The organism is Frankia sp. AgB1.9, from assembly GCF_016786355.1.
GTDB lineage: Bacteria > Actinomycetota > Actinomycetes > Frankiales > Frankiaceae > Pseudofrankia.
Genome location: NZ_JADWYX010000057.1, coordinates 1 through 56,744, shown reverse-complemented (window position 1 = coordinate 56,744; position 56,744 = coordinate 1). Strand labels below are relative to the sequence as shown.

Below are 56,744 nucleotides of genomic sequence, written 5' to 3'. Positions count from 1 at the left end.
TGAGCGAGCGGTAGACCGCGACGCACTCCGCCTGGCCGCTGGCCACCGCCGCGGCGGCCGCGTTGACGGCGGCCGCGCCCCCCCCCCCGCCCCCCCCCCCCCCCCCCGCGGCTCTTCCGATGGTTTTCCGGTGCGGAGCGGCGGCCCTGTGTTCGAGCCGGGTGGGGCCTACTCGAACGAGCCGCCGCCGTCGACGTGCAGGGTGAGCCCGGTGACGTAGCCGGCATCCGGGCCGGCGAGGTAGACCGCTGCTCGGCCGATGTCGTTCTCGGGGTCGCCGACCCGTTTGACCGACAGGCCGGCGACGACCTGCTCGAGTTCTGTCGGATGCTGGTCGAAGAATTGACGCATGCTCTCGGATGTGGCGAACGGGGCGATGGCGTTGACGGTGATGCCGTGCTGCCCCCATTCCCGGGCGGCGGCTTTGGTGAGGCCGCCGACGGCCGCTTTCCCAGCGATGTATGTGCCGAAACCGGGTAGGCCCTGTAGTTCCGATCCGGAGCGGAGGTTGATGATCCGTCCGTCGCCCTTCAGGTGTGGGAAGGCGGCGCGCATGAAGGCCAGTGTCGCGCCTGGCCCGGTTTCCAGAGCCAAGGCAAGATCCTGGTCAGTGGCTTCTTCCAGGGGCACCCCTGACCGTGACGCCATCGCATTGTTGACGAGGATGTCCAGACCACCGAACCGTTCGACGACCGCCGTCACGCAGGCGTCCACCTGCTGGGAGTCGCGGATGTCGCAGGGGTAGCCGAAGGCCTGGGTGCCGCGCGCGGTGACTTCTTTGGCCACCCGTTCGGCGTTGTCGGCGTCCAGGTCCACCACCGTGACAGAGGCACCTTCCGACCCGAGCGCCAGCGCGATCCCGCGTCCGATCCCGCGGCCGGCTCCGGTCACAATCGCCACCCTGCCGTCGAGGATTCCCATCTACATCTCTCCTTCCACTTCCCGGGCTCCGCCCCGCGTCGAGGCAAGCAGCGCTCAAAACATCAAACTGCTCCATCAAATCCGGTAAAGCCGCCCAGCGCGCGTCCGGAAACTCGCCTGCCTACTCATTCCGCCGATCTCGGCGAACAGGAACGCGCCCAGGCCCGTCGCCAACGTCCGCGCCGGCCGCGACCTCCCACAGACACCGGAGATCCCCCGGCGGACCTCCGGCCGGTCATCCTTCCCGCGCTACTTGTCCAGGCTCATGCGCTGGCCCTTCTCAGGGTTTGATCAGGCTTGCACACGATGCCTTCACCGTCTCGACATATTTCTTGTCCTTGAGTTCCACCAGCGCCGCGCACGGAACGCTGACGACGTGGTTGAGAGGCCACTGGGTCTCCGGCAGAGCTCCCTCCACGCTGTGCGTGAAGCCGCTGTTGGCGCTGTTGAGGAAGGAGTCGACGGTGAGGTTTCTCCCGGTCTTCGCCAGCACGCTCAGGAAGAGGTCGGCGGACCAGTACCCGGCCAGCGCGGACAGGCTGAGGACCTGCTTCGGGGCGTACTTGGCGAAGTCGGCCTTGAGCTGGGCGATACCCGGTGTAGCTGCCTCGGTCGGCGCGAACTGCAGGAGGGTCTGGGTGCCGTCGAGGGCTGCGAAGGACGTCAACCGGGGATCGTAGGTGGCGGTGCTGATGAAAATGCCCTTGAACCCGGCGGCCCGCAGGGCCTCCGTCAGCTTCACTGTTGTCGTGAAATCGAGCGCGACGGTGATGACATCCGGCGGCTGACCGTGGTTCGACGTCATGAGCGCGTTGACGACGGGAGTCGGGTCGGTCAACCCGGTGGCCGGGATCGGTGACTCCTGGTAGACGACCTTGTCACCGCTGAGCGTTGCCAGGTGGGCGGTGCCCTTGACGCCGATGCGGGAGGAGTCGATGTCCTGGCCGACGACGGCAATGGTCTTGCTTGTGGCCTCCTTGAACAGGGACCGCATCAGCATCCCCCAGGTGGTCGAGTCGATCCGCTTGCTCGGGTCCGGATCCGGTGTCAGGCAGCCGGAGAAGCCGAAGCCGATGGCGTTCTTGCAGAAGCCGTCGTTGGTAGCCCAGCCGAAGAAGGGAACGATCTCCCTGCAGAAGGTGTCGAGATAGTTGGCCGAACCCGAAAGCAGCGGCACCACCGCGAACACCTGGTCCTGCTGGGCGAGGATATGGGCTTGGGTGGCGTCGATCCCCGGGTCCCCACCGTCGTCCTTCATGCCGATGAAATCTATCTTCCGGCCGTTCACCCCGCCCGTGTCGTTCGCCCGCTGGAACCGGACCATCGCTCCGACGTCCGAGCCAGCCATCGAGCTGCCGCTCGGGCTTGTCAGATACCCCAGGCCACCGACCTTCACCGACGTGTCCGTGATGCCACGGGTCGGGTTCGGCGCCTTGCCCGAACACTTCAGCGTTGCCGGGTCCACGGTGACCCCGGCGTTATCCCAGGTGTCGATCGGCCTCGCTTTGAATGCGGACGCGGGTATGGCCGTGGCGGGCTTCGGCCCGCTACCACCCCCCGAACCACCACTCCCACAGGCCGCGACTGCCAACAATGCTCCGACGGCGGTAATTGCCGTCAGGGTTCTTAATCGGTACATGACTTTGCCTCCAGACCAGGACGTTCAAAATGAAGTGTTCCGAGCGACGGGCGAGGTCATGGCGACGATGTCGAGGGCCGCAATGCCTTCTGGCGCGCGGCGGAGCGCGCAGATCGTCTATGTCTTGGTCTGAGCCGCCCCGGACCGAGCGCCCGCCATGTTTGGCAGCGCATCGACGGCCCAAAAGTCCGGGTCCATGAGCACGCGATGGCCAAGGCAGCCATCGAGAGGGACAGTCAGTCAGCACCCGTCAGCCCGGTGAGTACGAGCAGGTCATCGACGGGCCGGGGCAATCGTTACGACAGTTTCGCGACGCCGGCTAGGGCGCCGTCGATCTCGATCCCCTGGAGCGGGAGCAGCAGAGAAAGCCACCTCTCCGTCAAGCCAGCGTGCCCCAGTGGGCATCGACGAAGCGGCGGACCTCGCGGTCAAGCTCCCCGTCTTCGGGCGCGGTTCCGAAAAAGGCGGCGTGCGGCGCGGCCTCGAGCACGTGCAGGTCGGCTGGCACGCCCGCCTTGCGTAGGGCCCGGTGCATGCGCACTGTGTTCGAAAGAAGCAGGTCGCGTGTCCCGCTGGCGAGCAGCGTGGGTGGAAAGCCTTTGGAGAGGTCGCCGAACAAGGGCGACAGGTAGGGGTCGGCGAGATCGTGCCCGGCGGCATAGAGGAGGCTGGCGGGCATCGCGCTGCGGGTGAGGACGGTGTCGACGCCGAGGTTGGTCTGGAAGGTGTCTCCCGACTCTGTGAGGTCGACTTCCGGCGTATTCAGCACCGCGGCCGCTGGCAACGGCAGTCCCTCGTCGCGCGCTCTCAGAATGAGCGCGGCGGCCAGGTTGCCGCCGGCCGATGCCCCACCCACGATGATCTCATCCGGTCGATGATCCTCCAGGAGTGCGCGGTAGGCGGCGACGCAGTCGTCCAGCGCCGCCGGGTACGGATGGTCGGGGGGCATCCGGTAGTCGACCGCCCAAACGGTCGCGCCGACGCGCGCGGCGGTACCGGCGCCGGTGAGCCGGCAGCACTCGCCACCACCCATGACCAGGGCGCCGCCGTGTACGTCGAGGAATACGCGCCGGTCGTCGGCGGGCAGGTCCTGGGGTCTGATCGTGTATATCCGAACCCCGGCGACGTCGATCTCCTGCACGTCGGACGGGAGTCCCGACGCCTGCGCGAGCAGCATGGACAGGACCGCGTCATCCGCGGCTTTGATCATCGCCCGCCATGCGTCGGCGTCATTCTGGGCGGGGTACTCACCCATGTCCATCGGCCCCATCGCCAGCACGGCCCGCGCTTGCGGACTCACGGACGTCGGGACCGGGATCTCACGCGCCGGCACAGCAAGCGCCGGCAGGTTGTCGGGTGGGGCCATGGTCGGTCTCCTTGCGGTCGGGTCGCCCCGTCGACGTTGGGGCGAAGTAGCTGGTTGTAGATCGTGTCGCTGAAGATCAGGCCGGCGTCGACGGAGCAGGGAGAGGCCGGGACCAACATCGCCGCGCGGGCGCAGCGGCTGGGTCAGACACCGGCCGGCCGGTCGCTGATCAGGTTTCTCTCGCGCCATCCGTCGATCTCGTCGGCCCCGAAGCCCAGCAGGTCGCCGTAGACCTCGTCGTTGTGCTGGCCGAAGGTGGGCGCCGGACGCCGTAACAGCTGGCCGTCGTAGCTGGCCAGGCGGAAGGCGACGCCAGGCATCGGATGCTTGCCTACGACGGAATGGGCGAGTGGTTCGAAGAAGCCGCGGGCGGCCAGCTGCGGGTTGTCGAGCAGGTCGGCGGCCGGGGTGACCGGCGCGGCGGGGATCCCGGCCGCGGCAAGCGCCGTCGCCGCTTCGGTCTTCTCCCGCCTTGTGGTCCAGGCCCGGATCGCCGCGTCGATCTGGTCGGCCCGCTCCCGCCGGCGCGCCGCGCTGCCGAGCCGGGCGTCGGCGACCAGGTCGGCCCGACCGAGTAGCGCGCACAGCGCCGGCCACTGGGTGTCATCGGTTACGGCGAGCGAGACCCAGCCGTCGTCGCCGGCGCAGGGGTAGACCCCCTGCGGGGCGGCGAGAGGACCACGGTTGCCGTCCCGGCGCAACGCGGCGCCGTGGTCGGTGTATTCGACGGTGAGTTCGGCGGCCACGTTGAGTACGGCCTCGACCATGGTGGCCTCGACGAGGCTGCCGCGTCCGGTGCGGTCACGTTCGGTCAGGGCGACGAGGGTGGCGAACGCGGCGTGCAGGCCGGCGATCGGGTCGCATGGGCCACGTGGGATGAGCGGCGGGCCGTCGGCGGTGCCGGTAAGCCAGGCAAGGCCCGAGGCCTGCTCCATGGTCTGGGCGAACCCAGTGCGGTCACGCCAGGGCCCGTCGAGGCCGAACGCGGGCATCCGGGTGAGCACGGCGGCGGGGTTGGCGCCCTGCACCGCGTCCCAGTCGAGGCCCAGGTTGGTCAGCACCCGGGGCGAGAAGTTCTCGATCACGACGTCGCTCGCGGCGAGCAGCCGGCGGGCGAGCTCCAGCCCCTCGGGGCGGGAGGGCGACAGTTCCAGGCTGATGGCCCGCTTGTTGGCGTTGGTCGCGAGGAACATGGTGCCCCATTCCCACCAGTCCGCCTCGGTCGGTGGCTTGCCGCCGGAGAAGCGCATTCCGTCCGGACGAGTCACGCCCTCGATCTTGATGACGTCAGCGCCGAGCGCACCGAGCAGCGTCGTCGCGGAGGGCCCGGCCCAGAACGCGGTGAGGTCGACGACCCGCAGCCCGTCGAGCGGCAGCGGTCGAGGCCCAGAGGGCGCGGGCGGGCCGGCGGGCCGGGGCGCCCAGTCGACAGCGTCGTCGTGCTCGCCGAGCGCGGGCGCGGGCATGAACGGCCTGCCGGTGAACTCCCCAACCCGGTAAGGCACCCGGGGCTGTAGGAAGCCGCCAGAAGGGTTGGGGACGAACACACCGCGGGCCGTGAACTGGTCGATCGTCGTCACCGTCTCGGGGGTGCCGACTGGAGTCACTGGGATGCGCAGCGCGGCGGCAGTCTCGACGATCTCGGCGGTGGTGCGCTGGGTGGTCCAGGCATGCACGGCGGCGAGGAACTCCTCGCGGCGTGCGTGGCGGGAGGCCTGCCTGAGCAGGTCTGTGTCGTCGAGCAGGTCGGGACGGTCGATGAGAACGAGGAAGTCCTGGAACTGCTGAGCTGTGATGGTGCAGAAGCCGACGAGTCCGCCATCTTTGGTTGGCTCGATCGACGGTAGCTCGGGAATCCGCCCCGCCGACCCGGGCACACCCGGCCCGCGGCCCATGATGGTCGGCCCGACAACCGACAACCCACCCATCATGATTGCCATGCATTCGAGCATGGAGATGTCGGCGATCTCGCCGGTGCCGTCGCGGCGGGCGCCACGCAGCGCGGCGAGTCCGACGACGGCGGCATAGGCGCCGGAGGCCCACTCGCCAAGCCGGCCGCCGGCCTGCAGCGGGGGACCAGCGGGCTCACCGCGCCACGCGATCGACCCGCACAGCGCCTGTAGGAGGAACTCGCTCGCCGGGCGGTGCTCGTCCGGCCACGGCCCGGCGAGCCCCCAGGGGCTGATCGCGAGCACGACGGCGCGCGGACCGTCCGCCGCCAGCCGACGTACGAAGGCGAGCTGGGGGCCAGTGGGCTGCGCGGCGAGGTCTCCGCCGACGACGATGACGTCAGCGGCGGCGACCAGCGCCCGGCCGAGCGGGCTGTCGATGCCGGCGGCTACGGAGCGTTTCGACGTGTTCAGGAATCTGAAGAGCGCCCCGTCGCCGTCAGCGTGCACGCCGGACGCCGACCAGGCCCGGGTCGGGTCGCCACCCGGGCCTTCGAGCTTGACGACATCGGCGCCGGCGTCGGCGAACAACTTGCCGCAGTAGGGCCCGGCGATCCCCGTCGCCAGTTCCAGGACGCGGATGCCATCGAGAGGGAATGCGGCCATCGGTCAAGCCCGCCCGGCGTGCGAGGTCATCCGCTTCCAGGAGGCGAGGTCGCGTTCGTCCGCGGCCCGGCCGACGCGGGTGACGACGTCGACGCCGGTCGCTTCGGCGCGCAGCGCCCCGGCGGTGCACTGCTCTCGGGGCCGGGTCGCGAACGGGTCGAACTGGTAGTGACGCAACGCGTTCTCATGGGTGATCTTGTCGATGGTCGCGTCGGCCAGGTGGCCGAGGTTGGCGATGACATCCTCGGGGGCGTTCGGCCAGCTCGAGTCGGAATGCGGGAAGTCGGACTCCCAGCAGACGTTGTCGAGCTCGAACCAGTCGAGGAGGTGTGGGCCGACCCGGTCGGAGATGAAGCAGGTCAGGATGTGCCGGCGGAAGAGGTCGGCCGGACCGGTGACGCCGTCGGGGAAGGTCGCCTGCGTCCAGCCCGAATGGCGGCGCTGGACGTGCTCGCAGCGCCACAGGAAATAAGGAATCCAGCCGATGTCGCCCTCGGTCAGCGAGAACCGCAGATCCGGGAAGTCCGCCCAGAATCGCGCCCATACCAGCTCGACCATCGAGTAGATCGACATCATCGACGAGCCCGCCAGGTTGACGCTCGGTGGCGCGTCCGAGGAGTACAGCGGCGTCCGGGACGACGAGCCGACATGCAGGCACAGCACGGTTCCGGCATCGCAGGCAGCTCGGAACAGCGGGTACCAGTAGTCGGTGTGAATGCTCGGCATCCCCAGCGCCTCGGGGTTCTCCGAGAACGTGACCGCGTGGCAGCCCTTGTCCGCGAGCCTGCGGATCTCGGCCGCCGCCTCGTCAGCGTCGAACAGCGGCAGGATCCCGCAGGGGATGAACCGGTCCGGGTAGGCACCGCACCACTCGTCCACGTGCCAGTCGTTGTACGCCTTGATCATGACCAGGTTCACGTCGCGGTCCGGGCCCTGGTTGAGGACCTGGCCGGAGAAGCCGGTCCAGTTGGGGAAGTTCAAGCCCGCTAGCTGGCCGCCGGCGGACATGTCCTGGACCCGCTCGTGGACGTCGTAGCAGCCAGGCCTCATCTGGTCATAGCGGCTGGCGTCGATGTTGAACATCTCCGGCGGCTTGCCCGCTACCGCGTTCAGGCCCAGGTTCCGGCCGCGCAGCGCGCCGTAGTACCACTGCTGCGTCCCGTCGGGTTCGTCGACCACGCGGGGCGCCTGATCGCGGAACTTCGCTGGCACGTGGGCGTCGAACATGGTGGCCGGTTCGGCGATGTGGTCATCGACGCTTATGAGGATCAGGTCGTCAGGCTTCACGGGTGCTCCCGTCCGGGATGGCGTGGGTGACCGGGTGGACGTAGGGCAGCGCGGGGCCGGCGCCGGCGCGGTGGAAGAGGACGGCGACCCGCAGGCCCACCCGCAGCCGCGCGGGCGGGCAGCCGACGAGGTTGGTCACCAGCAGCGGGCCCTCGTCGAGCTCGACGATCACCGGGGCGTAGGGCGCGGCGAAGTCGGGGGTGACTGGTCGGTGCACCACCGTCCACGAGTAGACCGTGCCGAGCCCGGCGGAAGCCTCCCAGGCCTGATCGCCCGACAGGCACTCGCGGCAGTGTTCGGCCGGTGGCAGGTCAGCACGGCCGCAGGCGCGACAGCGCTGGAAGCGCAGCTCGCCCGCGTCGCACCCCGCCCAGAACGGGGCACTCGCCGCGCCCGTCGCCACCGCTGATGCCGTAGCCAGCCGCGGCACCGCCAACGGCCTCCCACCTGGGTCGTCCATGTAACCCACCTTACTGAAATCATGCGCATGCATCTATACCTGCCGGCCGCAGGTGCCTCTGCGCGATCTGCGATCTGGCTACCGGCCCCGCCCAGCTCGCCGGTCTTCTGCCTCGGATGTCCCCGCCTGCTGGCGGTCGAGCGCGCTGTGACGGGCTGGGTGCGACGAATGCCAGACCGCCGTGACGACCCGCTCCCGGAACCGCCAGAGGCCGTCGGACCCTCGGACGCAGCTGTCCGCGTAGCGCACGAGCATCTGAAGGTCCTGGGGAGCGCCGTCGGTGCCGCGGTGCAGGTGATGCGCGAGGCAGTAGGTCTCGGCGACCGCGCTGTCGGCGACGACCTGTGCCCGGTGGTTGCCGACGAGGTGCAGGGTGGCCGGGTAGCGGCCTGAGAGCGCCTGGACCAGGAGAGGCAGTTCGCGAGCGCGCTCGAAACGGGCGACTTCCCCCTCGCGGTCTGAGTGATACACCCGGACCACGGCGTCCGAGGTGAAGAGGGAGACGAACAGGCCCTCGTCGCGACTGTCGACGGCGGCGGCGTACGACTCGGCGAGGTCGCGCAGCGCGAGGCGATCGGCGAGGTCCCCGACCGAGCGACCCACCACCCGGGGCCATTCGGGCGCCGTCCCGTCAGTTAGCTCCACTGTCTTTCCCATCGGCGGCCGAGATTTGCGATCCACCCGTGGACCTCGTCAGGGTCGGTGACAAAGGCCGCGATCGGCACCGAGACCTCCGTGACCCCGGCCTCGACGAGGGCAGCTGCCCCGGCGAGGGTTCGGTCGAGGCTCAGGTCGGCCCTGCTGGCCCGATCGTCGTCGGGAGCCGAGGAGCGGAGGGGGAGGGTGTGCCTGACCCGCGGCGCGGTCGCGGTGCGGCCAGCCGCCGTCCAGGCCTCCCGAATGCGCGCGACCCCCGCGGCCACGCCCGCCACCGACTCGCCCATGATCGGGATCCAGCCGTCGCCCAGCTCGGTGATGCGTCGCAGGTTGCGCTTCGTGAGCGGGCCGCTGAACAGCACGGCCGGGCCGCCCTGTTGCGCGGGTTTCGGGTCGCACCAGATTCCACTGAAGCTGATCGTCGGCAGGTCGACGGCGGCCGACCCACCCCTTGCCCAGAGGGCCCGGCAGCTCGCAACCGTGTCGTCCAGTATCTGGGCGCGCTGCTCGAAATCAAGACCCATGGTCTCGTATTCCTCTGGCTGCCAGCCCGTGCCAACACCGAGCTCAAGTCGACCGCCCGAGAGCGCATCGAGGGTTGCCGTCGTCTTGGCGAGCAACGGCCCTCGTCGCAACCCGGCGATCAGGATGCCGGTCGAAAGGCGTATCCGCGACGTCGCGCCGGCAAACAGGGCGAGCGTCGTCAACGGCTCCAGCCAAGGCTCGCCGGGTGAGAACGCGAACGTGCCGAACGGGTAACGGTCGAAGCGCTCTCCCATCACCACGTGATCGCTCACTACGACGGTGTCGATGCCCGCGTCGTCGGCCGCACGGGCCAGGTCGACGATCCGGTGTTGTTCCCCGGCTCCGTAGACGGACGTCGCGACCGGTAGGCCGAGCGCGAGCCGCGGCCGACCGGCCGTCACGCGTTAGCCCTTGCGCTGTCTATATATAGAGACAGTATCTTCGTCACAAGACACCGTAAGGTGCATCCCGAGGAGGCGTCAACACGTGCCCACCCAACCCGCGCGGTCCGTTCAGCGGGCAGCCCAGGTTCTCAAAGTCCTGGCAGCCGCACCCGAGACCGATCGGTCCCTCTCCGAGATCGCCCAGGCCGTGGGAATACCGCGCTCGTCGGCCCAGGCCATACTGCTCGCGCTGTGCGACGAGGGACTTGCGGTGCGTCGCGACCCCGGGCCGCGCTACCGACTCGGTCCTCAACTGCTCGGGCTGGGTCGCGCAGCGAGCCACGCGGTCATGCTGACCGACATCTTGGCCACGCAGCTGCCTCTGCTGCGTGACGAGTTTCAGGCGACCACGATGGGCGGAACTGTCCACGGCGACAGCGTCGTCATCGCGGCGGCGTGCCCGGTGCCGCACCCATACGGGCTGACGGTGAAAGCCGGCGGGACCCTGCCGTTGCGCGCGCCGGTCGGCCCGATCTACGTGGCGTGGGCTGGCGAGGAGGCCGCCGCCCGGTGGCTCGACCACGCTGCGCCACCGCTCACCTCGACTGAGCGGGAGTCGATGCGGGTGGCACTGGTGGACGTTCGTACTCGTGGCTGGAGTGCCACAGTCAGCGCCCTTGGGGCCGAGGCGATCAGCGGAGCCCATGAGGTGACGGACGCGGACCTGACGTCTGCCTGCTTGCGGGTGATCGGTATCAGTGCGCCTGTCTGGGCCGCCGACGGCACGTTTGCCTGTTCCATCGCACTGACCGCCCTGCCCAGCGACATCAGCGGAAGGGAGCTACGGCGGGTCGCCAGTCGGGTCGTCGACGTCGCCACCCACGTCATGGGGTTGATCGGAGGCACGTTCGGCGGCCTCAGCACGCCTGTCGCGCCTGGGTAGCCGCCGTTCGGCGGGCCGAGCATCGATGCAGGGAAGGAAGAGGTGACCGCCCGCGATCTCTGGAGGCATGGTCACCTCGCCGGTCACGGCAGCAGCCGTAGTCGTCGCGCATGCACGACGGCCTCGTGGCGCGTCCGTGCGTCAAGTTTGCGCATGATCGCATAGAGATAGGCCTTGACCGTCTCCGGCGCGAGCGAGAGCCGCTCGGCGACAGTGGCGTTCGTGTATCCGAGTGCCACCTGGGCCAGCACGTCGGTCTCTCGCGGTGACAGGCGAACGGTGGGCGCTCCGGCCGTCGGGGCACCCAACCGCGCGAGCCGGTCAGTGGTGGCGCAGAGCCGGCGTCGTAGCTCGGGATCGGTGACGGCGGGGGCGATGGAACGCAGTTCGGCATGAACGGCGCGGATCTCTTCAAGGTCCGCGAGATCCTTCAGCCCCAGCCGTGATTCGGCCATCGCGAGCCTGCTGTCCACCTCGGCCTGCACGGACAAGGTCATCGACAGGCGTGCCCCGGCGGACAGGAGGGCCTCACGCGCCCGGTCGCCGAGCGGCATGCGTTCCCGGACGGCTCCGTAGAGCACCGCCGTGCACCGGCCCTGTACCTGGACCGGGACGGCGAGTATTGAGGAGATCCCTTCGACCAGCACTGGGCGGTCGTAGTCGTGGGTGATCGTGCGAGCGGTGAGGTAGTCCTCGACGGCGGCGGGGCGTCGTTGGGCGACGACCCGGCCGCCCAGACCAGTTCCGACGCTTACGTGAAGGTTCCGCATGGCGGTTGTGCGAGTGCCGAGAAAGTCGGTCAGGATCAGCCGGTCACCCGACATGGTGCCTGCGAAGACCAGGGGCACTCCGGCCAGGCGTTGCGTCCGTCGTAATTCGGCGCGCAGGGCCTCCCCCGTCGAGCGGCTGTGAGGGGCGGTCATGGTGGCGAACCTCCCGTGCTCTGCTGCGGGTCGGCAGCGTACCTGGACCTCTGCCCGCGGACCAGCCCGCGGACCTACTTCCGGGGGTAGCGGGCACCGGCGGTTGCACTGAACATGAGGAAGGCGAGCGATCGATGACTCGCGGGCCGCGACCGCTGCGCCGAGCTGCCCGAGAGTCCTGTCGACCATGTGGTGCGACGAGGTCGAGGCTCTAACCTAGCTGACAGTTATCCGGTGCCGAATCCCGGAACGCGGATTCTATCGAGCGGTGCCGGTATAAAGCGATGCCCGAACAATGACGACGCCGAAAGTCTCCGGAGGAGCCGTGCCCGTGGAGCCAGCCGTACCGAGTTACTCGTCGGGCATCTCGAATGTCCCGTTGCTGGGGGACACGATCGGGGCCAATCTGGACCGGACTGTGCGGACTTTCGGGGGACGGGACGCGCTGGTCGACCGGACGACCGGCGGTCGCTGGACCTACGCCGAACTGGGCGCCGACGTCGACGCACTCGCGCTCGGCTTACTCGATCTCGGGATCGGCAATGGCGACCGGGTGGGGATCTGGGCGCCGAACTGCGCGGAATGGATGCTGACCCAGTACGCCACAGCGAAGATCGGCGCCATTCTGGTCACCATCAACCCCGCCTACCGCTCCCACGAGCTCGAGTACGTGCTCAACCAGGCCGGCGTCCGTCTGCTGGTGGCGGCCGAGACGTTCAAGACCTCCGACTACTCAGGCATGATCGCAGACGTCCGGCCGCGGTGCCCGGCGCTGGAACAGGTCGTGCTGCTTGGCGGTGAGGACTGGAACTCGTTGCGCCGCAACGACGGCGATCTGGCACGGCTGGCCGTGATCGACCTGTCCGCCGACGACCCGATCAACATTCAATACACGTCGGGCACCACCGGGTTCCCCAAGGGCGCGACGCTGTCGCACCACAACATCCTGAACAACGGGTTTTTCGTCGGCGAGCTCTGCGACTACACCGAAGCGGACCGCATCTGCGTGCCGGTGCCCTTCTATCACTGCTTCGGAATGGTCATGGGCAACCTCGCGGCTACCAGCCACGGCGCATGCGTCGTGATCCCGGGACCGTCGTTCGAGCCGAAGGCGACCCTGGCCGCGGTGCAGGCCGAGCGGTGCACGTCGTTGTACGGAGTGCCGACGATGTTCATCGCCGAGCTCGCCGATCCCGACTTCGAGTCGTTCGACCTGTCGTCCCTGCGGAGCGGGATCATGGCCGGCTCGCCGTGCCCGGTCGAGGTGATGAAGCAGGTCATCGAGCGGATGGGCATCGCCGAGGTCTCCATCTGCTACGGCATGACCGAGACGTCGCCGGTGTCCATGCAGACCCGCGCCGACGACTCGATCGAGCGGCGGGTGTCCACGGTGGGCAGGGTGGGTCCGCACCTGGAAGGAAAGATCGTAGCCCCGGAGACCGGGCTGACCGTTCCACTTGGCACGCCGGGGGAGCTGTGTACGCGCGGGTACTCGGTGATGCTGGGGTACTGGGACCAGCCGGACAAGACCGCCGAGGCCATCGACGCCGCACGCTGGATGCACACCGGAGACCTGGCGGTGATGGACGAGGACGGCTACGTCACCATCACCGGGCGTATCAAGGACATGGTGATCCGCGGCGGGGAGAACATCTATCCGCGGGAGATCGAGGAATTTCTCTACACCCATCCTGACATTCTCGACGCCCAGGTCATCGGCGTGCCCGACCCGAAATACGGCGAGGAGACCATGGCCTGGATTCGCATGCGCGACGGCGCCACACCGCTGACCGCCCGGGACCTGCGCGAATTCTGCGCCGGAAAACTCGCCCACTACAAGATCCCGCGTTACGTGCACATCGTCGACCAGTTCCCGATGACCGTGACCGGCAAGATCCGCAAAGTCCAGATGCGCGAAGATGCCATCAGCCTTCTCAGCCTCCACGACATCGCCAAAAGTCGCCACGCCTGAACCTGGCGTAGGTCGGAAAGATCGCGAGGTCGCGCCCCGCCGAGCACGGTCTGCCGTTCGCGATATCGAGTCCGACCATGCGTGGGGGCGAAGTGGACGCCGCCCACAGTGAGCCGATCAGCGCCTGCCGCCTGTCCCGGCCGTGACGGCCCTTCCGGTCTGCCGGCAGCGCTGATATAACGTAAATATAACGATGTTACGGGAGGTGCGACGTGGACACGTTAGAGGGCAAGGTCGCGGTCGTCACGGGCGGGGCGAGCGGGATCGGGGCGGCGCTCGGGCGGGCGTTCGTGGCCGCGGGGTGTGCCGTGGTGCTGGCCGATGTGGACCGGGGGGCCCTGAACGCCGCCGCTGCCGCGGCAGGCGGCCAAGTCCTGCCGGTCGTCACCGACGTGAGTGATCCGGACGCTGTCGATCGGCTGGCCGACCAGGCCTTCCGGCACTTCGGCGCGGTCCACGTCGTCTGCAACAACGCCGGTGTCTCGACGTTCAACCCGGTGTCGAACCAGGCCCTCGAGGACTGGCACTGGGTCCTTGGAGTCAACCTCTGGGGCGTGGTGCACGGCGTCCGGACCTTCCTCCCGAGGTTGCTCGACCTGGGACAGCCCGCACACATCGTGAACACGTCGTCGATCGCTGGGCTGATGAGCGGGTTGGCTGGCCTCGGCCCCTACGCCGTCAGCAAGGTGGGTGTCCTGGCCCTGTCCGAGACGCTCCGCCAGGAGCTGGCGATGGCTGGTGCGCCGATCGGTGTCAGCGTCCTGTGCCCAGGGAGCACGGCCACCGGGATCCTCGACAGCGAGCGCAACCGTCCCGACCAGCTCGGACGAGAAGACCGCACCGTCGAGGGAGAGGGCCTGCGTGAAATCGTCCGTGCCGTGTCTACCGGGCCCGCCGCGCGGACGGCAGACCAGGTCGCCGCCGCGGTCCTCGAGGCGATCCACCAAGATCGCTTCTGGGTCATCACCAGCGGCGAGATGCGCGAACCGATGAGCACGCGGTTCACCGAGATCTTGGAGGCGACCCCGACGCTATGACCGACCGTCAGGCCGCGCGACGGCCGCCGGCCGCCGCGAGTGCTGCCCGAACCCGCGTCAACCGGAATCACCTGGTCGACGCGGCGATCGATCTCCTGCGCGAGGAGGGCTTTCAGGCTCTCACCATGCGGGCGGTCGCGGCGCGGCTCGGGGTCTCGCCCATACCGCTCTACACCAAGGTCGGCGACAAGCAGGCTTTGGTCGACGCCGTCGCGGAACGCCTGCTGGGCGACATCGAGGTGGACGTCCCGGCCGGATCCCCGTGGATGGATTCGGCGGAACAGTGGGCGTACCGGTACCGGGACCGGCTGAAGTCCGTCTCCGACCGCCATCTTCTGCTCAGCAACCTGGGCCGGGAGGTCATGGCCCGGTGTGCTCAGCCGCTGCTGGGCGCTCTCCACGCGTCGGGGCTGGCCGCGGAGCAGGTATCTCAAGTCTGCCGGATGTTGATGTGGCTCACGCACGGGTTCGTCATCGTCGAGTCCTGCGCGGAAAGCGCGGCCCGGGCGGAGAGTGACACGGCGGCTCCTCGTCAGTCGGGCCATGTGGTCGGGACGGTCGAATCCGACGTCGACGAGCTCTTCGTCACCCAACTCCGGTTCGTGATCGACGGTCTGCGCCGCGAGGTCGGGCCTCTCCTCGTCGAGCCAAGGCCGTCGGTCCTGGCCGAGCCGGAGGCCGCCCCATGATCACGCGCCCGGCCTCAGCCCGGCGGGGTTGTACCCGGCGACGATGCGAGCCACCTGGCTCGGCCGTTCGGCCCCGCCGGCTTGCCGCGTCCGCCCGACGAGTGAGGAGCCTTCAGCCATGCCGGCACTGACGACCGTCCCCGCCCAGGCGGCTCCCGCGTCCCACACTCCCTCTCGGCGCCTCGCCGACCCCGCGCTGGTGGAGCTGGCGCTGTCCGAGCGGGAGGCGGCCGTGGACCGCAGCCGTGCGCTGCGGCTGATGGGCTTCGACCCCGACCAGCGACTTCGGGTGCTGGCCGTGGCCACCGGGACCAACGCCGCCGACTGCCGGCAGACGGTGGGCCGGCTCGCCGGTGGGACGCTGCGCGGAAGGCACCGCTGCACGGTCCTCGCCGACGTGGCCGCGGTCCTGTTCCAGAGCGCGAAGAACCCGGGCTGTTCCCCCGCCGGGGACCTGTCCGCCGTGCTGCGGGCCGACCGCGACCAGCCGGGCGGGGACCGTGAGCTTCTCGACGTCGTCGTCGGCGTCGGCGGGGCGGTGACGGCGCTCGACGCGCACGAGTCGTGGCGCCAGGCCACGCTCGCCCTGCGCTTCACGGCCCACGGCAGGCACCAGTCCCGAGTCGTCGAGTTTGACGGACTTGGCGCGCTCGCCATCGTGGCAGAGGTACCGGAGGCCAGGCTGCGGCAGAACCCGGACCTCGTCGCGCTGGAGGCGCTGACGGCCTCGGACATCGAGGCGCTGGAGGTGTTCTGCCTTTCCGGTTCACTGCGGCAGGCGGCGGCGGCGCTGCATCTGCACCACAGCTCCGTGGCTGCCCGGCTCGACAACATTGAGGCGGCGCTCGGGTGGCGGCTCGACGACCCGCTCGGGAGGTTCCGGGCGATGCTCGCACTGCTGGCCCGCACCTCGTCGTCCGGCAGGTCGACAGCCGACCGGGCGTCGCCGAGGCCGTGACCCGGCCGCACGCTTGGCGGACGGCCGGGTCTGATGTTCCGACGCATGGCGGCTGACATCGCGGCGGCCTGGTCGCAGACTCGACGAACGGCCCTCACAGACTCCTAGACCCCATGGCCAGGTTGGCCGTTCTCGGCGTACCGCCGTCTTCTGCCGCCGGGCGAGGAAGGAATATTCATGGCGATTGACTTTGATCCGACGCGGACGTGGAAAGGTCTCGAGGAGAAGCTGGCCACCACTACGAATCCGCGGCACCGCCGCATGCTCGAGGGGGTCCTGATGCACGCGAAGAGCGAGGTGGCGGGAGACCTCGAGGGTGTACTGGCGACGCTGGCGCCCGACCCGGTCTATCGCTACATGCCGGACTACCCCGCAGAGGGGCCGAACGGAATCGACGCCGTGCGCGACTTCTACGTCAACCACATCTTCGGCGCCGGTCGTCACATCCTTGAGGCGAACGACGATCGAGTTATTGTCGATGACTCCACCGTCATCACCGAGGGGACCATGCGGATCCTGCAGTGGGGTCACGACCTCGCGGTGCGGGGCATCCCCATCGAGGATCCGGATGCCACGTACCTGATGGCTGTGCGTCTCCTCATCATCTGGCCGTTCGACGAGAACTGCAAGATCCTCGGCGAGGAGAGCTGGAGCCAGCCGGTCCAGTCCCTCGAGAAGGTCGCGGAAGAAGACGTACCGCAGATCTTCAGGGAATACATCGAATCGAAGCTGGCCGCCGCGTAGCACAGTGCAAGAACCCGCCTCCCCAAACTACGCCTTTAGCGTCGATATCGCTCCTCGCGGACCTGGTCGACGCCGGGACGAGGCTCGAGTTTCTCCCGTTCAAGTACCCGTTGAGGCGCGCTGGAACTCTCAGCGTGCTTGGTGGCCCGAAACGCCCAGATCGCGCAACTTGGCAGGCGAACAGGGCGACACCCGAGGGCCGAAGAGCAGAAGTCGCCACTCCTGAGGAGGACGCCGTGCCCTATCAGCTCGACCCCGAGCTCGCCGCCGTGGTCTCGTCCGTCCCCACGGTAGACCTGTCGGACCTACCAGCGACACGGCTGCAGATGAAGCAGATGTTTGCCGATCTGGCCGGCGAGGTCGACACCTCCGGGGTCGCCGTACACGAGAAGTTCGTGCCGGGCCCGGTTGGGGCTCCCGACGTCCGCCTGCTGGTGTACCTCCCGGAGCGTCGCGCCCTGCCGTCACTGCTGTTCGACGTCCACGGCGGAGCATTCGTCGTCGGGGACGCCGACATCGGCCACTCGGCCAACATCGAGCTGGCGCGCGACCTCGGCGTGGCGGTGGTGTCCGTGGACTACCGCCTTGCCCCAGAGGCACCGTTCCCGGCTGGGCTGGAGGACTGCTACGCGGCCCTGACGTGGTGTGTGAAGAACTCCGACGACCTTGGCATCGACCCGACTCGGGTGGTGATCCACGGTGCCAGTGCGGGCGGCGGCCTGTGCGCCGCGCTCGCGCTGCTCGCCCGCGGCCGCGGCGGACCGGCGATCGCCTTCCAGTTCCTGGCCATCCCGGAACTCGACGACCGGCTCGACACGCCCAGCATGCGCCGATTTATCGACACGCCACATTTGAACCGGTCGAACACGGAACTCAGCTGGGACTACTACCTCGGCCCTGGCGTCCGCGGCACGGAGGGGGTCTCGATCCACGCCGCCCCAGCGCGCGCCACCGATCTCACCGGCCTGCCTCCCGCCTATATCTCGGCGATGGAGTTCGATCCGCTGCGCGACGAGGCGATCGCCTACGCTCAGGCCCTGCTCGCGGCCGACGTACCCGTCGAGCTGCACCTGTTCCCAGGCACGTTCCACGGCTCCGCCGCCATTCGACACGCGGCCGTAAGTCGACGCGAGGCCGCGGAGGCCCGCGACGTGCTCGCCCGCGCACTCGGCGTCGAACCCAGCTGAGGGGCGGGTGGCTCGGGCCACCCGCGATTCTTCGCCTGGGCCGTCGCCGAGCCCGCCCGTCGTCGGGCCGGATGCGATGACCAGAGGGTTATAACGGAACGAGTTAGGATACTTACCTTGGGTGTTCAGGTGGCTCCGACGGGTGGCGGCGGACCGGCCGCGGTCGCGGATGTGCCGGGGGGAGCCTTCGGCGACCGGCGGCCTGCGCTCGCGGTGGCGGTCGGCGGCGGTGGCGTGTGCCGTCCTGACCCTGGCCACCGCGGTCTGCGCGGTGGCGCTGCCCGTCACCGTGGCCACGGTGATCGTCCGATTCGTGAATGTGGCTAGCTGCCTGGCCGCCGCGGTCTGCATGACCTGGACCGGCTGGCGGACCCACGGCGCGGATCGTCGCTGGCGTCTGATCATCGCGCCAGTAGCGGCCTTGCTGACGGTCACCGCGGTGTGGTGGGCCCAGTTCGGGCTCCAGCACGGCCCGGCAAATCACGGTCTCTCGGCGTCGGCACTGGGGTTCGGCCTGACCATCTTGGTGGCGCTGGCCGGTGTGCTGGCATTTCCTACCGACCCGCCACAGACTCGTCGGGTCAATGGCGGCGGCGGGTATCACTGGTACGCGATCGTCGCGGTCGACAGTCTGGCAGTCGTCGGCGCTGTGATGACGCTCCTCTGGTCGGTGCTGCTGATACCGATCGCGCGATCGGCACACATGGGCAACCGCTTACTCACACTCCCGATCTTGACAACATTGGGCAGTCTGTTGCTCGTGGTCGCCATCCTGCTGATGGGCACCTTCCGGCGGCCGCGATCCGGCCTGGCACTCGGCCTGCTCGGGGCCGGCATGGCCGGGGAGGCCTTCACGATCACGGCCTACCTGTTCGTAGCCGTCGCGGGAGGAGGCGCCATCGCGCCGGTGATGGACGTCGGGTTCGTCGTCGGTTGGCTGCTCGTCTTCCTGTCCGGTCTTGTACCGATCCGGGCGGCCGGACCTTCGGGCCGGGACGGAACCCTTCCCGAGATGCTGTGGACTCACGCTGTACTGCCCTACGTCACGCTGGGAGCCCTCGGCGCCCTCGCTGTCGGCCAGCTGATCGCCGGCACGCCCATCGACCGCCTCGAACGGTACGGCCTGCTCGGCCTACTGCTGGTCGTGCTGCTCCGGCAGGTACTGACCTTGCGGGACAACGCCGGACTGCTTACCGCCGTGCAGGCGAGCCGACGAGACCTGCGCTACCAGGCCTCCCACGACCCACTGACAGGACTTGCGAACCGGGCATTGTTCGCCGACCGCCTGCGGCACGCACTCGCCCAGCGCGACGACCGCCCCTGCGCGCTGCTGTTCTGCGACCTGGACAACTTCAAACAGGTCAACGACACCCTCGGCCACCCCGTCGGAGACGAGCTGCTACGGATCACAGCCTGCCGGCTCCGCGATGGTGTCCGATCAGGGGACACCGTCGCCAGACTGGGAGGTGACGAGTTCGCGGTCATCCTCGAGAACGCCCGGGACGGCTCGGAGGCCGAGGCACGCTCGCGCCGGCTTGCCGCGACCATCCGTGCGCCGTGCACCCTCGCGGGACACCGCCATCGTGTCGGCGCGAGCCTTGGGCTGGTCCTCGCCAGCCGCGACCGCGGCCCGGATGCCGCCGAGACCCTGCAACGCGAAGCCGACCTCGCCATGTATGCGGCGAAGCGCCAACGGAAAGGCGAGCTGGTCGTCTATCACCCCGACCTCGCGATGATCGACAGCGCGTCGCGGATGTCGGACGACCTCTCCCGTCTGCTGGATGGCGACGAGGACGCGGGCACTTTGGACGTCACCTACCGGCCCGTGATCCAGCTCCGGAATGGGCGTACCGTCGCCGCGGATGCCGAGCCACGCTGGCGTCATCCAGACCACGGTGAGATCGCGTCCGGGCGCCTGCTCCCGCTCGCCGACAGGGCCCGGCTGGCCGACAGGCTGCTGCGCCTCATCCTCCGACGGGTCTGCGCCGACCTCGCCGCTGCCGAGCAACCGTCCGCCCCGCCGCCGGTGCTGGTCACCGTCCCCCTCAACGCGATTCTCGACCGGCTGCCGTTGACCGACATCTCCGCGCTGCTGCCCGGTTCGGGCCCACGCTCTCTGATCCTCGCGCTCGCCGACGTCAGCGACGGCGCCGCACTCGCCGCGACCGTTTCCCCGCTATTGCCCCTCACCGACCGCGGCGCCGCGCTTGCCCTGGATGGAGTCGGCGAAAACGCGGACATGTTCGCCGCATGCCGTCTACTTCCCATTCGGATGATTAAAACCCACCCATCAATGACCGACACCGCCGCCACCGACCGTGCCCAGGTCCGCCGGGTCCGCGACAGCATCCTGGCCGCCGCCAGGCGCCTCGATTTGACTGTGCTGGCCACCGGTATAGACGCCCGGTCCCAGGAACGCGAACTCGCCCTCGCCGGCTTCGACCTGGGCACGGGACCGGTCTACGAAGCCAGGCCCCTCGCCGACCTGCGCCTGGAATGTCTGCGCCCCGGCACGTCCGCCTTAGTCGAGCCTGGACCGGCTTCTCCGGTCGCCGCGGGACCTGATCGCCATCGTTGATGGGCAGATTCCGGGACGAGGGTCCTCACGGACCGCGGGAGCGGCGCTCACTATCTCGAAGGAATAACAGTCATGGCGATACCCTTACCCGCTGCGCCGTACCGGAAGTATGTGGTAATCATCGTGGCCACCACGATCGCCGCGGCCACGATGGCCAGCTGTGGTGTCGGAGGTGGTTCGCGGCAGGCGTCATCCTGCGGCTCTCCCGGCGTCTCCGCGGATGAGGTGAAGATAGGAGTCGTCTACCCGGACGCAGGCAGCCTCGGCGGCGCGGTAGCGGCGGCACGCAGTGGCATCAACGCGCGTCTGCAGCTTGCGAACACCGCCGGTGGCGTGAACGGACGCAAGGTCAGCTACGAGTGGCGCGACGACAGTGGCACTCCCCAGGGCAACGACCAGGCGGTCCGAGCGCTCGTCAACCAGGTCGGTGTGTTCGGGCTGGTCGAGGCGACAACGGCCGGGTCCGGAGGCGAGGACTTCCTCCGTGCCCAGGGCGTACCTGCCGTCGGGCTACCGGTCGAGAGTATCTGGTCGAACGCCTCGTACCAGAACCTGTTCTCCTTCCCGTCCTCGTTCGACGGACCGCCCGTCGACACGTTCGGACGTTTCGTGCGCGCGCAGGGCGGCACACGGGCCGTTGTCGTCACGGACAGCACGGCCGTGTCTACGGATTTCAGCAGGAAAGTCGAACAGAGTCTCGGGGCGGCCCATGTTCCGTATGAACCCGTCACGTTCAACCCGAAAATCAGCAACCCCGAGGTCCTTGCCGAGCACATCCTAAAATCGGGTGCGGACGTCCTCGTCGTAGGGTTGGGAGGCGACGACGTAGCCGGCACCGTCGCCGCCGTCCGGTCGGCTGGCGCGGCGCCCAAGGTAATCCTCGGGGTCAGTGGATATAACAAGTCCACCATCCAGAACTACGGCCGCGCCGCCGCCGGACTAACTACCTTCCTCAAGTTCGTGCCGTTCGAGGCACGAGTACCCGCTCAGCGCGTCTATCTGAAGGCGATGGTCGACTACGCACCGGAGTTGCAGCCTCCGGACCAAGAGGTCGCGTACGGAAGCTACATCGCGACTGATCTCTTCCTCCGTGGGCTCGCCGCCGCGGGGAGTTGCCCGAGCCGCCAGAGCTTCATCACCGGCCTGAGGGCCGTGACCGACTACGACGCCGGTGGTCTGCTTGCCGGGAAAGTCGACTTCTCTCACGACGGTAACGCCGCCGACAACTGCTACACGTTCGTGCGGGTCAACCAGAGCGGGACCGGATTCGAAATCGTCCCTAACGCCACGCCCGGAGCGCCCAACCCCTCCACGTGGTGCGGCGAACCGATTCCTCAGTAGCAGGTTGGGCTTTTGTGGCCAGCGGGTTGGGGCCACCGGCTCGTCCAGCAGCTCGGCCAGCCTCGCGATCAAGGTGGCGAGGTCTCGGCCCTTGGCGCAGTTCAGGGGCGCGGCGGCCAGATCGTATATAAAATACAATCCCAACGGCAATCGAGAGGGGATGCGGGCCGGAGCGCTTCGTCGGAGGACTGACGGACGATCGCGACGGTACCGGCGGGCCTGGTCGAGGACCTTTCGGCTCGATCCCCATCGTCTTTGGAGCGTGCGAGACGTGGCAGGACAACGGTTCGTAGGCAAGGTCGCCGTCATCACCGGGGCCGCCCGAGGGCAGGGGCGGGCCCTCGCCGTGCGGTTGGCGCGGGAAGGGGCCGATCTGATCGCCCTTGACATCTGTGCGCCGGTCGGGTCGTTGCCGTACGGGGTGGCGACCGCCGACGATCTGGCGGAGACGGAGAAGCTCGTCCGGGATCTGGGGCGCCAGATCGTCGCCCGGCCGGTGGACGTCCGTGATCTCACCGGCGTCGAGGAGGCGGTGCGCGCCGGCGTCGAGTCGCTCGGCCGTCTCGACTACGTCGCCGCGAACGCGGGTGTCATCAGCTACGGCCGGGTGTGGGAGCTCACCCCCGACCAGTGGCGGACCGTCATCGACATCAACCTGACCGGGGTGTGGCACACCGTGCGGGCCACGGTCCCGACGCTGATCGAGCAGAACTCCGGCGGCGCCATCGTCATCACCAGCTCCGTCGCCGGGCTCAAGGGCCTGCCCCTGATGGGCCACTACGCGGCGTCGAAGTACGGCGTCGTCGGTCTCGCGCAGGTGCTCGCCAACGAGCTCGGCGAGCACCAGATCAGGGTCAACACGATTCATCCGTGGGCGGTTCACAGCGGGATGAGCGAGGGCGACAGCGTCCTGCACGCGATGGTCGCGGCCTACCCGCGGCTGGGGCCGATCTTCATGTCGTCGCTGGCGGGCACGCCGATGTCCACCGAGGAGGTGGCCGGCGTGACCACCTTCCTGTTCTCGGACGAGGCCCGGCACATCACCGGGGTCTCCTTGCCCGTCGACTTCGGAACGCTCGCTCGATGATCGGCATCGAGCCGGTCCGGCGCACGCAGCTCTATATCGACGGCGCCTGGCAGGACCCCGCGACGGATGAGATCGTGGCTGTCATCGGCGCTGCCACCGAGGAGCCGGTCGGCTGGGTGCCCGCGGGTTCCCCGGCGGACGTCGACGCGGCCGTCGACGCGGCTCGCCGGGCCTTCGACGAGGGCCCATGGCCGGCGATGGCTGGCGCCGAGCGTGGCGGCTACCTCCGCCGCCTCGCCGCTGCTCTCCAACCTCATGCCACGGAGATCGCCCGGACTGTCGCGAGCGAGAACGGCTCGCCGATCTCTTGGGGGACGAACAGCCAGGCCTATTCCCCGATCGCGTTGTTCGACTACTACGGTGCGCTCGCCGACCGTGAATGCGAGTCCACCCGACCGGGACGGGGCACGACGCTCGTGGTCCGCGAGGAACCTGTAGGCGTGGTGGGCGCGATCGTACCGTTCAACGTGCCATTGATGATCGCCGCGGCGAAGATCGCTCCCGCGCTGGCCGTCGGCTGCACCGTCGTGGTGAAGGCCCCGCCGGAGGCACCGTTGTCCTTGCTTCGGCTCGCCGAGGCGGCCGCCGAGATCGGGTTGCCGCCTGGAGTCCTGAACGTCCTCACTGGCGGGGCGGCTGTCGGCGAGCGTCTCGTTCGTCACCGCGGCGTAGACAAGATCAGTTTTACCGGGAGCACGGCCGTGGGAGCCCGAATCGCGTCCCTGTGCGGCGCGGACCTGCGACGGGTTGTTCTGGAACTGGGCGGCAAGTCGGCGTCGATCGTGCTCGACGACGCCGACCCCGCGGCGATCGCGACAGGTCTGCTGGAGGTTGGGATCACCAACAACGGGCAGGCCTGCGCCGCCGCGTCCAGGGTGCTCGTGCCGCGGCGGATGCACGATGCCGTGGTCTACCAGCTCGTGTCGGCCGTGGGTGATCTCGTGGTCGGGGACCCGCTGGATCCCGTCACCCAGGTCGGGCCGCTGGTGTCCGCCCGGCAGCGGGACAAGGTGCTGAGCCACATCGAGAGCGGGCTGTCCGACGGAGCGCGGGTGGCTGTCGGAGGCGGCCGGCCGGCCCATCTGGACCGGGGCTGGTTCGTCGAGCCGACGGTCTTCACCTCGGTGACCAACGACATGCGCATCGCCCAAGAGGAGATCTTCGGTCCCGTCCTCAGCGTGATCAGCTACGACGGGGGAGACGACGAGGCGGTCCGCATCGCCAACGACTCACCGTTCGGCCTCGCCGGCTCGGTGTGGACCACCGACCCGCGACGCGGGCTGGCGGTGGCCCGCCGGGTCCGGACCGGGACCTTCGGCATCAACCGGGTGGGGATCGACCTCGGTGCCCCGTTTGGCGGCTTCAAGCAGTCCGGCATCGGTCGCGAGTTCGGCCCGGAGGCGCTCGGCCACTTCGTAGAGCTCAAGACGATCGCCGGTGTGCCGGACTGACAGTACCCAGTCCGAGGCAGCGGGGGTCTCGGCCGAGAACTTACCCGACGTCGCATCGATCGTCGATCTCGGCGTGAAGGGTGCCCGCGAGGTACGGGACGTAGCGAGCTCGACAATCCCGCGCCAGGAACAAGACGCGGCGACACGGAATGACGTTGTCCGACACTTATCGACAGGCGATGACCATGACAGCGATCATGCAAGGCGTCCGCATTCTGGAGGTCGCCGAGCACACCTTCGTCCCCGTGGCCTCCGCCGCTCTCGCGGACCTCGGTGCGGACGTCATCAAAATCGAGCACGTCGAGCGAGGCGACGCGATGCGCGGTCTAGCCTCAAGCGGGGTCACGTCGACCGTAGGCGCCGTCCACGCGCTGGTCGAGCACTCCAACCGGGGCAAACGCAGCCTTGGCCTGGACCTGACCACTGCCGACGGCCAGGAGATCCTCTACAAGCTCGCGGCCACCTCCGACGTCTTCCTCACCAACAAACTGCCACGCATCCGCGCGAAACTTCGTATCGACGTCAACCACATCCGCACAGCCAACCCGAAGATCATCTACGTTGTTGGGACCGGTCAAGGCGAACGAGGACCAGACGCGGACAACGGGTCCTACGACTCGCTCGCGTTCTGGGCGCGGTCCGGAACCGCGATCGGAACCATGCGCCCCGAATACGACCTGGTCCCCAACCCGCCCGGACCGGGCTACGGCGACTCCCTCGGCGGCATGACCATCGCCGGCGGGATCATGGGGGCGCTGTTCCACCGGGAGCGCACCGGCGAGCCGACTACCGTCGACATCTCCCTGCTCGGGACCGGCCTGTGGGCCATGGGACAGGCAATGACCATGTCGCTTCTGACGCAGCAGCCCTGGGTGGTTCCTCCCCTGGACGAGATCACCAACAACCCCCTGGTCCGCACCTACGAGACCAAAGACGGCCGCGCCCTCATGCTCACCTGCCTGCAGGCAGGCGTGTACTGGCAGCCGCTCTGCGAGGTCATCGGCCGGCCCGAACTCGTGACTGATCCACGCTTCGCCAACCACGAGACACTCATCACCCATACTCGAGAGGCCGTCGCGATCCTGGACGCCGTATTCGCCCAGGCGACCCTCGAAGAATGGCGGTGGCGCCTGAAGCCGTTCGCAGGGCAGTGGGCCGCTGTGCAGAACACCCTGGAAGCCGCCAACGACCCACAGACCATCGCGAACGGATACGTCCAGGAATGCCACACCGCGGACGGCACCCCGTTCCCGCTGGTCGCGGTACCCGTGCAATACGACAGCCAGCCCGCTACGCCACGCCGCGCCCCGCACTTCAACGAACACGGCGACGACATCCTCGCCGAACTCGGCATTGACTGGGACACCGCGCTCGACCTCAAGGTCCGGGGAATCGTGCCCTAAGGGACTCTCTCGGTAGCGGCTCTGCCGCACTTTCGTAGATGCCCGTGGCCGGTGTCCATAGTTCGCGACGATAGACGAAAACGATCAGTACGGCACTCTGACAGCAGCGACTACTTCGCACCTGCGCAGCGTGGCGGGCCGCCGAGCTCTTGGTCTTGGTTCTCGCCGCCCGGTTCGATGCTGAGGCGCCGGATGTCGACGTGATCTCGGAGCGCGACCGCTTGAGCGGCCAATAGGATGGAACCGCCTACTGGAGATATGGGTGGCGTCACGATCTCGGCTTCCGGACTGGTTTCGAGTACTCGCGATCGGAAGGCATCCATGAAGGGCGCGCCTGCGCGGAACGTGCCTCCGATGGTGGCGACGGGGAACCCTCCATTCAGACCCAGGCGTCGGATCACTGTGCACACCTGACGACCGAGCTGATCTCCCGCCTCCCGCAGGATGCCCATCGCCGTCACGTCGGCTTCCGCGGCGGCGTTCCCTACCTCGACGGCGAACGCAGCGATCCCCGGCTTGTCCAGCGAGTTGTAGACGAGGTCCTCCAGTTCTTCGACTTTCCCGATCCCGTAGAAGTCCCTCACACGGCCGACAAGGGACGTCCAGGGGCTACGGCCGTCGCGGTAGGCGACGACTGCTCGCATCCCGGCCAGACCGATCGAGAAGCCAGAACCCTCATCGCCCAGGAGATGCCCCCAGCCGCCACAACGCCAGGTCCGTCCGTCCGCGGTCACGCCGAGCGTGTTGCTGCCGGTGCCACTGATCACGCCGATGCCCTGGGTCCCGAGCGTGCCGGAGGCCCAGGCCGCCACGACATCGTTCACGACGAACAGCGGGTCGATCACGCGAAGGTCGACAAGCCGGCTCCGGAGAAGCTCCTGGTTCTCGTCCGTGTCGGCGCTCGCCACCGCGACCACAGCGGCGCGGACGTTCTCTACACGTCCTCCGAGTCGTCGCAGCGCGCGGTTGACGGCATCGTGGATCGCTTCGGCGGCCGCGTCGAATCCGACGACGTCGACGTTGCTCGGCCCCGAGACCGCGGCCGCATGGCTGTGATCGGTGAGATCGAGCACGGCCGCGCTCGTCTTGGTCCCACCGCCGTCGACGCCGAGCAGGAGTGCCCGGCCTGGCTCTGGGCGAGAGGATTGGCCAGGAGCCGTCAGCGGAAAGAGTCCTTTGGGGATTGTGAGCAGTGAATGAAGGACCGCCTTTTCATCGTTCCGCGCGTCCTGACGATATTCGGTCATGCTGGTCTCGGTCTCCTGCCGGTCGTTGAATCCATCAAAGCAGCGCGGCCACCGCGCGCGGTGTCGGTGCCGCCAAACGTACCGGCGTGGTGACAATGAATGCGGCCGTCTAGCACATGGAAATCTCTCTGGGCTCGTACCGTGAACAAGGCGTCGCTCTGCGCAAATAATTGGAAGCCCCGGCGACGTTCCGGACCAGCGTATCCCAGGCGGTCGCCGACGTCCTAGGGGCTCTCGATCTTAAGACGGCGGTAGCTGGCGACCCGCCACTGGCTGGCCAGTTGTGTGAGCGCTGACCAGGCCGGTCGAGGCAATGCCCCTCGACCTTCGATAGCGCAAACGAACAACTCGACAAGCCGTGATGCTGGCCGTAATGAATGCTGCGGGTACGCGGTGCATGTGTGAGATTCTGTGCGTGACGGGCGCTCTTCTCTCTCGCCACACATCGATCAGTGTTCACGAGGTGTAAACGCGTCTTCCTTGGCCAAGGGGGAGTCTGGTCTACAGGTGATCGGGGATCACCTGTAGACCATGGGAACAGTGGGGGCGACCAGGGGCCGCCTCGCGCCGTCAGCAGATCAGCATCTCCGCGCCGCGAAAGGACGGCGATCGGCCATTTTGTCGGAATATCTCGGGACCGATGCGCGTGGGCCGCGCCGAGCCACCCAGCGACCTGGCTATGGAGGGAAGCCTCCCAAACGACGCGATCGCGCTGAGCGGGTGTTTGGGGTGGCTTGCCAGCGGCAACAGGGTCGTCTGGAGGAGGCGAAGTATCTCGTGCGATGGCGCAGGTCGGGAGCGCACAGGGGAGTGCACGGAGGGTGCACCCAGGGGGATACATCGCCGATTTCGGAAAAGTCCTTTCGGGTCACGGCCGGATGTGTCGCCGCGCTGTTGACGTTGTCGAGCATTCCGCTGCTCTTCCTTGAGGGTGAAAGCCGGTTGCTTGCACAAGCTGTGTCGCTCGGTACGGCTAATCTGATTGCGGTGTTGATCTCCACGGTTGGAGTGGTCCGCAGTAACGGAGTGGAGCGTCGCTGGCGACTGTTCATCTGGGCGGTGCTCATCTTTGAGTTCGGCGGACTGGCCGACTGGATTCGAGCGTCCCGCTACCATCCATCGGTCGTGACGCTCAACCCGTTCGACATTCTGTATCTCTTACCTTTCGTCCTGGTCGTGATCGGTCTGCTGCTGATTCCGACGGAGCAAGAAGATCGTAGCCGGATGACCGCCGAGGACCCCGATGGGAGGCCGCGCTATTCGGACCCTCTCGTCGTATTAGACGGCCTAGTGATCGTAGTATCCCTGCTATTGATCACCTGGATTGCCGTGTTGAGCAGGATCGTCGCCAGTGGTGTCCAGGGTGTTCCTTTCTTCCTCGCTATAGCACTCCCGCTTGGGGGAATGCTGACGGTGGCCTTGGTGGTTCTGATGACGGCCTTCCGTTGCCCCAGAAATGGTCGGTCGCTGGCACTGCTCGGCATTGGACTCGCGGTGTTGATCATCCCGGAGTCGGCAGTCTTCGGTTTGACCGTGAGCCAAGCGGAGTTGGCGAGCAGTACGGCACCCTACTGGGTCGGGGTCAATTTCGGCGAACCTTTGATCGCCTTGGGGCTTGTTGTGCCCGAGCGCCAAAGAGCGATGGGTGGTCTCGAAGACGGTGCCACGTCGGCGAAGCCGGTATCCGGACGCTTGTCCGGCTTCTGGGGCCACGCCTACGTTCCATACCTTCCACTCGGTGCGGCCGCCGTGGTTATCGTCGCGCTTGCCGCCGACGGCAAGGAACTAGGAGGTGGCGCCCTCTACCTCACGCTGGTCTTGGCTACTCTCGTGGCACTACGGCAGGTCATCACCGTCAGCCAGAACATCCGGCTCCTCGCTACCGTGCGGGCCGCGCACGAGCGGCTTCGTCACCAAGCGTTCCATGATTCTCTGACGGGGCTGCCCAACCGCGCGTTGTTCACCCGGGAACTTGAGCGCGCTATCGAGCGGCACCGTGCCGACGGCAGCTCAGCGATCGTACTATTCTGCGATCTCGACGACTTCAAGGCCGTAAACGACTCCCTCGGGCATGCCGCCGGCGATGCTCTTCTGCGAACTGTCGCCAGCCGTCTGCGGGCCGCGATCAGATGTGAGGACCTAGCCGCCCGCCTGGGCGGCGACGAGTTCGCCGTCCTGGTGGCTGGCACCAAGGACGCCGATGATGCCCATGTCACCGGCGAGCGGGCGGGAGAACGAATCCTTGTCGCCATGGGGAACCCATGCGTGATTCACGGGGCCCGACGGTACGTGCAGGTCAGCATCGGCCTTGCAATAGCCGATTCCCGAGACCCAGTAGATGTGCCCGAACAGCTGATGCACCGTGCCGACGAGGCCATGTACCAGTCCAAGCAGCGAGGAAAAGGCAAGCTCGTGGTTTATCGACGGGCTGAACCGCTCACCGCTGAAACCAAAGATCCAAGTAGTTCCGTCGTCGTCCCAAGAACTCTCGAAGACTTCACTCTCGGACATTCCGTGGCTCTCTGCTATCAACCTATCTGTCGGCTAAGCGACGGGCGCACGGTTGGCGCAGAGGCAGTACTCTGCCGGACGCCGTCACGCGGTGATCTCATCCCAGCAGGAGAACTGCTCGTAAAGGCTGAACGGGAGGGATTTGTCGATGAGCTCGAAAAATCCGTGTTCGAGCGTGCCTTCGGGGAACTGCCGGAGCTCCGTGACCGGCTGGGCGCTCACGTCTGTCTCCATCTGGACGTGTCACCGAGCCGTGCAGCAGACCCTGATCTCGTCGACCACGTCGAAGGTTTGTTGCGTCGCCACGGCGTGAGCGCCGATGAACTGGTCCTCGAGCTCTCCCGCACGAGCCGCATCCCAGATCTACTCGCCGCCGGGGCGACGCTCAGCCGGCTGGCCAATGCGGGCACAGTCATCGCCCTCGATGACGTCGGTGCTTCGGAGAGTTCGTTGGCCGCCTTTTACCAGTTACCGGTTCGCCTCCTCAAGATCGATGCCGCGCTGTCCGGTGACCTGGTGGCTGACCAGCGGGCACCGTGGTCGGTCCTGTCTTCGACCCGCGCCGCAGTCATCGAGTTCGCGGTGGCGAACGGTCTGAGGGTAGGCGCGGATGGCGTCAGGACGCGCGCGCAGCTTCGCCATCTACAGGCCGCTGGTTGCGCCCTTGGGCAGGGCCCGCTGATCGGATCGCCCCAACCGCTGCGGGAGCTCGCGCCGGTCCGGACTCTGACCAGCACTCGCGCGGATTGACCCGACGGCGCCCGGGTCGTGTTCCCCTCGACGCGTCCGAGAGTCCGTTTCAAGGTCTCGACCATTGATTCCAGGGGACCCGGCTAGCGGATGGCACTGGGTGCGTGCGTCTTGCACGCCGCCCAGACAAGTCCTGGCCCGGGCGCACCGGGTCGGCTTCCGCTCAACGATCCCGGTGACCACCTTCAGGTGATCCTGTCAGTGCCACTGCTGGTCGCACATGGCGACCGGAAGGCGACCAGGTCACCTCGTCGTGTCGGAGTGGCGACTCAAAGTAGCCAGTGACCCGGAAGCGGGCCTCGGGGAGCTGCACCCCTGGCCGCAAAATTCGTTGAATGATAGATTTTCGAACGACCTGAGGCGCCGAGCCGGCGACGCCGCCGGAACTCCCGTACGCAGAAGGGATTTCGCCTGTGCTAGCACTCCGATCCGGTGATCCGTCCCACCGAGACGAAGGCCTCCCCTCTCGCCCGCGGCGACCTCGGACCAGCTGACCCACACGATGAGGCGGGCGGGCCGCGGTCGTGCTGATCGACAGCGCCAGCGGGATCCGCGGACAGCGGGCACGGGCTGCTCGCCTCGGCTTCACTGCTAGCGGACCGGCCAACCTCCCCGCCGATCGTCGCCGTCGGATTCGTACGGCGATCAGCAGCGTCCTCCGCGCGCCCCGCAGTCGCCGGACTTCGCTGCCGCACCCTCGCTGTTCGCCGGCGGCTGATGTGTTGTTGCTGACCTTGGCCGCGATCGCCTTTTCGGTGGCAGCTGCGATCTTGCGTGCACTGGTGCCGGGAGACCAGTGCACGCCCCCGGCCGTGCCGCTCGCCCGACAAACAAGGAGCGAATCATTCAGATCCACGACTTCGAGCTGGTCGGCACCGACATCGGGCTCGACGTGTCCGCGCTGCCGACCGACGGCTGGCTGCCTGCCGTGGTACCCGGCGGTGTGCACGAGTCGCTATGGGCCGCAGGCCGGATCGAACACCCATACCAGGACCGCAATGAGGACGACGTTCGCTGGATCGAGGAACGCGACTGGTGGTTTCGTGCCTCCTTCGCCGGACCGGCTCACCTCGCCGACGACGAACGGGTGAGACTGGTGTTCCTCGGCCTGGACACGGTTGTGGACATCTGGCTGAACGGCGAGCCGCTGGGCCATCACGAGAACATGTTCCGGCCGGCCGAGTTCGACGTGACCGCGCGGCTCCGCGACGACAACGACATGCTGTTGCGCTTCTCCCCGCCGCTTGACGGTCTGACGGTCCCGGCATCGGCTGCCCAACTCCGCGAACGGTTCGTCGCCTTGTTCGCCCATCTCATGACCGATGAGAAGACGCCCGCGGAATCCGAAGGTTTCATGACGACGACGAAGGCGCTCGCCACCCAGCGTCGTAAGGCAATCTGCTCGTGGGGCTGGGACTTCGGGCCGCGCGTGCCGTCGATCGGCATCTGGCGCCCGGTCGAGCTGTGTGTGGAGAAGGCGGCCGTACTGACCGGACACCACATCCGAGCGGACGCGATCCTGGCGGACGGCGCGGCGACTGTAGGCGTGCTGGTCGAGGTCGACCAGTTCGGGACTGATACTCCGCTCGCCGTGCGGGTCGAGCTCGCCGCACCGAGCGGCTGGCGCCTCAGCGTCGAACTGCCGGTGTCGAACGGGCGGGCGCATGGCACGGTCACCGTGCCGGAGGCGGACCTGTGGTGGACGCATGACCTGGGCGACCCCGTCCTGCACGACGTGACGATCGTGCTGCTGGCCGGCGGGGAGACGCTGGACCACACGACCGACCGGGTCGGGCTGCGCACGATCACGCTCGACCGCGGTGCGGATCCCGAGGGCGGCCACCTGTTTCGTTTCATCCTCAACGGCGTGCCGATTTTCGCCCGCGGCGCCGCGTGGCTGCCCGCGGACATGCTGGTCGGCTCGGTCGACGCGGACCGGGTCCGGGCCCTGGTCGGCCTCGCCCGGGACGGCGGCATGAACATGCTGCGTGTCTGGGGCGGCGGCGTCTACGAGCAGGACGCGTTCTACCGCGCCTGCGACGAGCAGGGCGTGCTGATCTGGCAGGACTTCATGTTCGCCTGCTTCGACTACCCCGAAAGCGATCCCAGGCTCGCCACCGAGGTCGCGCACGAGGCTGAGTACCAGGTCAGGCGGCTGCGCAACCACCCGAGCCTCGCGCTGTGGTGCGGCAACAACGAGGTCCAGACCATCCATGGCGCCGCCTACCAGAACTACGAGCCCGGCGACTGGGGCTACGACTTCTTCTACCGCGTCCTACCCGAGGCCGTCGCCGAGTTCGACGGTCGAACCCCGTACTGGCCGGGCAGCCCGTGGGGTGAAGACCCCAGCGAGGGCTGGGCCGCGGTCAACGGCGTCATGGACGGTGACCGGCACGCCTGGGAGGTGTGGCACGGCGTCAACTTCGGCCCGAACGCCCAGGTCTTCGACAACCCGGGCGACGCCCGGCACTACCGCCGCTACGCCGATGACAAGGGAAAGTTCATCAGCGAGTTCGGTATCCATGCCGCGCCGGAACTCGCCACCCTGCGCCGGTACCTGCCGCGGGACCAGTTGTACGTCCACAGCGAGTCCTTCGACCACCACAACAAGGACCATCCGAAGAACAAACACGACGCCGTCCTTGAGATCGTGACCGGCCTGCCCCAGACGATCGAGCAGTACGTCGACTTCACCATGATCTCGCAGGCTGAGGGACTGAAGTTCGGCGTCGAGCACTACCGACGTCGAGCCCCGCACTGCAACGGCACGCTGGTCTGGCAGTTCAACGACGTCTGGCCCGGGTTCAGCTGGTCGGTCGTCGACCACGACCTCGTGCCGAAGGCCAGCTACCACTACCTATCCCGGGCCTACGCGCCGGTGCTGGCGAGCTTCCGGCGAGACGGCGACGCCCTGGAACTGTGGCTGAGCAACAGCGGTCGAACCGAGGTGACCACCACCGCCGCCGTCACGGTCGCGGGCTTCGACGGCACCGACCACCTCCACGAACACGTCACCGCTGCCGTCGCGCCCGGCGAGTCCCGCGCGGTGTGGACCGGCGTTGGGCTGAAACTGACCGCCGATCGCTACGCCTGGGTGGACAGTCAAGACGACGCGTTCCCGTCAAATCGGCTGTTTTTCGCGGAAATCAGGGACGTCCCGTTCGGCGAGGCCAAACTCGCGACCGCCACGACGAAAACGGGCCTAGACACGGCCGCATTGACCATCACCGCGACCGGGTTCGCGTACTTCGTGCACGCGCTCACACCGTCACGCGAAACCCGGTTTGATACCAACTATCTCGACCTGCGCGCCGGCCAGACCGCCACGATCCAGATCACCGGGCTCTCGGACACCGTCGATCCCGCGTCCATCCAGGTCCACGCCTGGCAGCCCCTGCACCGATAGTCCAAGAAGCGCGTGTCGGATTCTGGTACGCCGCTTCTTCGATGGAGAATCACATGTCGTATGCGTTCGACCCCGAACTCACGCCCTGGCTGCCCTTACTTCCCACATCCGACCTCGCCGGCGAGGGGCCGATCAAGGCCAGGGGAAGCCTCGACGTGCTGCTCGCAAAGGCACCGCCCTTCGAGCCACCGGCGGGGCTGGAGATCACCGACCAGACCGTCCCTGGCCTCCCCGGCGCACCGCGGGTGGCCGTCCGGATCTACACCCCGACTGACCGGCCCGGACCGCTGCCAGGGCTGCTCTACCTGCACGGCGGCGGCTTCGTCTCCGGCAGCGTCGAGGCCGAGCACCGACTGGCCGCCGACACCGCCGTTTCGGTCGGCGTCGTGGTCGCCTCAGTGGAGTACCGCCTCGCGCCAGAACACCCATACCCGGCGCCGCTAGAGGACTGTTACGCGGCGCTGCTGTGGCTCGCCGGCAAAGCCGTCGAGCTCGGCGTTGATCCGGACCGTATCGGGGTGGGCGGCGAGAGCGCGGGCGGTGGCCTGGCCGCCGCGGTCGCTCTCCTGGCCCGCGACCGGGGCGGCCCGTCGCTCTGCTTCCAGTACCTCGGAATTCCCGAGCTCGACGACCGGCTCGACACCCCGTCGATGAAAGTGTTCGTCGACACGCCTATGTGGAACCGCCCGAACGCCGAGACAAGCTGGGCCTGGTACCTCGGCGGCGAGGCGGGTGAGCCGCTGCGGCCCGGCGCGCCGGACGTCCCAGCCCACGCCGCGCCGGCCCGGGCCCAGGACCTGAGCGGGCTGCCTCCGGCCTACGTGAGCGTCTGCGAGTTCGACCCGTTGCGGGACGAGGGCATCATCTATGCCCAACGGTTGATCCAAGCCGGCGTCTCCACCGAGTTGCACCTCTACCCGGGAACCTTCCACGCGTCGATCATCGCCTTCACCGCCGCCGTGAGCCGGCGGATGATGGCCGACCGCCGGGTCGCCCTGGTGCGCGGCCTGAGGGCAGCGACCTGACCAGGGCGGGCCCGGGAACTTTCCCGTGTCGCCATGAGGACAATGGACGGGGGAGTGGGTCGGTCCGCCAGGATCGACCAGACCCACCCCCTCGCCTTCGCTCCGACGAACCAGGAGAAGTACGGTCAGTCGAGTGGCGAGTCCTCGAAGGCCGCGAGGCCCATACCGCAAGAGCGCGGAACGACGGGAGCAGATCCTCCAAGCCGCCTACGAGGCCATCGACGAGCACGGCGAGCGCGCTTCGCTCCAGGACATCGCCGACCGGGTCGGAGTCACGCAGCCGGCATTGACCTACTACTTCCCGACCCGTGACGATCTGCTGCTCGCGGTTCTGCAACGCCGGGACGTACTCGGCCGGATGCTGGCCGACGTGGCCGAGGATGGTCAGAAAACGATCGACGGGCTCGTCGCGAGCACCCGGCTGACCACTGATCATCCGGGACTCGCCAAGCTGTACGTCACGCTCTCGGCCGCGGCCACCGATCCGGACAGTCCCGCGCGCAGCTACTTCACCGAACGTTACCGTAGGTACGCAGCCGAGATCACCGAGGACCTGCAGAACGGGCAGCGGACCGGCGTGATCCGTGCGGACGAGCCGGCAGGCCACCTGGCAAGGGCGATGCTGGCAGTACTAGACGGCCTACAGATCCAATGGATGTACGACCCCACGGTCGACATCGCCGCGATCACCGAGGCGTTCACCCGGTTGCTGGCGGGCGCGGGGCAGGCGACGCCGACGGACCCGACGGACCCTGGTGTTGGCCCAAATTCTTTTGAGTGATAAAATTTGGCTCCCGACGACCCGTGGGAGCCGCCTATGTACTTGATCCCTTCTCGTCGGCGAGCGTGACCTCCCGCTGACCCGCGCGGTGTCTACGTCGTCGACACGCCACTAAGGTTGACCGCGACGACGGTGCCTCCTGGCCGCGTTGGACCCTGGTTTCGGTAGTGCCGGGTTCGGCGCCTTGAACGTCGGTCGGGAGTTCTTTTTCTGTCGTCCTCGTCCGCTTGGCCAAGGCCTGCTCGTCCAACGGTTTCGCGATTCCTGTCGCCGCCGCTCGGGCGTGCCGCGAATCGGACCATCCCCTCCAACATCGCCATTTCGGCCGCAACTGAGCCGCGCCAAACAGAGCCAATCCGGCCGTTGCGTTACTTCATAGTAATTGCTACCGTGACCCTTCTCGTAGCAGGCCAACGGTCGCTTTCCCCAAGGCCTATGAGCTATCGAGCATCCCCCGGCCTTCGGCCGAGACTTCCACGTTCCGTAACCGGCGTTTCGCCGGATCCGCTATGGCGGACCGTCACCTGCGCCGGCCTCGATATCGCCGGAGGAACACCCATGCATCTCCCGCGTCCGTTAATCGCGCGGCGCGCCACCGCGATGACCGCTGTCGCGGTCCTCGCGCTGGCCGCCGCGGCCTGCGGAGGCTCCGGAAGCTCCGGCGTCGCCTCACTGAGCGACACGTCCGCGTGGGTGAGGACGGGGCCAACCAGCGGCCCCTCAACCGGTTGGAGCGACGGCGGCTACACCGTCGACACCAGCAAACTCACCTGCACCCAGCCCGCCAAGGACGACACCCGCGGCATCACCGACACCTCGATCACCGTCGAGGGCCTCGGCTTCCTGACCAGTACCACCGGAGTCTCCTTCCAGGGCGTGGACGTCGGCGCCAAGGTCCGGTTCGACGCCGCCAACGACGCCGGAGGTATCAACGGCCGCAGGATCGACTTCAAGGGTGTTCTCGACGACGGTGGGCAAGTCAGCCGCAACCTCGCCCAAGCCGACGTCCTGGCCAGCCGGGACAAGGCCTTCGCCGCGGTCCCGGTCGTAGCCAGCTCCTCCGGCTACGCCGACGTCTTCTGCCGGAACACGGTGCCCTACTTCGGCTGGGGCACCAACGACGGCTTCTGCACCTCCGCGCTCGCCTTCGGCGTGACCGGCTGCAACTACAACACCGCCGTCCTGGCCAACAACATCGCCGGACTGGTCAACGCCATGTTCCCCGGCCCGTCGGCCAACCGCACCCTCGCCATCGTCGGCCAGGACATCGACTCCAGCCGCGGCGGCGTCGACGCCCTCGCCCGCGACGCGGAGGCAGGCGGCACCAAAGTCGTCTACGCCAAAGCCCAGATCCCGGCCAGTGGCCTCGCCGACCCCACCGCCCTCGTCCAGGCCATCATGACCGCCAACGCCGGCACACCACCCGATGTCGTCTACTACGTCACGGACTTCGGCTCGACACTCAAACTCATCCAGGCACTCAAAGCGGCCGGCTATCAGGGTAAGCACCTCAGCCCCATCTACGACCCCGCCCTGTCGAGCATCAAGGACCTCGACGGCATGTACGCGACCGGCAGCTGGCTGCCCGGCATCGACCACTCCAACAAGGCCGCGAACCAGATGGTCGCGGACTTCGCGAAATACGCACCCAACCAGCGGGTCAGCATTGCCGCGCTCGCCGGCTACTGGTCAGCCGACCTGTTCGTGGCCGCCGCCACCGCCGCCGGTCGAGACCTCACCGTCAACAGTTTCCTGAAGTTCCTCAATTCCGGATACGTCCACAACGGCGACGGCGCCGTACCCGAAACGCGCTGGCCGCTCAACCACGTTGTACCGACACCATGCAGCTCGCTCATTCAACTGGTCAACGGTACCTGGAAACCCATCACCCAACTGACCTGCGGCTCCCTTCTGGTGAAGAAGCCAGCGAAGAAGTAGGCCGGCTGTGCCTGGGAAGCCGGTGCGCACGTCGTCGCGGCCGATGACGCCCGCATCGCACGACCGCCTCCTCGCGGCCCTGATCGTCAAGATCTATCGCCGATGAGCACTGGAGAAGACATGACCACGGCCACGAACGTCGTGCTGGTACACGGCGGCTTCGTCGATGGCTCCGGCTGGCAGAAGGTCTACCGGCTCCTGCGCCGCGACGCCTTCCAGGTCAGCATCGTGCAGAACCCGACCCTGTCACTGGGCGGCGACGTCGCGGCGACCCGCCTCGTCCTCGACGGCCTCACCGGCCCAGCCGTGCTGGTCGGCCACTCCTACGGCGGAGCAGTCATCAGCGAAGCCGGCAGCCACCCGGCCGTCGCGGCGCTGGCGTACATCGCGGCATTCGCGCCGGACAAGGGCGAGTCGGTCAACACCCTGACCTCCGCCCCGCCGCCCGGCGCGCCGGTGCCGCCGATCCTCCCGCCTCGCGACGGTTTCCTCTTCCTCGACCGCGAGAAGTTCCCCGCGTCCTTCGCCAGTGACCTGCCCGTGGAAATAGCACAGTTCATGGCCGCCTCGCAGGTCCCGTGGGGCGTCGACGCGCTCAACGGAGCCGTCACTGAACCGGCCTGGCGCAGCAGGCCCAGCTGGTACCTCGTCGCCACTGACGACCACATGATCCCCCCGTCCGCCCAACGCGCCATGGCCGAGCGCGCCGGTGCCACCACCACCGAAACCGCCGGCAGTCACGCCATCTATATCTCCCGGCCCGAGGTGGTCGCCGACCTGATCCGCCGGGCTGCCACAGGCACCCAATAGCCGTCCACCCACCAGGCGGCGTCCGGCCTCGACGCGACGTCGACACCGGACGCCGCCTGTGGACTCCAGGACCAGCTCGGCCAGTTTCGTCCGTCAGCCAGGTGGAGGACTTCATGTCGTCGAGAGATGCTGAGCGGACGTCGACCGCGCCGGGCTCGGCCCCAGCGCCCCCTACGGCCGCGGAAAAACCGCTGCTGAGCGTGGCCAGGGTCAGCAAGCACTTCGGCGGCGTGCAGGCGCTGACCGATGTCTGCCTCGACGTCGCGGCCGGCCGCGTCCACGGCCTGATCGGGCCGAACGGCGCCGGCAAGACGACGCTGTTCGACATAATCTCCGGCATCACCGCCGCCAGCGTAGGCACCGTCACGTACATCGGGCAGGACGTGACGAAGAAGTCGTGTACCGCCCGCGCCCGGTTCGGCATGCGCCGCACCTTCCAGCGCGCCCAGGTATTCAGCTGGCTCTCCGTCGAGGACAACGTGCTCGCCGCGCTGGAGTGGCGCGGTGGCGGTGGGGGCGTGCTCGCCGACCTCGTCGCCTGGCCGACCCGGCGCTCGCTGGAGAAGACCCGTCGCGAGCAGGCCGAGCAGGTGCTCGAGTGGTGCGGCCTGGCGGACAGCCGGCGGGTCCCGGCCGGCTCGCTGCCGCTGGGCCGACAACGCCTCGTCGAGCTCGCCAGGGCCATCGTCGACCAGCCCCAGCTCCTGCTGCTGGACGAGCCGACCTCGGGCCTCGACGAGACCGAGTCCGAGCGCCTCGGAGAGTTCATCCGGTCGCTGCGCGACAAGGGAACCGCCGTGCTCCTCGTCGAGCACGACGCGGGTTTCGTCATGCGGATGTGCGACCGGATCGCGGTCCTGAACCTGGGATCAGTGCTCGCCGAAGGCACACCCGCCGAGATCCAGGCCAACGAGGCCGTCCGCGACGCCTACCTCGGCTAGGCCCTCCCGGGCCAGCGGTCGCGGCAACAGCAGCGCCCGCCGGTCCGGTCGAAAGCACGCCGCCCGGACGCGAGTCCGGACGCCGCGCCCACGCGGTCACCAGCGCGGGGCGCCATAAGGAGGGGTACGTGACCGAATTCTTCAACCTGGTGGTCGCGGGGCTGGTCACCGGCGCGTTATACGCCATCCTGGCGTCCGGTCTCACACTGAGCTATCAGACGTCCGGGGTCTTCAACTTCGGCCAGGGTGGCGTCGCCTTTTCGACGGCCTATCTGTTCTTCCAGCTGAACACTGGTGAACACCTGCCCATCGTGCCCAGCGCCATCATCAGCGTTCTGCTCTTCGCGCCACTGCTGGGCTGGCTGCTGCACCTGGTCCTGTTCAACCCGCTCCGGGAGGCGTCGATCGCGGCCCGGATGGTGGCGTCGCTCGGGCTGCTGATCGCGCTGCCCTCGCTCGGGCTGTGGATCGTGGCAATGCTCACGCAGGAGGCGCACCTGAAGCTGCCCGCGATCGAGGACGTGTTCCGGATCCCGGGCCTCGGGCCCAGCCCGAAGAAGATCTACAGTCTCGGTAGCGGCCTGATCATCGACAGCGACCAGCTATCGATGCTGGGAGCCGCGATCTTCGCAGCGCTGCTGCTGTGGTACCTGGTGCGCCACACCCGGATTGGCCTGGAGATGCGGGCGTCGGTCAGCCGGCCGAAGATCGCCGCGTTGCGCGGCGTCGACCCGGACCGGGCCTCGGCGGTCTCCTGGATCACCTCGTGCGGCCTTGCCGGCCTCGTCGGCGTCTTGCTCGCGCCGATGTTCGGCCTCAGCTCGTTCAGCTACAACACACTGCTGTTCATCGCGATCCCGGCGGTCGTGCTCGGCCGGATGGCCTCGATACCGATCGCGATGCTCGGTGGCCTGATCCTCGGCGTCGCGCAGAATCTAGTCGACGGGTACATCAACCTCGACATCACCGGCTTCCGCACGGCGGTGCCGTTCATCATCCTGTTCGGCCTGCTGATCTACTTCGGCGCCGAGCGGGGACGGTCCGCGGGCACAACCCTCGAGGAAAAGCCACCGGCCGATGAGCTGACCGACGCCGCGTCGCGGTGGCGTCGCCGGGCGCTTTGGGCGATCGGTACCGGCGGCCTACTCGCCTACACCGCCTGGGGGGCGACCGACTTCTGGGCCGGCCTGCTCGCCCAGGGCCTGGCCACCTCGATCGTGCTGCTGTCCTTCACCGTCGTCACCGGCATCGGCGGCATGGTCAGCCTCGCGCAGGCGGCCTTCGTGCTCTCCGGTGCCTTCACCGCCGGCATCCTGCTGGGACACGGAGTGCCGTTCGTGCCCGCGCTCATCGCCGGCACCCTGGTCTCCGCGTTCGTCGGCCTCGTCGTCGCACTGCCGACAAGGCGACTGGGCGGACTGCCCTTGGCGCTGTCCACCCTGGCCCTGGCGTATGTCGGGCAGAACCTGCTCTTCCAGATCCACAGCATCTCCAACGGTTCCGATGGCTGGGCGGTCAACCCGCCGAAGCTGGGCGGCTTCGACACCACCGACCCGCGCTGGCTCGTACTGCTCATGCTCGTCCTCGTCGGTCTCGGCGTCTGGCTGGTGCACGCGCTGCGCCAGTCCAGCACCGGCCGGGCGATGCTGGCCGTCCGCTCCACCGAGGTCGGCGCCCGGACCAGTGGCATCGCGGTCGACCGGATGAAACTGCTGGTATTCGTCGTCTCCGCAGGCATCGCCGGCTTCGGTGGCGTCATGCTGGCGACCAGCCGCGGCCGGGTGACGAACACCGACTACGACCTGCTGCTCGGCCTTGGGTGGCTGGCCACCACGGTGACGCTGTCGATCCGCCGGCCCGCCGGCGCGGTGCTCGCGGGCCTCGTCACGGTCCTCGCACCGCAGGCCCTAAGCGGTGTCCCCGCGTCGACCTACTTCATGCAGATGCTCTTCGGCCTCGGCGCGATCAGCCTCGCCCGTGACCCGGAGGGAGGCCTGGGCGCGGGGGCGCGGGCCCGACATGAGCGAGCCGCGCGCAGGCGGGTGAAGGCGGCGATCCCCATGGAGAGGGCTTCGGCTGCCGCCGCAGCGAGGACCTCGCCACGCGTGGCCCCCACGACGCAGAAAGACGCGATAGCCGAACCTGTGCTTCGGATCAGCGGGCTGAAGGCCGGGTACGGCGAGATCGAGGTGCTTCACGGTGTCGAGCTGACCGTCGGCCCTGGCGAGGCGGTCGCACTGCTCGGCAGCAACGGCGCCGGCAAGACCACACTGTGCTCGGTGGTCGGCGGCCTCGTGCCGGTCCGCGCCGGCACGGTCTGGCTGGCGGGTGCCGATGTCTCGCGGGTCCCTGCGCGCAGGCGCGCCCGCGACAGCGTCTACCTCGCGCCCGAGGGGCGCGGGGTGTTCCCGGAGCTGACGGTCGAGGAGAACCTGACGATCTGGGTGCGCGACGCCAGGGAGCGCGAGGCGGCCTTCACAGCATTCCCACTGCTCGCCAAGCGGCGCAAGCAGCCGGCCGGCGCGTTGTCTGGCGGCGAGCAGCAGCTGCTCACCCTCGCCCCCGCACTCGTCCGGCCGCCGAAGCTGCTCGTGGCCGACGAACCATCGCTAGGCCTCGCGCCACGGATCATCGACCAGGTCTTCGACTCGCTGCGCCAGGTCCAGGCCCAGGGCACCTCGCTGCTGATCGCCGAGGAGAAGACCCGTGACGCCCTCGCGATCGCCAACCGGGTCGCCTTCCTGACCGTCGGGCGCATCAGCTGGACCGGCCCGACGACGGAGGTGGACGGCGAGCGGCTGGCCACCGCGTACCTGGGCGTCGACCCGCGGGCCATGGCGCCGACCAGCGACGGCGCCCATCCGATGACCGAAGCGATCGGGAGCCGGCCGGCATGAGGACGCCGGCGACCAGCGATCTGCCAACGTGTGAGGAGTACGTATGCCGATGATTCACCGACTTCGATTCGGCCTGCTCGGCACTGGCTACTGGGCCTCCGAAACCCATGCGGTGGCGCTTAACGCGGCCCCCGAGGCGCAGCTCGTCGGCGTATGGGGGCGAGACCACGCCAGGACGGCCGCCGTCGCCGCAACGCACGGAATCACGGCGTACGACGACCTGGATGCCCTCTTGAACGACGTGGACGCTGTATCGATCGCGGTCCCGCCGGACGTACAGGCGCCGCTTGCCAGACGCGCCGCGAAGGCAGGCCGTCACCTTCTGCTGGAAAAGCCGATCGCCCTGTCCGCCGCGGCCGCCGACGAGGTGCTGACCGCCGTCACCGAAAGCGGCGTGGCGTCCGCCGTCTTCTTCACCAACCGCTTCGTTCCGGACATCGACCAGATGCTCCGAGACGCGGTAGCCACAGGAGGCTGGCATGGGGCGCGCGGCACCATGCTGTTCTCGATCTTCGGGTCCGAAAGCCCATATGCGAATTCGGCGTGGCGGCGTGACCGGGGCGGCCTGTGGGACCTCGGTCCGCACGTGGTGTCCCTGCTCCACCCGGTGCTCGGACCGGTCGCCGAGGTGACCGCCGTGGAAGGCCGGTACCGGACAGCGCACGCCATTCTCCAGCACGAGGGCGGAGCGGTGTCGACCCTGACGCTGAGCGTCGACACCCCGCGGGCAGCAAGCGCGCTCGACATCGCCCTGCTCGGCGTCCACGGAGTCGTGCCGGTGCCGGTCGCCAGCGCGGAGCCGGTCGCCGCACTGGCCAAGGCGGCGGGGGAACTGGTCCGCGCGGCCGCGGCGCCGTCACCCGCCCATGCCTGTGATGTGAGGTTCGGCTGGGAGGTGAACGCGGTGCTGGCGGCCGCCGCCCAGTCGATTGCGGACCGCCGGGCAACGCCAGTACGAAGACTTCAGCCCGCGAGGTGACGTCCAGCCCGGAATCGAGCCCCCACCCGGTTGGTCTCGCCGCCGACAGGAACGATCACCCGTCGAACCAGGCACCGGCCGCGCCGCCAGAGGACCGCTCGACGCGGTCAGTCAGCGGAGCCCGACCCGCCGAGCCTGCCTGGCGCGTCTGCGGCGGGCGAGGTGGGTGCGGCCATCAGGTCCGCGTCCTCGTCGCGCGAGTGCTGGTCACCGACCCGCGCGCCCTCGACGTCGAGGTCGGGCAGCACCCGGGCCAGCCAGCCCGGCAGCCACCAGGTGGCGCGCCCCAACAGCGTCATGACCGCGGGGACGACCGTCATGCGCACGACGAAGGCGTCCACCGCGACGCCGACCGCCAGCGCGAGGCCGAGCTGCTTGATCAGGGCCGTCGGCGCGAGGAGGAACCCCCCGAAGACACTGATCATGATGAAGGCGGCCGCGGTGACGACCCGGGCGCTGCGCTCGAAGCCGGAGACCACGGCCTGAGTCGGCCGCGCCCCGCGGGTGTGATCCTCCCGCATTCGCGCGACCAGGAAGACCTGATAGTCCATCGCAAGACCGAACAGCAGGCCCACGACCAGGACAGGCAGCAGGCTCATGATCGGCCCTGTCTGGCCCTCGATGCCGAACACCTGGCCTGCCCAGCCCCACTGGAACACGGCGACCACGACCCCCAGCGACGCGACAAGGGTGAGCAGGAAGCCGACGACAGCCGTCAACGGGACGAGGACCGAGCGGAACACCACGGCGAGGAGCACGACCGCCAGGCCGACAACGAGCAGGAGATAGGGCATCAGCACTCGATCGAGGGAATCGGTGATGTCGACGTTGAGGGCCGTAGGCCCGGTTACCGAGATCTGCGCACCGTCCGGGGAGGGCAGACGTCGGATGGAGCGCACCAGCCCAGTCGTCTGTCGCGACGACGGGCCCGACTTCGGAACGACGCTGAAGACCGCTGTGTCACCGGCGGTGTTCACCCGGGCGGGGCGCACCGACGCGACGTCGCGCAGCCGCTGGATCTCCGCGGAGACGGTGGTGGCCGCGGCCCCGGGGTCGGCGATGGCCCCGCTACCGGCGGGACGGCCATCGATGACGACCGTGAGCGGCCCGTTGAAGCCCGCGCCGAAGTTGGCCGCCAGGAGGTCGTAGGCCTTACGCGCGGAGGTGTCCGGTGCGGCTGTGCCGTCGTCGGGCAGGGCGAGCCGCAACCCGAGCGCGGGCAGGGCGAGCGCCGCCAGGGAGAGGACAGCGGCGACGAGGACCGTCTTCGGACGGCGGGTCACCAAACCGACCCAGCGCCGGCCAAGCGTCGGCGCGGTGACGTGGTCGCGCCCCGCCCGGACACCGCGCGGACCGACCCTGCGGCGAGTCAGCCCGAGCAGCGCAGGAAGCAGCGTCAACGCGGCGGCCACGGCCAGCAGCACGGCGAGGCTGGCCGCGATTCCCATGTCCGCGAGGAACGGGATGTTGACGACCACGAGCCCGGCGAGCGCGATCGCTACCGTCAGACCCGCGAAGACGACCGCGGACCCGGCGGTCGCGACAGCCCGGCCGGCGGCTTCCTCGCCATCGAGCCCCTGGTCCAGCTCGGCGCGGTACCGGGTGATGACGAACAGGGAATAGTCGATCGCCACCGCGAGCCCGAGCATCAGCGCGAGTGTTGGTGTCTGCGAGGACAGATGGATGAAGCCGGTTGCCGTGGCGACCGCCGTCAGCGAGATGCCGACCCCCACGAAAGCGACCAGCAGCGGCAGACCCGCCAGGACCAGCGAGCCGACCGCCACCACGAGCACAACGGCGGCGACGGCCAAACCGATCAGTTCGGTGGCGTGCTGACCGCTGCTGTGACTCGTCGCGTCGCCACCAGCCTCGACCGTCAAGCCGGTGGCTCGCCCGGCGGCGATCGCGCCGGACAGGGTCCCTCGCGCTGCGTCGGACATCGACGCAGCGGGAACGGCGTAGGCGACCTGGACGAGCCCGACCCGTCCGTCCGCGGAGAGCGCCCCGTCGTAGGGACTGGTGACGGTCACAACCTCTGGGCTTGCGGTGAGCCTCGCGACGACCGTGGACACGGCCTCCTTCCAACGGGGCGCCGTGAGCTGTTCGCCGGCGGGCGCGGAGAAGACGATCCTCGCGATCGCCCCGTCGACCCGGATCCCCGGGAACCGATCCTGCAACAGGTTCTGCGCGCGCTGCGACTGGGTCCCCGGAAGGTTGAACGCGTCGGAGGTAGAACCCGACAACGTCAGAGCGCCCAGGGCCGTCAGCAGCAACAGACCAAGCCATGCCGCGAGCACGAGCCAGCCTCGTCGGAACGCGAAACGTCCGAGATGGTCGAGGTAACGAGTCATGGGCCGAACCTGCCGTCCGAGGCCGCCCCGGACATCTGGCGGACGCAGACATTCCAGGTACCACGTCCGGGGCATCGGCCTGCGGGCCCTCATACCACGTCCGTAGTACGCCGAATACTTCGCGGAGCGGGCGACATATCGATAAGGCCGAGTAGCGTAGGGAAAATGTCCGTCGGACTCGCACCGACCTGGGCCGCTGTCGTTTCCGTCGTGCGATCGCGGCCCGATGCCGTCGACTGGCTTGTGGTATCCGGGACGTTCGGCGCCGGAATGTTTCTCGCCCTTACGCGGCCTAAGACAGACGTGGGCGCTTTGGATCGACTATCCATCGGTCTGAGCATGTCTGCGTTGCTGCTTCTGTTCGCGCGCCGCCGCTTTCCACTGGCCGTCGTCGGCGCCACCCTCGTCATGTTTGTGGCCGGATGGAGCACTCATCGCGACAATCCATCGCTCGCGCTCGCGGTCGGAGTCGCCTTGTTCACCGTCGCGGCAGGCCGTCGCGGCCCCGCCGTGTGGGGGTGCGTAGCGGCGGTCGGCGTCGTCATGTCGGCCACCGACCTTCTGCGAGGCCAGGGCTTCAGCGTCCTGCTGACCCTCTGGAGCGCGGCCGGCATCGCCACGACCGCCGGACACTCGGTGCGCGGACGGCGGGAACGCGTTGCCGCGATCGAGGAGCGGGCGAACCGCGCTGAGCGAGGACGGGAACAGGAGGCCCGGCGGCAGGTCGCTGAGGAACGCCTCCGGATTGCGCGCGAGCTGCACGATGTGGTCGGCCACCACGTCGTGCTCATCAACGTGCAGACGGCCGTCGCCGCGCATGTCATGGGCGCAGACCCCGCCCGCGCGCAGGAGTCGCTCGGGCACGTGCGGCGGGCCGGCCGGACGGTCCTGGACGAACTCGCGTCCCTCGTCCGCGTGCTGCGCGACCCGACGGAGCCGGTGCTGACCCGCCCGGCGGGAGGACTCGCCCACTTCGCCGAGCTCGTCGGCGGTTTCACCGCCGCCGGTATGGAACTGCGCCATCACGTCACGGGAACACCGGGAGACCTTCCCGCGCTCATCGACCTGGCCGCCTACCGGATAATCCAGGAGTCCCTGACGAACGCCTACAAGCACGCCAGGAACGCCCCGACCGCCGTCAGTCTCGCCTGCGGCCCCCACGAGGTGCGCATCCAGGTTCGAACGGCCGGCGCTGGCCGTGACCTGTCGCCGGGCTGGGCCGCGGACACGGACCTCGTGGACGTCGATCGCGCTGGACACGGCATCACCGGCATGCGCGAACGCGCGGCCGCGCTCGGCGGGTGGCTGCGCGCCGGCCGGGCCGCGGACGGAGAGTTCGCCGTGTCCGCCTGGCTGCCTGTGCCACCCCCCTCCGACGAGTCGTCACCGCCCTACGCGCAGCCCCGACAGGCGGCCGCGCAGGGGACCTGGGTACACCGCCGATGACCAGGGTTCTTTTGGCAGATGACCAGCCCCTCGTCCGCGCCGGCTTCGGGGTGTTTCTTGACGCGGCGCCCGACCTGGACGTCGTCGCGGAGGCGGCCGACGGTGCCGAGGCGGTCCGGCTCGCCCAGGAGCTCGTCCCCGACGTCGTCGTGATGGACATCAGGATGCCCGGCCTGGATGGCATCGCCGCGACCAGGGCGATCAGCGCCGACGAGAGGCTGGCGAACACCCGGGTCCTCGTGCTGACGACGTTCGAGGTCGACGAGTACATCTTCGAGGCGTTGCGCGCCGGTGCCAGCGGGTTCCTCGGCAAGGGCGTAGAACCCGAGGAGCTGGTGCGCGCTGTCCGCGTCGTTGCCTGCGGCGAAGCGCTGCTCTCGCCGCTGGCCACCCGCCAGCTCATCGCGCACTGTGTCGCGCAGCCCCGTCCGTCCACAGTCCAAGGCACCAGGATCGAGGCCCGGCTGACCAACCGCGAAACGGAGGTTCTGCGCCTCGTCGCCACGGGGCTGTCGAACGAGGAGATCGCCACGCGGCTCTTCCTGTCGCCGTTGACGGCGAAAACCCATGTCAACCGGGCGATGACCAAGCTCGGGGCCCGCGACCGCGCCCAGCTGGTGGTGATGGCCTACCAGGCACGCCTCGTCGCATGGGGCAGCTAAACGAGCACGTTCTACCGTTCGTGGGTCGTAGACGATCCGAGAGCGCCGCCCGCCGCCTCGTTTGACGTCAGGCTGTCCGTCACTTCAAGTCGCCGAATCTGCCCCGCCGCTGCGGGCGCGTAATCGGCGCCGACGGTGCCGGCGAGGATGACTCCGATCGCTGGTCAGCGAGTTCTTCTGTCTCTGTTCCGTGCCATCCGTGGTGGCGCGCTATATTGTGGCGACCATCACGTAGTAAGTACTACGTCGCAATTACTGGCGCCAGACGAAGAAGCGGGATGCGCCTCATGAAACTCCAATCACGACGCCTTCGGACAGTCGGCGCCGGGGCCCTTTCTGCATTGGTCCTGTTACCCTGTGTGCTAACTGGCTGCGATGGATTGGGTAATACAACGGCCGGTGGAACCAGCGGGTGTCCGACGGGGGTGTCGGGTGTGACACCAACCTCTATCAAGATCGGACTCATCTACCCCGATACCGGGCCCGCCGGCGTCGCGGACACCTTCCAGGGGGCGCGAAGCGCAATCGACGCCCGTGTCCAGTTGCAGAACGCCGAAGGCGGGGTGAACGGCCGCTCGATCGACCTGGTGTGGGGCGACGACAGCTCAAACCCCGAAACCTTCTCCGTGGTAGCGCACAACCTCATCGATGATCGGAAGGTCTTCGGTCTCATCGCGCAGTCGATCGTCGTCGGAGACTCGGCACCATGGCTACATCAGCAAGGTGTGCCTGTCACCGGGGTATCCACCAGTGCCGTGTGGAGCAACTACTCGAACCTGTTCGATTTCGGCAACATTTTCATCCCCGGCGGTATCACCACCTACGGCGACTTCGTGAAGGCCCAGGGCGGGACGAAAGCGCTGATCCTCGTCGACTCGACCGTCGAGGCATCGCAGGACCTCGCGGCCCAGTTCGGCGCCAGCCTACGCAGCCGCGGCATCCAGGTGCTCGGAGAGATTACTTACAGCGACGGGTTCAGTAACGCGGCGCGCGTCGCCGACCAGCTGAAGGGGTCGGGCGCCGACACCCTCATCGGAGCGTCCCAGACCAGCGCCTTTATTGATATCTACTCACAGGCGAAGGCTCTCGGGGCGAAGATCAACGTTGCGCTGAACGAATCCGGTTACAGTCCCAGCCTGCTCGGGACGCAGGGGCGGCAGATGGCGGGAATGTCGGTCATAGTCGGCTACGCGGCGCTCGACTCGCCAGCCATGACCACCTACAAGAAGGCGATGAGCATCTACGCCCCCGAGGTGGCCGACCCGACCGACAAAGGCTCCCTCGCAAGCTATGTCGCCGCCGACGAGATGATCGAGGGCCTGCGGCTCGCCGGCACCTGTCCGACGCGGCAGTCTTTCATCCAGAATCTGCGCAAGGTGACGTCGTTCACCGGGAGCGGAATCATCGCTCCGGTTGACCTGAGTCAGCCGAAACAGCCCGTGAGGTGTTTCAACTTCATCAAGGTCGATGCGACCGGCAGGAGTTTCGCCCCCGTACCTCCACCGACTGCTCTCGACCACAATGGGTTCTGGTGCGGCCAGCCGCTCCCATAGCGCTAACGAAGCCGGCATCTTCCCGGCTGGCGATCGTACTGGTAGATCACGGCAGGTGATCTACCAGGGACGACGTTTCGACCGGCCCCGTGACAGTCTACGGCCGGACCGCGGCCGCACCCAGCGGGCAGCCACTCGGAAGGCTTCGGCCGGCTCGTCGCCACGAGCGGGCCGAAGCATGCGAGTAGCTGGAAGGCGCGATGAGCGGCCGCTAGGCGTAGTAGTAGCCGCCGTCGACCAGGAGATGCTGGCCTGTGATGAACCCGGCCGCAGGAGTAGCGAGAAAGACGATCACCATTGCCAGGTCGTCGGCGTAACCCATCCGTCCGAGCGGTCGGTCCATCGCGCGCCTCATGATCTCCGTCATCATCTCGGGCGGGAACAGCGGATGTTCGGTGACCTGACCCCGGCCCTCGGTGAGAATCCCACCAGGCCCGGCACCGTTCACCCGAATGCCACGCGGCCCCCAAGTGATCGCCATGTCGCGGGTCAGGCTGTCGACGGCGCCCTTCGTGGCGTGGTATGCAGCCAGGCCCCCGAACGGCGGCCGGACCCCGCCCAGCGATGACACATTGACGATCGAACTGCCAGGGCTCATCACCTCCACCGCTGCCGCGGATAGAAATAGCAGGCCCTTCACGTTGACCGTGAACAGCTGGTCGACGAGAGCCGGGTCGAGTGCGTCCAGGGGTGTCGGCTGGAAGGTGCCGGCGTTGTTCACGAGGACGTCAAGATGCCCGAGGCCGGCAACTGTCCGATCGATCATCGGACGGTGCTGTGTCAGGTCTCCGACGTCCGCGGGCAGGGCGAGCACCGGCGGCCCAACAGTCCGTAACTCGGCGACAGCGACGTCCAGCGCCGCCGCGTCGACGTCGTTGACCGCCACGGCCGCACCCGCCTCCAGGAATCGGCGTGCGGTCGCGTAGCCGATGCCACGTGCGCCTCCAGTCACGAGCGCAACCTTCCCCGCGACGTCGAAGGGCAGCGGTGGCCGAGGTGGAGCGGCGTTCAACAAATCGGTCGTCTCGGCCATTCGGACCTCCTGCAAAGGATGTGCGGTGATGCTGCAATGGCGAATTGCCTTTATAAACAATCGCATGGCAAGGTTCGTACGTCGACGAGGTGCTCGCCCTCAATGCGGGGCTTCTCCCCATCCACGCGCTCCGCCTGCTGCTCACCCGCGGGTTGCTAGTCCACATGTGGGTCAACCGTCACCAGCAAACCCTGATCGTCGCGGTTTGTGGTCGTGAGTCAGCTTGTGGGTGTCGGGAGCGCCGAGTCTGCGTGACCGGATGATCGGGTGAGGAGCCGGGCGGTCTCGGGTGAGACGGGGGCTGCGAGGTAACCGGTGAGCCCGTCGGTGAGGGTCGCGACGAACAGGCCGAACGGAATCACGTCGTCGTGGTTGTTGATCGCGCGTTCCCGTTCGGCGGCGGCGTTGATGCTCAGGGACTGGATCTGGACGGCCCTTTGGACGACCAGCGCGGCGGGAATGGTCGGGAGCAGTTGACGGATATCGCCGAGGAATGCCTTCACGGCGCGGTGGATGTCAGGTTGTGTGGCGAACACGCGCCGGGATTCGGGGCTGCGTTGGAGCTGTTCGATGAAGGAGGCATAGGCGTTGCCGGGTGACTCGGCGAGTTCGAGCGTCGGGAGGAGGTGGGCCTCGAGGTGTCCGCGGAGATCGTCGGGGGCGAGGCGCGCCTTGAGGAGCGCACGGCGCTCGAGGAGCTGCGGCAGCCGGTAGGCGAAAATCGCCTCTACCAGTCGGTCTTTGGTGCCGAAGTGGTAGTGGACCGCGGAGGTGTTCGCCGAGCCGGCTGCGGCGGCGATCTGGCGCAGGGAGACGCCCGCAAGGCCGTTCTCGGCGAACAGGCGTTCCGCGGTGATGAGGAGCTGCAGTGCGGTCGCGCTCGTCGGGACGCCGTGCGCGTGCGTCACCTCGAAGCGCGTGCGCGCCAGCGTTCGGCGGCGTCCTGGAGGACCTCGCCCTTCGCGAAGCCGTAGTAGGCGCTGAACTGCAAGCAGATCTCCTGCATCTCGTCGTAGGTGACGTCTCCGGACCCCAGGGCGGAGTCTACGTGGGAGTGGATGGGCCCGATCGCGTCGGAGAGCGCCACACAGGGCAGTGTTACAAGGCGGCGGTCTCTGCGGGAGAGGTCAGGCCGGGCCCACATGTGGCCGAAAACGAAGTTGAGGATGCCGGCGTAGAAGTACGGCGAGTCGGACGGGGGCGCGTCGACCAGATTGACGTCGGTAAACAGCTGCTGGCCTTCGCGGATGCGCTGCTCACGGTCAGCGGGTCCGAGATCGTCGACGGTGCGGACCGGCCAGGGCGGGGTCTGCTCGCCGCGTTCGGCGTGGATGCGGTGCCACTGGGTGCGGACGGTCACCTCCAGTTGGGAGCCCTTCGGCCAGCCGCAGTAGACCGCGAAGTGGAGGGTGACCTCGTTGAGCTCGTCGATGGTCAGGTCGCCGCTGCGCAACGCGGCGTAGACGTGGTCGTCGATCGGCTTGACCGCGTCGGCGGCGGCTACACAGGCCAACGCAACCAGACGCCGGTCGCGGATGGACAGGCCGGGCCGGTTCCAGACCTGCCCGAAGAGGAACTCGCGGCTGGCCACCTCGAACGGAGAGTCGGTGGCGGGCGGATCGACGGTCATCACGGTTCGGTAGGTCTCGTCAGCGTTCATGCAGGTCCTTCCGGTGGGCGAGCCCGTTGTCCATCGCGGCGAGCGCGGCGTCGGCGAACCGCGCACCGAGCCCGGCGAACGGGGAGAGGGTGGCGGGACGCCGCGCCCACAACGTTGTCGTGAAGCCGGCCTTGACGATCCGCTGTGCCATCGGGGCACCCTGGTCTCCAAGTCCGACGAACCCGACCCGCGGGGTCGCGGTCACGGCGCCTGCTCCGTGATCCGCGCCTGCAGGTAGGACTCGATGTCGACGGCCCGCTGCGTGAGCTCGGCCTGGATGTCGGGCACGGTGAGGACGAGGAAGCGGCCCTGCTCGACGGCGTCGGCGGTGAGGGCGGCCACCTGCTCGGCGGTCACGATCTCGTGCTGTGGTGCCCGTGGGGTGATCGACGCTGGGCCGTAGTTGGTGATCTGCTCGGCGATGTTGGTCGCCACGCCGGACGGACACAGACAGGTGACCCCGATCCCTCGCGGCCCCAAATAGATCGCCAGCGCTTCGGAGATCCCTACGACGGCGTGTTTGCTGGCGACATAAGGCAACCGGTCGAAGCCGTAGGCGAGCAATCCAGACGCGGAGGACGTGTTGACGACGTGCCCGCTGCCCTGTTCCAACAGCAGGGGCAAAAAGACGCGGTTGCTGCGCGCGATGCCCATCAGGTTCACGTCGAGCACCCGCCGCCAGGCCACGTCCGGCAGCGACTCGGGCGCACCCATCGCGAGCACGCCGGCGTTGTTCATCACCAGGTCGACTCGGCCGAACCGCCCAAGCGCGCTGTCGCGGAGACCGACGAGGTCCGACTCGGCGGTGACGTCGACCCGGGTGGCGACCGCCTCGCCGCCCGCCTGGTTGATCGCGGCGGCGACAGTGCCGGCTCGGCCCGCGTCGCGGTCGCTCACGACGACGCGGGCGCCGCGTGCCGCGAACGCGCGAGCGGTCGCGGCACCGATGCCGCTGCCGGCACCGGTGACGACCGCGACGGCACCATCCAGCGTGAACGCACGCGTCATGCGATCGCCACGGCCTTGGTCCGCACGAACTCCAACAGACCTTCCAGACCGCCCTCGCGTCCGAACCCCGAGATACCGATACCTCCGAATGGCAACTCGCAGCCCAACACCGGCTGCGCCCCGTTGATGTAGACCCCGCCAGCCTGCAGCCGCGTCGTGAGGCGGGCGATCCGGTCGATGTCCTTGGTGTACGCATAGGACGCCAGCCCGTACTCGGTGGCGTTGGCGATCTCGACCGCCTCGTCCTCGGTCGAGAAACGGATCAGCGACAGCACCGGACCGAACACCTCTACCTGGCCGAGCTCGCTGGCGGGGACGACGTCCCCGAACACGGTCGGCTCGACGAAGAAACCACCCTCGAGTTCCGTGCCGGTCAGCTCGCTCGGTACCCCGCCGCCGATCAGGAGCGTGCCACCGCCCTCAGCCCGGGCGCGGTCGATCATCCCGAGAATGCGGGTCTGCGCCGCCTTGGTGATGACCGGAGTAATCGTTGTCGCCGGATCGAAGGGGTCGCCGTAGCGCATCGCGCGGACCTGCTCGACGACCTTCTCGGCGACCTCGTCGTAGACGTCCTCGTGCACAAGCATCCGCGAGGCGATCGCGCAGCCCTGGCCGGCCAGCACCCCGTTCACCGTGTAGGTGGTGATCATTGCCGCGGTGTCCAGGTCGGCGTCCGGGAAGATGAGGTTCGCGGACTTGCCGCCAAGCTCCAGCACCGCAGGCTTGATCGATTCGGCGCAGGCCGCCAGGATCTTGCGGGCCGTCGCCGGGCCGCCGGTGAAGCTGACCTTCTGCACCAGCGGGTGACGCACGAGCGCGTCGCCGGCCTCCGCGCCACCGAGGAGCAGGTTCACGACCCCGTCAGGGATTCCGGACTCGCGCACCAGCGTCATCAGCCGCTCGCTCGTATACGGGGTGAGCTCCGAGGGCTTGAGTACCACGGTGTTCCCGGCCGCGAGAGCCGGCGCGAGTTTCATGCCGACCGAGAACATGGGGCTGTTCCAGGTCATGATGATCGCGACCACACCGTAGGGGTCGGGGATCGTGTAGGCGAGCTCCCGCGACTGCGCTGGGACAGATGTGACCCGTCCCTCGATCTTGTCAGCCCAGCGTGCGTAGTAGCCGGTGTACTGCGCCATCGCGCCGGCCGAGACCTTCCCGGTCGACAGCGTCATTCCGTTGTCAAGCACCGCGAGGCGGGCTAGCTCGTCCGCGTCCCGCTGGATCAGCTCGGCTAGGCGTCCCAGTACCCGCGCGCGGTCCGCGGGCTTCCACGCCCGCCAGCCGGCGAACGCCTTCTGCGCCGCGACGACCGCCGCATCGACGTCGCTCCTGCCCGCGAGCGGCACCAGGCCCTGCACCTCGCCGGTCGCGGGAAACACATGCTGGTGCACCCCACCCGCACCCTCCGCGACCATGCGGTCACCGATGTGGAGATGTAACGGCGGCACGGTCCGATTGATCATCATGGCGGGACGACCTCCTCTAATTCGGTTGCTTTAGAAGTTACACGACTTGACAGAGAGGTCAATCGGATGCGTTAGTCATGCGGTATGACACCCTCTGAGCTGTTCGACCTCACCGGCAAGGTCGCAGTGATCACCGGCGGCGCCGGCGGCATCGGCGTCGCCTACGGCAGGGCCTTGGTCGAGGCCGGCGCCAGCGTCGTCATCGCCGACCTCAACGGCGCGGCGGCCGCTGCCACCGCGAAGTCCCTGGCTGGCGGCGGATCCCGCGCCCTCGGCGTCCCTGTCGACGTCACGTCCGCCGACTCCGCGCAGGCAATGGCCGCCGCCGCGACGGCGGCGTTCGGTGGGATCGACATCCTGATCAACAACGCGGCGATCATGACCGATCTGCCACCGTACGGTCTGTCAAACATGCCGACCGCCGACTGGGACCGCGTCGTCAACGTCAACCTGCGCGGCCCGCTGCTTTGCACCCAGGCCGTACTCGAATCCATGGGAGCCCGCGGCGGCGGCCGAATCGTCAACGGGCTGTCCGCAGGCGCCTTCATGGCCGGCGGGATCTACAGCGTCTCGAAGTACGCCCTGCACGGCCTAACCGTGAACCTCGCTTCCGAGCTCGGCGGGCGCGGAATCAACGTCAACGCCATCGCGCCCGGTTTCGTCGACAACGACAGTGGCTACGCCTCGCTACCCAAGGACTCGCCCTTCCGTGAGGCGCTCTATGCCACCATCCCCGGTAAGAAGTCCGGCCCTCCCGAGGATCTCGTCGGCACCCTGCTGCTGCTGTGCTCCAAGGCCGGCGACTGGATTACCGGACAGACGATCCTCGTCGACGGCGGCTGGATTAGCAGGCTCTGAACGACCGGCCGACCACGAAGGGCCGAGGAGGGCCCCCGAGCGGCCGTCCCTCGAGACCTCGGCACAGGACAACGCGTCCCGCGGATCCCTAACCTCGCACTCTCATGGGAATGATCATCTGTTGGGTATCCGGAAATAGGAAAGTGCTCCTGAGCTGGGAGGATTGAGCTTGCTGAGTGCCTGTCCTGAATCTTGATGGTCGGTTAGATGTCGGTGGTGGTTCGGGTGGTCCACCGTGGGACGGGGGTGCCGCGGGGAGGCGGCAGGCCATGGTGCGGATCATGGCCCAGTGGACGAAGTCCGCGGAGGTGGCTTGGTCGCGTTCGTAGTCGCGGGCGAGGCGGCGGTGCGCGGTGATCCAGTCCAGGGTGCGTTCCACGACCCATCGTCTCGGAAGTGGCTGGAACCCTTTCTGGCCGTCTTTCCGGACGATCTCCACGGTGGTCTTCACGATGTCGGCGGCCCAGTCGACGAACCGGCCGGCGAAGCCTCCCTCGGCGAACAGAAAACGGCAGGACGGGGTGGTGAAGTGGTCTACGGGGAGCTGGCGGGCGCCGTCGCGGTCCTGGCGGGACGCGGGTCCCACCAGCACGCCGAGTAGCAGGCCGAGCGTGTCGACGAGGATGAACCGCTTGCGGCCGTTGACTTTCTTCCCCGCGTCGAACCCCCGGCTGGTGGCGGTGACGGTCTGCGCGCCCTTCACCGACTGCGAATCGATCACCCCGGCGGTCGGGGTGATGAGCAGGTGCCCCTCCGAGTCGGGTGTGCCAGCGGCCCGTTGACAGAGCCGTTCGTGCAACAGACCCAACCCCGATGACCGAGTTCTGCACCCAACGGTGTCAGCGGGGAAGGGTTCGTCGCCGGCGTCGGCCGTCGACCAGGTCGAGCCGGTGGCGCCGAAGTACGGCGCGGACTGGCCGGCGTGGGGCCATCGGAAGATCCACGCGGTGAAGACCGAAGCCGATCACGATCGAGCCAAAGCGGGACTACGGCCCACGCGCGTCAGAAACGACTACTTTCCGCACAGGTTGTTGGGTCGGGCACGCGTTCGTACGTAGCATTGGCCGCGGCCACTACGAACTCGCCGCCAACCTCGAACCACGCTAGCGGCGCACGCCTCCTTCGCCGAGTTCACCATGACCATCTGACTGCGACCGCAGCCAGAGGCCGCCATGTCTTGCGTCAGTTCAGCGCAACAGTGTCAGATCTATGGCAGCGCGGGGATAGAGATCTCTAAGTGCCTGTCCTGAATCTTGGTGGTGTGTACCGGTTGTGGTCCGTTCCTGATCTTGCCGGCGTGGTGGCGTGATCTA

41 protein-coding genes and 2 pseudogenes are annotated in these 56,744 nt (G+C 68.2%); 25 read left to right on the top strand and 18 right to left on the bottom strand.

Going from position 1 to position 56,744, the window contains the following annotated elements; translation table 11 throughout:
* Nucleotides 1–168: 168 nt before the first annotated feature.
* The 8 genes from I6A60_RS22725 to I6A60_RS22690 form a co-directional block, all read right to left on the bottom strand.
* On the bottom strand, nucleotides 169–921 hold the full coding sequence (locus I6A60_RS22725; protein ID WP_203018036.1) for an SDR family NAD(P)-dependent oxidoreductase: 753 nt from the start codon (nucleotides 919–921) through the stop codon (nucleotides 169–171).
* A 280-nt stretch (nucleotides 922–1,201) separates the two neighbouring features.
* A complete protein-coding gene (locus I6A60_RS22720) occupies nucleotides 1,202–2,386 on the bottom strand; it encodes an ABC transporter substrate-binding protein (protein WP_307873814.1) in 1,185 nt (394 codons plus the stop codon).
* A gap of 553 nt (nucleotides 2,387–2,939) precedes the next feature.
* The gene (locus I6A60_RS22715) at nucleotides 2,940–3,926 is read right to left on the bottom strand and encodes an alpha/beta hydrolase (RefSeq protein ID WP_203018040.1); all 987 of its coding nucleotides are present in this window, start codon (nucleotides 3,924–3,926) and stop codon (nucleotides 2,940–2,942) included.
* Nucleotides 3,927–4,069: 143 nt separating this feature from the next.
* Nucleotides 4,070–6,481 (bottom strand): CaiB/BaiF CoA-transferase family protein, encoded by a 2,412-nt coding sequence (locus I6A60_RS22710; protein WP_203018042.1) that lies wholly within the window; start codon nucleotides 6,479–6,481, stop codon nucleotides 4,070–4,072.
* Between the two features lie 3 nt (nucleotides 6,482–6,484).
* On the bottom strand, nucleotides 6,485–7,768 hold the full coding sequence (locus I6A60_RS22705) for an amidohydrolase family protein (RefSeq protein WP_203018053.1): 1,284 nt from the start codon (nucleotides 7,766–7,768) through the stop codon (nucleotides 6,485–6,487).
* Complete coding sequence (locus tag I6A60_RS22700; RefSeq protein WP_203018069.1) at nucleotides 7,758–8,228, bottom strand: Zn-ribbon domain-containing OB-fold protein; 471 nt, start codon at nucleotides 8,226–8,228, stop codon at nucleotides 7,758–7,760. The genes I6A60_RS22705 and I6A60_RS22700 overlap by 11 nt, the downstream gene beginning before the upstream one ends.
* A 78-nt stretch (nucleotides 8,229–8,306) precedes the next feature.
* On the bottom strand, nucleotides 8,307–8,885 hold the full coding sequence (locus I6A60_RS22695; RefSeq protein ID WP_238436003.1) for a nuclear transport factor 2 family protein: 579 nt from the start codon (nucleotides 8,883–8,885) through the stop codon (nucleotides 8,307–8,309).
* Entirely contained in the window at nucleotides 8,864–9,811 is a 948-nt protein-coding gene (locus I6A60_RS22690) for a TIGR03619 family F420-dependent LLM class oxidoreductase (protein ID WP_203018073.1), read from the bottom strand. Before I6A60_RS22690 ends, I6A60_RS22695 begins: the two co-directional genes overlap by 22 nt.
* Nucleotides 9,812–9,896: 85 nt before the next feature.
* On the opposite strand from I6A60_RS22690, the gene I6A60_RS22685 reads away from it, so the two are divergent.
* Nucleotides 9,897–10,736, top strand: a complete 840-nt coding sequence (locus I6A60_RS22685; RefSeq protein ID WP_203018074.1) for an IclR family transcriptional regulator — start codon at nucleotides 9,897–9,899, stop codon at nucleotides 10,734–10,736.
* A gap of 83 nt (nucleotides 10,737–10,819) precedes the next feature.
* Here I6A60_RS22685 and I6A60_RS22680 read toward each other — a convergent pair whose 3' ends face one another.
* Nucleotides 10,820–11,659, bottom strand: a complete 840-nt coding sequence (locus I6A60_RS22680) for a LuxR C-terminal-related transcriptional regulator (protein WP_238436001.1) — start codon at nucleotides 11,657–11,659, stop codon at nucleotides 10,820–10,822.
* 325 nt (nucleotides 11,660–11,984) lie between these two features.
* Here I6A60_RS22680 and I6A60_RS22675 point away from each other — a divergent pair, with 325 nt between their 5' ends.
* The 11 genes from I6A60_RS22675 to I6A60_RS22625 all read left to right on the top strand — a co-directional run bounded on the left by I6A60_RS22675 (nucleotide 11,985) and on the right by I6A60_RS22625 (nucleotide 26,106).
* Nucleotides 11,985–13,631, top strand: a complete 1,647-nt coding sequence (locus I6A60_RS22675; protein ID WP_374113390.1) for an AMP-binding protein — start codon at nucleotides 11,985–11,987, stop codon at nucleotides 13,629–13,631.
* Between the two features lie 212 nt (nucleotides 13,632–13,843).
* Nucleotides 13,844–14,668: an SDR family NAD(P)-dependent oxidoreductase gene (locus tag I6A60_RS22670; protein ID WP_203018085.1), complete on the top strand. Its 825-nt coding sequence runs from the start codon at nucleotides 13,844–13,846 to the stop codon at nucleotides 14,666–14,668.
* Nucleotides 14,665–15,357 (top strand): TetR/AcrR family transcriptional regulator, encoded by a 693-nt coding sequence (locus I6A60_RS22665; protein ID WP_203018087.1) that lies wholly within the window; start codon nucleotides 14,665–14,667, stop codon nucleotides 15,355–15,357. Before I6A60_RS22670 ends, I6A60_RS22665 begins: the two co-directional genes overlap by 4 nt.
* Before the next feature lie 118 nt (nucleotides 15,358–15,475).
* Complete coding sequence (locus I6A60_RS22660) at nucleotides 15,476–16,315, top strand: helix-turn-helix domain-containing protein (protein ID WP_203018089.1); 840 nt, start codon at nucleotides 15,476–15,478, stop codon at nucleotides 16,313–16,315.
* Nucleotides 16,316–16,492: 177 nt separating this feature from the next.
* Nucleotides 16,493–17,059: a nuclear transport factor 2 family protein gene (locus I6A60_RS22655; RefSeq protein WP_203018091.1), complete on the top strand. Its 567-nt coding sequence runs from the start codon at nucleotides 16,493–16,495 to the stop codon at nucleotides 17,057–17,059.
* A 236-nt stretch (nucleotides 17,060–17,295) separates the two neighbouring features.
* Complete coding sequence (locus I6A60_RS22650; RefSeq protein ID WP_203042388.1) at nucleotides 17,296–18,246, top strand: alpha/beta hydrolase; 951 nt, start codon at nucleotides 17,296–17,298, stop codon at nucleotides 18,244–18,246.
* Between the two features lie 142 nt (nucleotides 18,247–18,388).
* Nucleotides 18,389–20,824 (top strand): diguanylate cyclase, encoded by a 2,436-nt coding sequence (locus I6A60_RS43660; protein WP_203042389.1) that lies wholly within the window; start codon nucleotides 18,389–18,391, stop codon nucleotides 20,822–20,824.
* 72 nt (nucleotides 20,825–20,896) lie between these two features.
* Nucleotides 20,897–22,165, top strand: coding sequence for an ABC transporter substrate-binding protein (locus I6A60_RS22640; RefSeq protein WP_203018106.1), 1,269 nt, complete (start codon nucleotides 20,897–20,899; stop codon nucleotides 22,163–22,165).
* Nucleotides 22,166–22,436: 271 nt separating this feature from the next.
* A complete protein-coding gene (locus tag I6A60_RS22635; protein ID WP_307873812.1) occupies nucleotides 22,437–23,252 on the top strand; it encodes a mycofactocin-coupled SDR family oxidoreductase in 816 nt (271 codons plus the stop codon).
* A complete protein-coding gene (locus I6A60_RS22630; protein WP_203018110.1) occupies nucleotides 23,249–24,703 on the top strand; it encodes an aldehyde dehydrogenase in 1,455 nt (484 codons plus the stop codon). The genes I6A60_RS22635 and I6A60_RS22630 overlap by 4 nt, the downstream gene beginning before the upstream one ends.
* Nucleotides 24,704–24,888: 185 nt before the next feature.
* A complete protein-coding gene (locus I6A60_RS22625) occupies nucleotides 24,889–26,106 on the top strand; it encodes a CaiB/BaiF CoA-transferase family protein (protein WP_203018177.1) in 1,218 nt (405 codons plus the stop codon).
* A gap of 110 nt (nucleotides 26,107–26,216) precedes the next feature.
* Here the strand turns inward: I6A60_RS22625 and I6A60_RS22620 are convergent, their stop codons facing one another.
* Nucleotides 26,217–27,353: a BadF/BadG/BcrA/BcrD ATPase family protein gene (locus I6A60_RS22620; RefSeq protein WP_203018112.1), complete on the bottom strand. Its 1,137-nt coding sequence runs from the start codon at nucleotides 27,351–27,353 to the stop codon at nucleotides 26,217–26,219.
* 894 nt (nucleotides 27,354–28,247) lie between these two features.
* Here I6A60_RS22620 and I6A60_RS22615 point away from each other — a divergent pair.
* The 9 genes from I6A60_RS22615 to I6A60_RS22575 all read left to right on the top strand — a co-directional run bounded on the left by I6A60_RS22615 (nucleotide 28,248) and on the right by I6A60_RS22575 (nucleotide 43,391).
* Nucleotides 28,248–30,614: a bifunctional diguanylate cyclase/phosphodiesterase gene (locus I6A60_RS22615; protein WP_203018121.1), complete on the top strand. Its 2,367-nt coding sequence runs from the start codon at nucleotides 28,248–28,250 to the stop codon at nucleotides 30,612–30,614.
* 796 nt (nucleotides 30,615–31,410) lie between these two features.
* Nucleotides 31,411–34,020 (top strand): glycoside hydrolase family 2 protein, encoded by a 2,610-nt coding sequence (locus I6A60_RS22610; protein ID WP_203018123.1) that lies wholly within the window; start codon nucleotides 31,411–31,413, stop codon nucleotides 34,018–34,020.
* Nucleotides 34,021–34,073: 53 nt separating this feature from the next.
* Nucleotides 34,074–35,045 (top strand): alpha/beta hydrolase, encoded by a 972-nt coding sequence (locus I6A60_RS22605; protein ID WP_203018125.1) that lies wholly within the window; start codon nucleotides 34,074–34,076, stop codon nucleotides 35,043–35,045.
* Between the two features lie 133 nt (nucleotides 35,046–35,178).
* Entirely contained in the window at nucleotides 35,179–35,826 is a 648-nt protein-coding gene (locus I6A60_RS22600; RefSeq protein ID WP_203018127.1) for a TetR/AcrR family transcriptional regulator, read from the top strand.
* Nucleotides 35,827–36,384: 558 nt separating this feature from the next.
* A complete protein-coding gene (locus I6A60_RS22595) occupies nucleotides 36,385–37,764 on the top strand; it encodes an ABC transporter substrate-binding protein (protein ID WP_203018129.1) in 1,380 nt (459 codons plus the stop codon).
* A 120-nt stretch (nucleotides 37,765–37,884) separates the two neighbouring features.
* Nucleotides 37,885–38,574 (top strand): alpha/beta hydrolase, encoded by a 690-nt coding sequence (locus I6A60_RS22590; RefSeq protein WP_203018131.1) that lies wholly within the window; start codon nucleotides 37,885–37,887, stop codon nucleotides 38,572–38,574.
* Nucleotides 38,575–38,687: 113 nt separating this feature from the next.
* Nucleotides 38,688–39,515, top strand: a complete 828-nt coding sequence (locus tag I6A60_RS22585) for an ABC transporter ATP-binding protein (protein ID WP_203018133.1) — start codon at nucleotides 38,688–38,690, stop codon at nucleotides 39,513–39,515.
* Between the two features lie 128 nt (nucleotides 39,516–39,643).
* On the top strand, nucleotides 39,644–42,412 hold the full coding sequence (locus I6A60_RS22580; RefSeq protein ID WP_203018143.1) for an ATP-binding cassette domain-containing protein: 2,769 nt from the start codon (nucleotides 39,644–39,646) through the stop codon (nucleotides 42,410–42,412).
* 49 nt (nucleotides 42,413–42,461) lie between these two features.
* A complete protein-coding gene (locus tag I6A60_RS22575; RefSeq protein WP_203018145.1) occupies nucleotides 42,462–43,391 on the top strand; it encodes a Gfo/Idh/MocA family protein in 930 nt (309 codons plus the stop codon).
* A gap of 107 nt (nucleotides 43,392–43,498) precedes the next feature.
* On the opposite strand, the gene I6A60_RS22570 is transcribed toward I6A60_RS22575, so the two are convergent.
* Complete coding sequence (locus tag I6A60_RS22570) at nucleotides 43,499–45,742, bottom strand: MMPL family transporter (RefSeq protein WP_203018147.1); 2,244 nt, start codon at nucleotides 45,740–45,742, stop codon at nucleotides 43,499–43,501.
* A gap of 339 nt (nucleotides 45,743–46,081) precedes the next feature.
* Here I6A60_RS22570 and I6A60_RS22565 point away from each other — a divergent pair, with 339 nt between their 5' ends.
* The 3 genes from I6A60_RS22565 (at nucleotide 46,082) to I6A60_RS22555 (ending at nucleotide 49,403) form a co-directional block, all read left to right on the top strand.
* A complete protein-coding gene (locus I6A60_RS22565) occupies nucleotides 46,082–47,188 on the top strand; it encodes a sensor histidine kinase (protein WP_203018149.1) in 1,107 nt (368 codons plus the stop codon).
* Nucleotides 47,185–47,850, top strand: coding sequence for a response regulator transcription factor (locus tag I6A60_RS22560; RefSeq protein ID WP_203018151.1), 666 nt, complete (start codon nucleotides 47,185–47,187; stop codon nucleotides 47,848–47,850). Before I6A60_RS22565 ends, I6A60_RS22560 begins: the two co-directional genes overlap by 4 nt.
* A 434-nt stretch (nucleotides 47,851–48,284) precedes the next feature.
* Nucleotides 48,285–49,403 (top strand): ABC transporter substrate-binding protein, encoded by a 1,119-nt coding sequence (locus I6A60_RS22555; RefSeq protein WP_307873811.1) that lies wholly within the window; start codon nucleotides 48,285–48,287, stop codon nucleotides 49,401–49,403.
* 211 nt (nucleotides 49,404–49,614) lie between these two features.
* Here the strand turns inward: I6A60_RS22555 and I6A60_RS22550 are convergent, their stop codons facing one another.
* From I6A60_RS22550 to I6A60_RS22525, 6 genes and pseudogenes are all read right to left on the bottom strand, one after another.
* Nucleotides 49,615–50,355: an SDR family NAD(P)-dependent oxidoreductase gene (locus I6A60_RS22550; protein ID WP_203042391.1), complete on the bottom strand. Its 741-nt coding sequence runs from the start codon at nucleotides 50,353–50,355 to the stop codon at nucleotides 49,615–49,617.
* Between the two features lie 299 nt (nucleotides 50,356–50,654).
* Nucleotides 50,655–51,344 (bottom strand): TetR/AcrR family transcriptional regulator, encoded by a 690-nt coding sequence (locus I6A60_RS22545; RefSeq protein ID WP_203018157.1) that lies wholly within the window; start codon nucleotides 51,342–51,344, stop codon nucleotides 50,655–50,657.
* Nucleotides 51,341–52,096 (bottom strand): carboxymuconolactone decarboxylase family protein, encoded by a 756-nt coding sequence (locus tag I6A60_RS22540; protein WP_203018164.1) that lies wholly within the window; start codon nucleotides 52,094–52,096, stop codon nucleotides 51,341–51,343. Before I6A60_RS22540 ends, I6A60_RS22545 begins: the two co-directional genes overlap by 4 nt.
* A 52-nt stretch (nucleotides 52,097–52,148) precedes the next feature.
* Nucleotides 52,149–52,301 (bottom strand): annotated as a pseudogene (locus I6A60_RS43655) (NAD(P)-binding domain-containing protein); the annotation flags it as partial.
* On the bottom strand, nucleotides 52,298–53,104 hold the full coding sequence (locus tag I6A60_RS22530; protein WP_203018168.1) for an SDR family oxidoreductase: 807 nt from the start codon (nucleotides 53,102–53,104) through the stop codon (nucleotides 52,298–52,300). The gene I6A60_RS22530 and the pseudogene I6A60_RS43655, both read right to left, overlap by 4 nt.
* Nucleotides 53,101–54,573, bottom strand: a complete 1,473-nt coding sequence (locus tag I6A60_RS22525; protein ID WP_203018170.1) for an aldehyde dehydrogenase — start codon at nucleotides 54,571–54,573, stop codon at nucleotides 53,101–53,103. The genes I6A60_RS22530 and I6A60_RS22525 overlap by 4 nt, the downstream gene beginning before the upstream one ends.
* Nucleotides 54,574–54,657: 84 nt before the next feature.
* Here I6A60_RS22525 and I6A60_RS22520 point away from each other — a divergent pair, with 84 nt between their 5' ends.
* On the top strand, nucleotides 54,658–55,431 hold the full coding sequence (locus I6A60_RS22520) for an SDR family oxidoreductase (RefSeq protein ID WP_203018173.1): 774 nt from the start codon (nucleotides 54,658–54,660) through the stop codon (nucleotides 55,429–55,431).
* 331 nt (nucleotides 55,432–55,762) lie between these two features.
* Here I6A60_RS22520 and I6A60_RS22515 read toward each other — a convergent pair.
* Nucleotides 55,763–56,164 (bottom strand): annotated as a pseudogene (locus I6A60_RS22515) (transposase); the annotation flags it as partial.
* Nucleotides 56,165–56,744 lie beyond the last annotated feature (580 nt).

Coding starts and splice junctions, on each gene's coding strand:
- I6A60_RS22625 (WP_203018177.1), top strand. CDS start 24,889: ATGACAGCGATCATGCAAGGCGTCCGCATTCTGGAGGTCGCCGAGCAC.
- I6A60_RS22700 (WP_203018069.1), bottom strand. CDS start 8,228: ATGGACGACCCAGGTGGGAGGCCGTTGGCGGTGCCGCGGCTGGCTACG.
- I6A60_RS22560 (WP_203018151.1), top strand. CDS start 47,185: ATGACCAGGGTTCTTTTGGCAGATGACCAGCCCCTCGTCCGCGCCGGC.
- I6A60_RS22620 (WP_203018112.1), bottom strand. CDS start 27,353: ATGACCGAATATCGTCAGGACGCGCGGAACGATGAAAAGGCGGTCCTT.
- I6A60_RS22725 (WP_203018036.1), bottom strand. CDS start 921: ATGGGAATCCTCGACGGCAGGGTGGCGATTGTGACCGGAGCCGGCCGC.
- I6A60_RS22630 (WP_203018110.1), top strand. CDS start 23,249: ATGATCGGCATCGAGCCGGTCCGGCGCACGCAGCTCTATATCGACGGC.
- I6A60_RS22585 (WP_203018133.1), top strand. CDS start 38,688: ATGTCGTCGAGAGATGCTGAGCGGACGTCGACCGCGCCGGGCTCGGCC.
- I6A60_RS22565 (WP_203018149.1), top strand. CDS start 46,082: ATGTCTGCGTTGCTGCTTCTGTTCGCGCGCCGCCGCTTTCCACTGGCC.
- I6A60_RS22660 (WP_203018089.1), top strand. CDS start 15,476: ATGCCGGCACTGACGACCGTCCCCGCCCAGGCGGCTCCCGCGTCCCAC.
- I6A60_RS22575 (WP_203018145.1), top strand. CDS start 42,462: ATGATTCACCGACTTCGATTCGGCCTGCTCGGCACTGGCTACTGGGCC.
- I6A60_RS22525 (WP_203018170.1), bottom strand. CDS start 54,573: ATGATGATCAATCGGACCGTGCCGCCGTTACATCTCCACATCGGTGAC.
- I6A60_RS22640 (WP_203018106.1), top strand. CDS start 20,897: ATGGCGATACCCTTACCCGCTGCGCCGTACCGGAAGTATGTGGTAATC.
- I6A60_RS22655 (WP_203018091.1), top strand. CDS start 16,493: ATGGCGATTGACTTTGATCCGACGCGGACGTGGAAAGGTCTCGAGGAG.
- I6A60_RS22715 (WP_203018040.1), bottom strand. CDS start 3,926: ATGGCCCCACCCGACAACCTGCCGGCGCTTGCTGTGCCGGCGCGTGAG.
- I6A60_RS22595 (WP_203018129.1), top strand. CDS start 36,385: ATGCATCTCCCGCGTCCGTTAATCGCGCGGCGCGCCACCGCGATGACC.
- I6A60_RS22695 (WP_238436003.1), bottom strand. CDS start 8,885: ATGGGAAAGACAGTGGAGCTAACTGACGGGACGGCGCCCGAATGGCCC.
- I6A60_RS22590 (WP_203018131.1), top strand. CDS start 37,885: ATGACCACGGCCACGAACGTCGTGCTGGTACACGGCGGCTTCGTCGAT.
- I6A60_RS22710 (WP_203018042.1), bottom strand. CDS start 6,481: ATGGCCGCATTCCCTCTCGATGGCATCCGCGTCCTGGAACTGGCGACG.
- I6A60_RS22665 (WP_203018087.1), top strand. CDS start 14,665: ATGACCGACCGTCAGGCCGCGCGACGGCCGCCGGCCGCCGCGAGTGCT.
- I6A60_RS22540 (WP_203018164.1), bottom strand. CDS start 52,096: ATGAACGCTGACGAGACCTACCGAACCGTGATGACCGTCGATCCGCCC.
- I6A60_RS22530 (WP_203018168.1), bottom strand. CDS start 53,104: ATGACGCGTGCGTTCACGCTGGATGGTGCCGTCGCGGTCGTCACCGGT.
- I6A60_RS22605 (WP_203018125.1), top strand. CDS start 34,074: ATGTCGTATGCGTTCGACCCCGAACTCACGCCCTGGCTGCCCTTACTT.
- I6A60_RS22680 (WP_238436001.1), bottom strand. CDS start 11,659: ATGACCGCCCCTCACAGCCGCTCGACGGGGGAGGCCCTGCGCGCCGAA.
- I6A60_RS22520 (WP_203018173.1), top strand. CDS start 54,658: ATGACACCCTCTGAGCTGTTCGACCTCACCGGCAAGGTCGCAGTGATC.
- I6A60_RS22570 (WP_203018147.1), bottom strand. CDS start 45,742: ATGACTCGTTACCTCGACCATCTCGGACGTTTCGCGTTCCGACGAGGC.